The organism is Phocaeicola faecalis, assembly GCF_021730445.1.
Lineage (GTDB): Bacteria > Bacteroidota > Bacteroidia > Bacteroidales > Bacteroidaceae > Phocaeicola > Phocaeicola faecalis.
Map to the genome: position 1 here is coordinate 57,672 of NZ_JADNRM010000010.1, position 57,671 is coordinate 115,342.

General features: G+C 46.0%; 45 protein-coding genes, 1 pseudogene and 1 riboswitch (2 of these 47 cut by a window edge). Of the genes and pseudogenes, 17 read left to right on the top strand and 29 right to left on the bottom strand.

Translation table 11 applies throughout. The annotated features are described in order from the left end of the window. Both IR173_RS11055 and IR173_RS11060 read right to left on the bottom strand, forming a co-directional pair. Positions 1-1,002 carry the 5' portion of a MalY/PatB family protein gene (locus IR173_RS11055; RefSeq protein WP_237039715.1) on the bottom strand. Its footprint begins 174 nt before the window's first position, so 1,002 of the gene's 1,176 nt are visible here — the first part of the coding sequence; the start codon lies at positions 1,000-1,002; its stop codon lies off the left edge, out of view. A gap of 97 nt (positions 1,003-1,099) precedes the next feature. Beyond that, positions 1,100-1,627 carry a DJ-1/PfpI family protein gene (locus IR173_RS11060; protein ID WP_237039658.1) on the bottom strand — a complete coding sequence of 176 codons (528 nt, stop codon included), beginning with the start codon at positions 1,625-1,627 and terminating at the stop codon, positions 1,100-1,102. Between the two features lie 187 nt (positions 1,628-1,814). On the opposite strand from IR173_RS11060, the gene IR173_RS11065 reads away from it, so the two are divergent. Next, a complete protein-coding gene (locus IR173_RS11065) occupies positions 1,815-2,183 on the top strand; it encodes a winged helix-turn-helix transcriptional regulator (protein WP_237039659.1) in 369 nt (122 codons plus the stop codon). 115 nt (positions 2,184-2,298) lie between these two features. Here IR173_RS11065 and IR173_RS11070 read toward each other — a convergent pair whose 3' ends face one another. Further along, complete coding sequence (locus IR173_RS11070; protein WP_237039660.1) at positions 2,299-2,592, bottom strand: hypothetical protein; 294 nt, start codon at positions 2,590-2,592, stop codon at positions 2,299-2,301. A gap of 361 nt (positions 2,593-2,953) precedes the next feature. Between IR173_RS11070 and IR173_RS11075 the strand changes: the two genes are divergently transcribed. The 4 genes from IR173_RS11075 (at position 2,954) to IR173_RS11090 (ending at position 6,932) form a co-directional block, all read left to right on the top strand. Then, entirely contained in the window at positions 2,954-3,796 is an 843-nt protein-coding gene (locus IR173_RS11075; protein ID WP_237039661.1) for a prephenate dehydratase, read from the top strand. Next, positions 3,771-4,955, top strand: a complete 1,185-nt coding sequence (locus IR173_RS11080; protein WP_237039662.1) for a pyridoxal phosphate-dependent aminotransferase — start codon at positions 3,771-3,773, stop codon at positions 4,953-4,955. Before IR173_RS11075 ends, IR173_RS11080 begins: the two co-directional genes overlap by 26 nt. 131 nt (positions 4,956-5,086) lie before the next feature. Further along, positions 5,087-6,154 (top strand): bifunctional 3-deoxy-7-phosphoheptulonate synthase/chorismate mutase type II, encoded by a 1,068-nt coding sequence (locus IR173_RS11085; RefSeq protein ID WP_237039663.1) that lies wholly within the window; start codon positions 5,087-5,089, stop codon positions 6,152-6,154. 4 nt (positions 6,155-6,158) lie between these two features. Then, entirely contained in the window at positions 6,159-6,932 is a 774-nt protein-coding gene (locus IR173_RS11090; protein ID WP_237039664.1) for a prephenate dehydrogenase, read from the top strand. Positions 6,933-7,001: 69 nt separating this feature from the next. On the opposite strand, the gene IR173_RS11095 is transcribed toward IR173_RS11090, so the two are convergent. From IR173_RS11095 to IR173_RS11105, 3 genes are read right to left on the bottom strand one after another with little or no spacing between them, the layout of a single operon-like run. Further along, complete coding sequence (locus IR173_RS11095) at positions 7,002-7,589, bottom strand: hypothetical protein (protein ID WP_237039665.1); 588 nt, start codon at positions 7,587-7,589, stop codon at positions 7,002-7,004. Next, positions 7,574-7,870 (bottom strand): DUF2089 family protein, encoded by a 297-nt coding sequence (locus IR173_RS11100; protein ID WP_237039666.1) that lies wholly within the window; start codon positions 7,868-7,870, stop codon positions 7,574-7,576. Before IR173_RS11100 ends, IR173_RS11095 begins: the two co-directional genes overlap by 16 nt. A gap of 1 nt (position 7,871) precedes the next feature. Then, positions 7,872-8,843 (bottom strand): alpha/beta hydrolase, encoded by a 972-nt coding sequence (locus IR173_RS11105; RefSeq protein ID WP_237039667.1) that lies wholly within the window; start codon positions 8,841-8,843, stop codon positions 7,872-7,874. Between the two features lie 376 nt (positions 8,844-9,219). Between IR173_RS11105 and IR173_RS11110 the strand changes: the two genes are divergently transcribed. The 6 genes from IR173_RS11110 to IR173_RS11135 all read left to right on the top strand — a co-directional run bounded on the left by IR173_RS11110 (position 9,220) and on the right by IR173_RS11135 (position 17,023). Next, positions 9,220-10,239, top strand: a complete 1,020-nt coding sequence (locus tag IR173_RS11110) for an acyltransferase family protein (protein ID WP_237039668.1) — start codon at positions 9,220-9,222, stop codon at positions 10,237-10,239. Between the two features lie 70 nt (positions 10,240-10,309). Further along, positions 10,310-10,532: riboswitch (cobalamin riboswitch) on the top strand. A 64-nt stretch (positions 10,533-10,596) separates the two neighbouring features. Beyond that, complete coding sequence (locus IR173_RS11115; protein ID WP_237039669.1) at positions 10,597-12,618, top strand: TonB-dependent receptor; 2,022 nt, start codon at positions 10,597-10,599, stop codon at positions 12,616-12,618. Positions 12,619-12,651: 33 nt separating this feature from the next. After that, complete coding sequence (locus IR173_RS11120) at positions 12,652-13,740, top strand: YncE family protein (protein WP_237039670.1); 1,089 nt, start codon at positions 12,652-12,654, stop codon at positions 13,738-13,740. Positions 13,741-13,743: 3 nt separating this feature from the next. Beyond that, complete coding sequence (locus IR173_RS11125; protein ID WP_237039671.1) at positions 13,744-14,880, top strand: ABC transporter substrate-binding protein; 1,137 nt, start codon at positions 13,744-13,746, stop codon at positions 14,878-14,880. Between the two features lie 104 nt (positions 14,881-14,984). Then, on the top strand, positions 14,985-16,016 hold the full coding sequence (locus tag IR173_RS11130; RefSeq protein ID WP_237039672.1) for an iron ABC transporter permease: 1,032 nt from the start codon (positions 14,985-14,987) through the stop codon (positions 16,014-16,016). Further along, positions 16,016-17,023: an ABC transporter ATP-binding protein gene (locus IR173_RS11135; RefSeq protein WP_237039673.1), complete on the top strand. Its 1,008-nt coding sequence runs from the start codon at positions 16,016-16,018 to the stop codon at positions 17,021-17,023. Before IR173_RS11130 ends, IR173_RS11135 begins: the two co-directional genes overlap by 1 nt. Before the next feature lie 228 nt (positions 17,024-17,251). Here IR173_RS11135 and IR173_RS11140 read toward each other — a convergent pair whose 3' ends face one another. The 7 genes from IR173_RS11140 to IR173_RS11170 all read right to left on the bottom strand — a co-directional run bounded on the left by IR173_RS11140 (position 17,252) and on the right by IR173_RS11170 (position 27,453). Continuing rightward, the gene (locus tag IR173_RS11140) at positions 17,252-17,821 is read right to left on the bottom strand and encodes a hypothetical protein (RefSeq protein ID WP_237039674.1); all 570 of its coding nucleotides are present in this window, start codon (positions 17,819-17,821) and stop codon (positions 17,252-17,254) included. Positions 17,822-17,833: 12 nt separating this feature from the next. After that, on the bottom strand, positions 17,834-18,328 hold the full coding sequence (locus IR173_RS11145) for an RNA polymerase sigma factor (protein WP_237039675.1): 495 nt from the start codon (positions 18,326-18,328) through the stop codon (positions 17,834-17,836). Positions 18,329-18,741: 413 nt separating this feature from the next. Further along, on the bottom strand, positions 18,742-20,541 hold the full coding sequence (locus tag IR173_RS11150) for a sensor histidine kinase (protein WP_237039676.1): 1,800 nt from the start codon (positions 20,539-20,541) through the stop codon (positions 18,742-18,744). Between the two features lie 301 nt (positions 20,542-20,842). Next, the gene (thrC, locus tag IR173_RS11155; protein WP_237039677.1) at positions 20,843-22,144 is read right to left on the bottom strand and encodes a threonine synthase; all 1,302 of its coding nucleotides are present in this window, start codon (positions 22,142-22,144) and stop codon (positions 20,843-20,845) included. A 15-nt stretch (positions 22,145-22,159) separates the two neighbouring features. Continuing rightward, positions 22,160-23,389, bottom strand: coding sequence for a cofactor-independent phosphoglycerate mutase (locus IR173_RS11160; protein WP_237039678.1), 1,230 nt, complete (start codon positions 23,387-23,389; stop codon positions 22,160-22,162). Between the two features lie 4 nt (positions 23,390-23,393). Next, positions 23,394-25,826 carry a bifunctional aspartate kinase/homoserine dehydrogenase I gene (gene thrA / locus IR173_RS11165; RefSeq protein ID WP_237039679.1) on the bottom strand — a complete coding sequence of 811 codons (2,433 nt, stop codon included), beginning with the start codon at positions 25,824-25,826 and terminating at the stop codon, positions 23,394-23,396. A 481-nt stretch (positions 25,827-26,307) separates the two neighbouring features. Next, a complete protein-coding gene (locus IR173_RS11170) occupies positions 26,308-27,453 on the bottom strand; it encodes a 6-bladed beta-propeller (RefSeq protein ID WP_237039680.1) in 1,146 nt (381 codons plus the stop codon). A gap of 574 nt (positions 27,454-28,027) precedes the next feature. Between IR173_RS11170 and IR173_RS11175 the strand changes: the two genes are divergently transcribed. Genes IR173_RS11175 through IR173_RS11190 form a run of 4 tightly spaced genes read left to right on the top strand, consistent with a single transcriptional unit; the run spans position 28,028 to position 34,012 of the window. Next, positions 28,028-30,307 (top strand): alpha-N-acetylglucosaminidase, encoded by a 2,280-nt coding sequence (locus IR173_RS11175; RefSeq protein WP_394800666.1) that lies wholly within the window; start codon positions 28,028-28,030, stop codon positions 30,305-30,307. A gap of 25 nt (positions 30,308-30,332) precedes the next feature. Beyond that, positions 30,333-31,697 (top strand): DNA repair protein RadA, encoded by a 1,365-nt coding sequence (gene radA / locus IR173_RS11180; protein WP_237039681.1) that lies wholly within the window; start codon positions 30,333-30,335, stop codon positions 31,695-31,697. A gap of 39 nt (positions 31,698-31,736) precedes the next feature. Next, positions 31,737-32,384: a DUF1847 domain-containing protein gene (locus IR173_RS11185; protein ID WP_237039682.1), complete on the top strand. Its 648-nt coding sequence runs from the start codon at positions 31,737-31,739 to the stop codon at positions 32,382-32,384. 8 nt (positions 32,385-32,392) lie between these two features. Further along, positions 32,393-34,012 carry an NAD(P)/FAD-dependent oxidoreductase gene (locus tag IR173_RS11190; RefSeq protein ID WP_237039683.1) on the top strand — a complete coding sequence of 540 codons (1,620 nt, stop codon included), beginning with the start codon at positions 32,393-32,395 and terminating at the stop codon, positions 34,010-34,012. 274 nt (positions 34,013-34,286) lie between these two features. Here IR173_RS11190 and IR173_RS11195 read toward each other — a convergent pair whose 3' ends face one another. The 5 genes from IR173_RS11195 to lpdA all read right to left on the bottom strand — a co-directional run bounded on the left by IR173_RS11195 (position 34,287) and on the right by lpdA (position 40,408). Then, positions 34,287-34,811 carry a flavodoxin gene (locus IR173_RS11195; RefSeq protein WP_237039684.1) on the bottom strand — a complete coding sequence of 175 codons (525 nt, stop codon included), beginning with the start codon at positions 34,809-34,811 and terminating at the stop codon, positions 34,287-34,289. Positions 34,812-34,851: 40 nt separating this feature from the next. Further along, positions 34,852-36,885 carry an alpha-ketoacid dehydrogenase subunit alpha/beta gene (locus IR173_RS11200; RefSeq protein ID WP_237039685.1) on the bottom strand — a complete coding sequence of 678 codons (2,034 nt, stop codon included), beginning with the start codon at positions 36,883-36,885 and terminating at the stop codon, positions 34,852-34,854. Positions 36,886-36,903: 18 nt separating this feature from the next. Beyond that, positions 36,904-38,238, bottom strand: coding sequence for a dihydrolipoamide acetyltransferase family protein (locus IR173_RS11205; RefSeq protein ID WP_237039686.1), 1,335 nt, complete (start codon positions 38,236-38,238; stop codon positions 36,904-36,906). 62 nt (positions 38,239-38,300) lie between these two features. Next, on the bottom strand, positions 38,301-39,059 hold the full coding sequence (locus IR173_RS11210; protein ID WP_237039687.1) for a lipoate--protein ligase family protein: 759 nt from the start codon (positions 39,057-39,059) through the stop codon (positions 38,301-38,303). Continuing rightward, positions 39,059-40,408: a dihydrolipoyl dehydrogenase gene (lpdA, locus tag IR173_RS11215; RefSeq protein ID WP_237039688.1), complete on the bottom strand. Its 1,350-nt coding sequence runs from the start codon at positions 40,406-40,408 to the stop codon at positions 39,059-39,061. The genes IR173_RS11210 and lpdA overlap by 1 nt, the downstream gene beginning before the upstream one ends. 146 nt (positions 40,409-40,554) lie before the next feature. Here lpdA and IR173_RS11220 point away from each other — a divergent pair, with 146 nt between their 5' ends. Together IR173_RS11220 and IR173_RS11225 are read left to right on the top strand one after the other, a co-directional pair. Then, positions 40,555-41,148, top strand: coding sequence for a response regulator transcription factor (locus IR173_RS11220; protein WP_237039717.1), 594 nt, complete (start codon positions 40,555-40,557; stop codon positions 41,146-41,148). An 87-nt stretch (positions 41,149-41,235) separates the two neighbouring features. Continuing rightward, positions 41,236-43,548: a TonB-dependent receptor gene (locus tag IR173_RS11225; protein WP_237039689.1), complete on the top strand. Its 2,313-nt coding sequence runs from the start codon at positions 41,236-41,238 to the stop codon at positions 43,546-43,548. Between the two features lie 189 nt (positions 43,549-43,737). On the opposite strand, the gene IR173_RS11230 is transcribed toward IR173_RS11225, so the two are convergent. From IR173_RS11230 to IR173_RS11280, 11 genes and pseudogenes are all read right to left on the bottom strand, one after another. After that, positions 43,738-44,697: a bL32 family ribosomal protein gene (locus tag IR173_RS11230; protein ID WP_394800667.1), complete on the bottom strand. Its 960-nt coding sequence runs from the start codon at positions 44,695-44,697 to the stop codon at positions 43,738-43,740. A 79-nt stretch (positions 44,698-44,776) separates the two neighbouring features. Further along, positions 44,777-46,633 (bottom strand): peptidase U32 family protein, encoded by a 1,857-nt coding sequence (locus IR173_RS11235; protein WP_237039691.1) that lies wholly within the window; start codon positions 46,631-46,633, stop codon positions 44,777-44,779. Continuing rightward, positions 46,630-47,547, bottom strand: coding sequence for a homoserine O-acetyltransferase MetA (gene metA / locus IR173_RS11240; protein WP_237039692.1), 918 nt, complete (start codon positions 47,545-47,547; stop codon positions 46,630-46,632). Before metA ends, IR173_RS11235 begins: the two co-directional genes overlap by 4 nt. A gap of 244 nt (positions 47,548-47,791) precedes the next feature. Further along, positions 47,792-47,938 (bottom strand): annotated as a pseudogene (locus tag IR173_RS11245) (ATP-binding protein); the annotation flags it as partial. A gap of 16 nt (positions 47,939-47,954) precedes the next feature. After that, on the bottom strand, positions 47,955-48,683 hold the full coding sequence (locus IR173_RS11250; RefSeq protein WP_237039693.1) for a nitroreductase family protein: 729 nt from the start codon (positions 48,681-48,683) through the stop codon (positions 47,955-47,957). A 14-nt stretch (positions 48,684-48,697) separates the two neighbouring features. Further along, positions 48,698-49,399 (bottom strand): type 1 glutamine amidotransferase domain-containing protein, encoded by a 702-nt coding sequence (locus tag IR173_RS11255; RefSeq protein WP_237039694.1) that lies wholly within the window; start codon positions 49,397-49,399, stop codon positions 48,698-48,700. Between the two features lie 154 nt (positions 49,400-49,553). After that, positions 49,554-50,723: a TolC family protein gene (locus tag IR173_RS11260; protein WP_237039695.1), complete on the bottom strand. Its 1,170-nt coding sequence runs from the start codon at positions 50,721-50,723 to the stop codon at positions 49,554-49,556. A 150-nt stretch (positions 50,724-50,873) separates the two neighbouring features. Beyond that, positions 50,874-53,957: an efflux RND transporter permease subunit gene (locus IR173_RS11265; RefSeq protein ID WP_237039696.1), complete on the bottom strand. Its 3,084-nt coding sequence runs from the start codon at positions 53,955-53,957 to the stop codon at positions 50,874-50,876. A gap of 12 nt (positions 53,958-53,969) precedes the next feature. Continuing rightward, entirely contained in the window at positions 53,970-55,229 is a 1,260-nt protein-coding gene (locus IR173_RS11270) for an efflux RND transporter periplasmic adaptor subunit (RefSeq protein ID WP_237039697.1), read from the bottom strand. Positions 55,230-55,324: 95 nt separating this feature from the next. Next, entirely contained in the window at positions 55,325-55,744 is a 420-nt protein-coding gene (locus IR173_RS11275) for a DUF6769 family protein (protein WP_237039698.1), read from the bottom strand. A 163-nt stretch (positions 55,745-55,907) separates the two neighbouring features. Continuing rightward, positions 55,908-57,671, bottom strand: the 3' portion of a protein-coding gene (locus tag IR173_RS11280; protein WP_237039699.1) for a M13 family metallopeptidase. The gene runs 273 nt beyond the window's last position; 1,764 of the gene's 2,037 nt are visible here — the last part of the coding sequence; its start codon lies beyond the right edge, outside the window — the gene reads right to left on this strand; its stop codon occupies positions 55,908-55,910.

The following is a 57,671-nucleotide window of genomic DNA, read 5'->3' on the forward strand; positions in this document are numbered from 1 at the left end:
ACTCAATCCCAGTTCACGGCAATCAAGCCAAACCAAATAAGACGCTTGCGGACGGATGGCTTTAATCTTGGGGGCATGAGTTTTCAGGAAATTGTCGACATAATCAATGTTTCCCTGTATGTAAGACAAACATTGGTCAAGCCATTCCGTTCCGTGTGTATATGCCGCTTCTACAGACAGGAAAGCAAATACATGCCCCATATCCAGTTCACCGGCATCCATAAACTTACGGAACCGTGCACGCAAATCTTCATTAAAGATAATAGCATGCGAAGCAGCCAAGCCCGGCATATTAAATGCCTTGCTGGGCGACATGAATGTCACCGAGTTCATCTTTGCCTTTTCACTGATAGTAGCAAAAGGACGATGTTTGTAAGGAGGAAGAGTCAGGTCTGCATGAATTTCGTCAGAGAACACCAATACCTTTTCTTCGTAACAGATTTCCGCCACTGTGCGCAGTTCGTCTTCTGTCCACACCACACCACCGGGGTTATGAGGATTGCATAAAATGAACAGTTTACAGCCTTTTATCTGTTCACGGAAGGCATCCAAATCCATTCGATACATACCATCCTCCCATTTCAAGGGATTAGTAACCAATATACGTTCATTGCGAGTCGTCACCCAAGCGAAAGGATGATAGACAGGAGGCTGAATCATCACCTTATCTCCCGGTCGGGTGAAGCAGTTCATTGCCATACCGATGCCGGGAACAATGCCGGGAACAAAGTTTATCATCTCTTTTGTGACATCCAAATCATAGCGTTGTTTCACCCAATTAATGATGGCCCGATAGTAGCTGTCAGGCTTCCCCGTATAACCCAACACTTCACACTCACAGCGTTTGCGGATTGCGTCCACGATAAAAGGAGCTGTACCAAAGTCCATATCTGCCACCCACAAAGGAATCAAATCCGAACGTCCCCACACTTCCTTCGCCTCTTCCAGCTTCACGGCGGCAGTGCCGTTGCGGTCTATTACTTTATCAAAATCGTATTTCATCATTTGTATCTTTTAAAATCGAATTCAAATATATAGAAAAAGTCCGCAACAATCCATATAAGGACGGAAAATCTTCCGTCCTTATTCATCAATCCCTCTATTTAAGTGCCTTCAGCACTTCAGGCATCATAGTCCACACAAAGTTTTCATCCTGTGCTGTATAGAGATTACCATCCACCACAGATTTCTCATCTGTCGCCTGCCCCTTGGTGACAGCCGGTTTTGCTAACGGATGCACTGCCAGTTTCTTACCTTCCGTTACTCCTGCAAAATCGAACAACATACCTGCCGCACAATGGCCTATCAATATTTTACCTTTTTCGCCGAAAGCCTTCAATACAGACATCAAATCAATATTATAAGATTTATCCGCATTCTGTGCAAACACAGGAACCGCATCTCCGCATGAAAATACCACAGCATCAAATTCATCTTCATGTCCTACCAAATGCGCAATTACATCATCTGCCACCAATTTAACGCCCGAATTTGTTTTAATTTCCTTTGTTTCCGCCACTGCATATACCTTATAAGATATACCGTTCTCAAAAAAGGCTTCCAAATACTGGAACAAACCGAATCCGTTCACCGGATTCACTGCCAAAACCGCAACTTTCTTTGCCATAATCTTAATGTATTAAATAAAACAATAAATATATCTGTTAAAACAATAGTTATCTTTAGTAAGTTTATTACTTTTGTGCGACAAATGTAACGTGCTTCTGCTATAAAAACAAGAAGGCACCTCATCATAAGCTAGTTACACAAGAGTAACCATTGTTGAACAACAACGATATACAAAAGATTAAAAAATGCAAAACTTCCATCCCAACGGTAATTGTCCCATACGAGACGTGCTCAGCCGTATTGGTGACAAATGGTCTATGCTGGTTCTTATCACACTACATACAAATGGAATCATGCGGTTCAGTGACATTCACAAAACAATAGCCGATGTATCACAACGAATGCTCACCGTCACTCTACGCACATTGGAGTCCGACGGACTGGTAGAACGAAAAGTATATGCCGAAGTTCCGCCACGGGTAGAATATCGCCTGACGGAAAGAGGAGTGAGCCTGATACCCCACCTTGAAGGGTTAGTCAGTTGGGCTTTACAGCAAATGCCGGGGATTATGGAAAGCAGAGAAAAAAATGATTCAGTTCAAAAAAACATATAAAGGCTACCGAAAGGAGAGAATACACCTATCTCCATGCTTGATAACGTAAGAGAGGCGGAGCGATTTATGGCTACCGAAAGGAGAGAATATACCTACCTCCATGCCCAGACGCGGTTCATTTACAGAATAGAATAAGCACCGCTCCTATTAATAAAGCAATGCCCGCAAGCAAAATGATGAAAAGCAATTTACCTTTGAGAAAACTGTTACGTTCCTTTTCTTCCCATTCCCTGGTTTCATGAGCAATACGTTCCAATTGTTCATAAGACACATCAGACTCCGAACGTTTGCCCTTCACACCGAGTAGACGATTCCGTGTCTCATTCAACCGTTCGCGACTCGCCCGGCGAAGCTCCCTGTTTTCCTTGTCACGCCGCATCATGTCATTGATGCATCCTAGAGTTCCCATACGCCCTCCTTATTTAATGAATAATGATAGACTACAATGTAGACCTATCTATCTACAAAGATACTTTTTTAATCTCAGAATACAGACTATTGAGACGAGGAAAAAATATTTTTGAAAAAAAACTTCTTATTTATTTGTTTTTGCTAGAAAAGTATTACTTTTGCAGCGTATTCAATAACAAAGAGAACAAAATGAAAGCATTATACAATACATACTTCTTTTTCTTTTATTACTTTTACTTTAGCAACAAAGTGAAGCGGGAGTTTGTATGTATACGTTAAACAACGATTAAGACAATGTGATAATAACAACGAAATCCCGCTTCCGGCAGAAGCGGGATTTTTTTATAATATATATACGAATGAAAAAGATAGCAATACAAGGTGTACCGGGCTCATATCACGACATCGCCGCCCACAAGTTCTTCCCCGGGGAAGAAATCGAACTAATCTGCTGTTCCACGTTCGAAGAAATCTTTGCGAACATGAAGCAGGATAGTAATGTGATTGGTATGCTCGCCATCGAGAACACCATTGCAGGCAGCTTGCTGCACAACTACGAGTTACTGCGCGAAAGCGGAATGACCATTGTCGGCGAACATAAACTGCGCATCAAACACAGCTTCATGTGCTTGCCGGACGACAATTGGGAAACACTGATAGAAGTCAACTCACACCCCGTCGCCTTAGCGCAATGCCGCGAATTCCTGATGCAACATCCCAAGCTGAAAATTGTGGAAACGGAAGATACGGCAGGAAGTGCGGAAGCCATCAAACGGGAAAATCTGAAAGGACATGCCGCCATCTGCTCCAGATATGCCGCCGATTTGTACGGAATGAAGGTATTGGAAGAAGGCATCGAAACAAACAAACACAACTTCACCCGTTTCCTGGTAGTGGCCGACCCATGGAAAGCCGATGACCTGCGTGAACGTTCGAAAGTGAACAAAGCCAACATCGTTTTCTCCCTCCCTCATAACGAAGGAAGTCTGTCGCAAGTGCTCTCTATCTTTTCTTTCTATAAAATAAACCTGACCAAAATTCAATCATTACCGATTATAGGCCGCGAATGGGAATATCTGTTCTATGTAGACGTGCTCTTCAATGATTATTTGAGATACAAGCAGTCTATCGACGCCGTTTCACCATTAACAAAAGAACTTAAAATATTAGGAGAATATGCAGAAGGAACATCAACCATATAATATTCAGCCGGCAGACCGCCTGGCGAATGTTAGCGAATACTACTTCAGCCGCAAACTGAAAGAAGTGGCACAGATGAATGCCGAAGGTAAAAACGTAATCAGCCTGGGTATCGGAAGCCCGGATATGCCTCCTTCGGAAGAAACCGTCAATGTGTTGTGCGAACAGGCAAAGCGTCCTGATGTGCACGGATACCAACCCACTGTCGGCATTCCCGAACTACGCAAAGCCATGGCCGACTGGTACAAACGATGGTATAATGTAGAGCTTAATCCGGCAACCGAAATCCAACCCCTGATTGGTTCGAAAGAAGGCATCCTGCATGTTACGCTGGCATTAGTCAATCCGGGTGACCAAGTGTTGGTTCCCAATCCGGGCTATCCCACTTACACTTCTTTAAATAAGATACTGGGAAGTGAGATAGTGAACTATAACCTGCGCGAAGACAACCATTGGCAACCCGACTTTGAGGAACTGGAACAGATGGACTTGAGCCGTATCAAGATTATGTGGACCAACTATCCCAATATGCCGACCGGAGCGAACGCCACCATGGAACTATATGAAAAGCTGGTTGACTTTGCACGCCGCCACAACATCGTGATTGTAAACGACAACCCATACAGTTTTATCCTGAACAAGAAACCGTTGAGCATCCTCAATGTGCCCGGCGCCAAAGAATGTTGTATCGAGTTCAACTCTATGAGCAAGAGCCACAATATGCCCGGCTGGCGTGTAGGAATGCTCGCCACCAATGCACAGTTCGTACAATGGATATTGAAAATCAAGAGCAATATAGACTCTGGCACTTTCCGTCCCATGCAACTGGCAGCCGCACAAGCTTACAACAACAGCGTGGAATGGCACGAAGAAGCCAACATCAATGTATATAGCCGCCGTCGTCGGCTGGCAGAAGAGATAATGAAAGTGCTCGGCTGTACTTTTGACTCCAACCAAGTAGGCATGTTCCTCTGGGGACGCATCCCCGATTCCTACAATGATGTGGAAGAGCTGACCGAGAAGGTATTGCACGAAGCACGTGTGTTCATCACTCCGGGCTTTATCTTCGGAAGCAACGGCAAACGCTATATCCGCATCTCGCTTTGCGCCAAAGAAGAAAAGCTGGCCGAAGCGCTGGAAAGAATTAAAAAGATAATGTAATAATACCAATCAAATCCTGTCATTCCGGATGAAATGAACAACTTGAATACGGCCGCTATGTGTTTACAGATTCTTTTCTAATTATTCAGAATGACAAAGACATAGAAGAAACAACAAAACAAGATAACCTTATGGAACTAGAATTAAAACCTATCGAACTTCCGGGAATTGAAAAGAAACGCCCGATGATTATCGCCGGCCCATGCAGTGCCGAAACAGAACAACAAGTTATGGATACAGCCGTCATGCTGGCCAATAAAGGTATTAAGATTTTCCGTGCCGGCATCTGGAAGCCGCGTACCAAGCCAGGTGGCTTCGAGGGTATCGGCGTGGACGGTCTTGCATGGCTGAAACGCGTGAAACAAGAAACCGGTATGTATGTTGCCACCGAAGTGGCTACTGCCAAGCACGTTTATGAATGTTTGAAGGCCGGTATCGACGTGCTTTGGATTGGTGCACGCACCACTGCCAACCCATTCGCCGTGCAGGAAATAGCCGATGCACTGAAAGGTGTGGATATTCCTATCTTGATTAAAAACCCGGTCAACCCTGACCTTGAATTATGGATTGGTGCTTTAGAGCGTATCAACAATGCAGGTTTGAAGCAATTGGGTGCTATCCACCGCGGATTCTCTTCTTACGATAAAAAGATTTACCGTAACCTACCGCAGTGGCATATTCCTATCGAGTTGCGCCGCCGCATTCCCGAACTGCCTATTTTCTGTGACCCCAGCCATATCGGTGGCAAGCGCGAGCTGGTGGCTCCCCTCTGCCAACAGGCGATGGACTTGGGTTTTGACGGTTTAATAGTAGAGTCACACTGCAATCCCGACTGTGCATGGAGCGACGCTTCACAGCAGGTAACCCCCGATGTGCTGGACTATATCCTGAATCTGCTGGTTATCCGCAAAGAAACACAGACAACCGAAAATCTGGGTGAGCTGCGTAACCAAATCGATGATTGCGACAATGAGATTATCGAGGTATTGGCCAAACGTATGCGTGTCTGCCGCGAAATCGGTACATTCAAGAAAGAACATGATATGACCATCCTGCAGACAGGCCGTTACAATGAAATTCTGGACAAGCGCGGCGCACAAGGCTCACTGTGCGGCATGGACTCAGACTTCATTAAAAAAGTATTCGAAGCCATCCACGAAGAAAGTGTAAGGCAACAAATGGAAATCATAAATAAATAAACCGATGAGAATATTAATCTTAGGAGCCGGCAAAATGGGCTCCTTCTTTACCGATGTATTAAGCTTCCAGCACGAAACTGCCGTATTTGATGTTGACCCGAAACGTCTTCGTTTCGTTTACAACACCTACCGATATACCACACTCGAAGAGATTGAAGAATTCAAGCCCGAACTGGTTATCAATGCGGCTACCGTAAAATATACATTGGATGCTTTTCATCAAGTATTGCCCGCTCTCCCCAAGGATTGCATTATCAGCGATATTGCTTCGGTAAAAACCGGACTGAAGGAGTTCTATGACCAATGCGGTTTCCGCTACGTGTCTACCCACCCCATGTTCGGCCCTACATTTGCCAACCTTGACAAACTAAGTACCGAAAATGCCATCATCATCAGCGAAGGCGACCATCTGGGTAAAATCTTCTTCAAAGACTTGTACCAGAACCTCGGCCTGAACATCTTCGAATATACCTTCGACGAGCACGATGAGACTGTGGCCTATTCGCTGTCCATCCCATTTGTTTCCACTTTCGTTTTTGCGGCAGTGATGAAGCATCAGGATGCTCCGGGAACGACTTTCAAGCGTCACATGAAGATAGCCAAAGGAGTATTGAGCGAAGACGACTATTTGTTGCAGGAAATTTTATTCAATCCCCGCACCCCTGCACAAGTAGAAGGTATCCGTACAGAGCTGAACGAGCTGTTGGATATCATCAACAACAAAGATGCTGCGGGGATGCGTGCCTATCTTAGCAAGATTCGGGAGAAGATTAAATAACGCATCTGTATAGATGGAAGGGGGTGCCACAGTTCCAACCAAACTTCCGGCACCCCCTTTCTTATTTCATCAATATAAATAACTTATCAATATACGGCACGACACATCACCGCCCAAGATGCCGACAAGAGCCACTGCCCACAAATGCCACCGCTTCAAGTTGCACGACACTTTCAGAGCGTTAAACAGCCACACAAGGGTAAGCAGCAGAAACGGAACACCCAACAATGACAGAATCATAGCCGGCAGGATAAAAGGCTGCGCCAACAGTTCCTGAGGAGACATGCTCATGTCCATGTCTGCCATCATCTGCATGGGAGGTGCCAAATAAATTAAAGTCATCCCGAGCAAAGGCAGCTCTGCAAACAATACGGTCCCCAACACATCGATGAGCCGGATGCGGGAATGCGAGAACCTTTTGCCGCCCAGATAAAACAACAAAGCAGGTATCAGCCACACTATCAGATGCTCTGCCAGATAACACCACCAGGCAGGATTAGGTGCCGGACCGAAATGAAGCAACCCATGATAATGATAGCCGGCATAATAACATATTACAGTAGACACCACCAGCCCCAACGCTCCCCATGCCAATGCCCGCGCACCGGCAATCTGTATAAACGGATTCACCGCTTTGTCTATCATTTTATTTCCCATGATTCATTCATTTTAGAAAGTTTGTCAATTAAATCGTCCAAGATATTTCTCACCGTGGGATAACTGACGCCCATGCTTTTCGCCATGTCCTTCAGGCTTCCGCTCGATTTGACAAAGTCAAGAATAAACTGTTGCTCTTTATCCGAAAGCCGCGCCAGTACAGGCAGTTCAAAGTCGCCGCACACCTCCGTACGGCACTCCTCGCAAAAAAGCCTTCCCACCCTCAACGGCGCATCGCACGCAGGGCATTGCAGCGGCAGACGTTTCTTCATTTCCCCCATATCATTTCAGCCCTTTCACAAATGTGCTGACAGAAGTTATCAAAGTACTGTTCACCGGCAGAGAAGGATTTCCGTAAGTCGGCATCTGCTGCTGCATGGCCTTCGACTCACAGTCTTTCAACACATGGTTCATCTTGTCAATCAAGACCACCTCGGCCGTCGGGCAACCCTTCTTCAGAAGTTCGGCATCTTCCACCGCTACCTGAATATCATTTTTACCCTGAACGATGAGAACCGGCACTTTGACAGAAGCAATCACCGTCTGGGGATTATACTTGAACCAGGAAATCATGTAGGGCTGGACAGAAGCCCGATATAATGATTGCAGATAAGCCGGCACGTCACTCACTTCCTTGCCGTTTTTCAAGGCCTCGTTGATGGATGCCACCTCTTTCCGCACCGCTTCCGGAGTCTGTTGAGCGGCCACTTGCGCCTCTATTATCTCGTAGGCAGGACGGCCCGCACCGGCAATCGAGATATAGCCTTTCACCTTCGGCTGGTTCTGACAGGCCAGCATTCCAATCAACGCCCCTTCACTGTGCCCCGCCACCGTGATTGTAGTAAAACGTTTCTCTTTCGACAGGTAATCAATCCAGCCCGTCACATCATTCACGTAATCTTCAAAACGAAGTTTCGCTTCCTCCTTACCTGCCGACGCACTGGTTCCTATCCCGCGCTTGTCAAAGCGCAAAGAAGCGATGCCGTTTGCCGCCAAACCTTCTGCAAGGAACTTCAAGGAATTATTTCTCAAGTTGCCAATGGCTGAGTTACCGTCCATATCCGTAGGTCCGGAACCGGCTATGACAAGCACCACCGGACAGGTTTTCACCCCACCGGGAAAAAGCAGTTTCCCTTTGATTTGTCCTTCCTTGGTGTTCAGCACCACATTTTCTTCCAAAGGAAGCACCTGCGCCCGACCATAAAGGACGCACAAGAGAAACAGACCGGCTAAAATTAAATTCAACTGTTTCATATATTTCACATTTAAAGATGATTCATTGGACAAATATACCTATTATATTGAATAAAACAAATTAATAATTGAATATTATTAACCACCGGTTTAATTATATTCAATACAGTCCGAATTTATCTTCAGTATGAACTGACAATTATATCTGCGCGACTAAGCTGTCAAGACGAAGACATCTTATCGTTTCAGCCGGGTGACACTGTCGTTCCACCCGGCTGAAATCATCATGCCACCAAGGTGAAACGGAAGTTCTACCCGGCTGAAACGGCGAAGACATCCTAATAAACCGAGAAAGGCTTATTATTAGACTGCCAAAAACTTGTATATATCCCATTTTATTACGAATATTGCAACCGCAAAAGAACTTGATAAGACTATGATTACACCTCGAAAGACCCGTATCCCCTATTTGGATTTCTTAAAATTCTTCGCCATTGCCAGTGTATTGTTGGGACACTCCGTGGAACAAACCACCGGAAATGATTTTTGGGACAACCCCATCTGGAGTTTCATTTACACCTATCACATGCCCTTGTTCATGTTGCTGTGCGGGTATTTCTTCGGTTCCTCGCTCAACTTATCTTTCGGTGAGTTGGTGAAGAAAAAGTTTGTCCAACTGGTCATCCCTTCCCTTTCCGCTTTCGTCATCATGTATGTGTTTGTCACACTCAGCGGATACAATCCCTGCCCCGAACTGATGGACTTCAGTTGGCTCGGCTTCTTCAACACGGTATGGTTCCTCAAGTGCGTCTTTTTCTGCTACCTTATCGGCTACATTGCCCTCAAATCCTTACGCCGCTTATGGGCGGCAGTCCTGGTTTCCGTTGTCCTTTTCACCATCCTGCCCTTGGGCAATGTAGATAACATCAACTTCATGCTGCCCATGTTTTGGCTCGGTTACTTCTGCCAGAAAGAACAAGAAGTGATTAACCGGCATCGCAGCCGGTTGCTGATTGCAAGCCTCATCTCCTTTGCCGCCCTGCTTCCTTTCTGGTCGGGCAGACTCACTGTATATATGGTTCCCATCCAAGTGGTGGACTGGGCTAACGGCACTGTGGACTGGACGAACTTAAATATCACCGTCTACCGCATGGTTATCGGCATGGCAGGCAGTATGGTCTTCTTTTTATCGGCACCGTGGGTGTACAGCAAGATAGAACACGGGCGCCTCACCCCTACATTGAACAACGTGGGAAAATGCACTTTGGGAATCTACTGGGTACAAACCTTCCTGCTGGAGTGCACGCTGCACGGACTGGGCTTCTACATCGGCACCGCCGGAAGCTTTATTGTAGGTCCCGCGGTAGCGACACTAGAACTGATTCTTTGTTATCAAGTAGTTTTGCTGCTGAAAAAGAACCGTTACACCCGCCTGCTCTTGCTGGGGGAGAAATAAACTTGCAACGGATTAATTCATAAGAGAAAGCAAATTTTCATCATTTTCCTTTTCTTATTCATCCAAACAAACTATCTTTGCCACGTTTTGTTCCGCATACCTCCGACCGATGCGAGGAAGCGGATGAAAAGGGAATCAGGTGCAAGTCCTGAACAGTCCCGCTGCTGTAAGCTCCATCTACCCTGAAAAGATAGGTTTACTTATCACTCACGCCACTGCCTGTATATATAATAAGGTGGGAAGGCAAGTAAACAGGAGTAAGTCAGAAGACCTGCAAAACGTAAAGTCATCGACCGCCGCTTTCGAGGAAAGAGCAGCGGTAAGAATGCGGTATTTATTCATTAATACTTTTTTAAAATGAGAGAAAACAACCAGGCTTATACGCTATGGCTTTGTCTATTTTGCAGCTTTCTCCTATTGTCGTTTGATATGCAGGCACAGGAGAAAAGAGATTCCATTACCGGAAAGGTGCATAAAATAGATGAAGTCACGATAACTGCCAAACGTCCGCCTGCCAAAATAACAACCGGCAGCCCTGTACAACTTATCAACAAGGAAGATATAAAGAACCTGGGATTACAGAACATGGCAGATGCCGTAAGGCGTTTTGCCGGAACCAACGTCCGCGATTACGGAGGCATAGGCGGTCTGAAGACCGTTTCCGTCCGCAATTTAGGGGCTGCACACACAGCTGTCAGCTACGACGGAGTAGTTGTCAGCAACAGTCAGGCAGGACAAATCGATATAGGGCGTTTCTCCCTCGACAATGTATCCTCTCTGTCATTAGCAATCGGACAAGATGAGAATCTGCTGCAACCGGCCCGTCTGTATGCTTCGGCAGGAGTACTCAGCATTGAAACAGAGAAACCCGTCTTCGAGAACGGGAAATCCTCTCTGTCACAAATACAAATCCGGGGAGGAGCCTTCGGCCACATAGCCCCATCCATACGCAGATGGCAAAAGCTGGGAGAACACACCAGCCTGTCGGCCGATGCATCCTTTATGCGTGCCGACGGTAATTATCCCTTCACACTAGAAAACGGAAAATACATCACTCAAGAGAAAAGAAACAATTCGGATATTAATACATGGCAGGGAGAGGCCAATCTGTTTCATACTTTCCATGACGAAAGTACGCTGGATGTGAAAGCCTATTATTTTTATTCCAAACGAGGACTGCCCGGTGCCGTCATTCTATACAACCCAAAGGCAGAAGAACGCTTGTGGGACGAGAATTTCTTTACCCAAGCCCGCTATAAGAAAAGCTTCTCGCCCAAATGGACTTTGCAGGCGCAAGCCAAGTTCAACCATTCATGGAACAAATACGAAGATACAGATGTGAAGTATGAAAACGGGAAGCAGACCGACATCAACCGTCAGGATGAATATTATCTGTCCGCCGCCGTACTTTATCGTCCCGTCAAAGGTCTGGAATTATCGCTCGCGCAAGACGGATTCATCAATACCCTTCACACCAATATCAACGACAGCCCCAATCCGGTGAGATACTCCTCACTCACAGCCCTCAATGCACGTTACCAATGGGGACGTATCAAGCTATTGGGAACATTGGTGGGAACTTTCATTACGGAAGAAGTAAAAGCAGGGAATACTCCCGACGACCGGAAACGCCTGTCGCCCACCCTGTCTGTTTCCATTCAGCCATGGAAAGAAGAACAATTATACGTCCGCGCAATGTATAAGAATACGTTCCGCGTACCTACCTTCAATGACCTTTATTATCTACGCATAGGAAACACCTCCTTACGCCCGGAAAAGGCACGCGAATATAATATAGGTGTCACTTGGAACGGCAAGCCGTTTTCGTTCACCGATTTCCTTTCTGTCACTCTCGACGGATATTATAATGAAGTAACCGATAAAATAGTGGCCTTTCCCAGCACTTACGTATGGAAAATGCAGAATTACGGCACGGTACATATCACCGGACTCGATGCGACAATTGCCACCTCCATACCGGTCTGCCCTCACATAAACGTAGGATTAAGCGGCAATTACTCTTGGCAAAAGGCAATAGATATGACAAATCCTGATGCCAAGAATTATAAAGACCAACTGCCCTATACGCCTCAGCATAGCGGCAATGCTTCGGCTACTATCGAAACTCCCTGGATTAATGTGGGATACAGTCTGACAGGAGTGAGCGAACGCTATTACATGGCACAGAATATTCCGGTGAATAAAATCGACGGTTATGTAGAGCACACAGCCACTTTATGGCGGGAGTTCCCGATGAAAGGCTGTCACCTCCGCCTTCAGGCAGAAGTTATCAACCTCACTGACAAGCAATATGATGTTATCAAATATTATCCCATGCCCGGACGTTCCTGGCGCATCACGGGAGTATTAAGATTTTAAACAATATAAATGTCTAACTTTTAAAAATTAATTATGAAACTAAGAAGCCTATTTTTTGGTACACTGTGTATGTTAATGCTGGGTGTTTCATTCACCTCATGTAGTGATGATGACGATGACAGCAAAAAAAACGATGAAGGTTCGAAGGTGGAATTGCCTGAAAACCGTGTCTATATTTTGAATATGGGATCTTATCAAAAAAACAATGCCGGCATCACATTCTATGCTCCGAACAAATCCCTAGATGTCATTGAAGACATTTTCTTCAAGCAAAACAATGCCAAATTGGGCGATACGGGACAAGATATGATAAGCTACAATAACCATATCTACGTGGCTGTGTATGGTTCAAAATACATCACCAAACTGAATGAGGCTTGTGTAGAACTGAAACGCTATGAATTTACAGATGAACAAGGACAGCCACGTTGCATGGTTGCCGAGAATGGAAAAATCTATGTAACCCTGACTAGCGGAAATGTAGCGCGTTTGGATGCCAATACATTAGCCTTCGAAAAGATGGTTGCTGTCGGTAAAAATCCGGAAGGCATTATTGAAGAAGATGGAAAACTGTATCTGGTAAATTCAGGATTCGGCTATGACAACCGTTTGTCTATTATTGATATCAACACATTTGATAAAGCAGAAAACATTGAAATATTCCAAAATCCGGAAAAGATTCTGGAAGCAGGGGACAAACTGTTTATTCAAGGTTACGGTGGCAATGACTATAACAATTATCCTTATCCTGTGGTTCTCTTCGACCCGATAACCAAGACGTATGAAGAAATAGGTAAAGGCGTCTATATGGCAGAACATGACGATATAGTATATGTCATCTATTCAGAAACGAACTATGCAGACAACACTTCCACACACACATTATACTCTTACAATGCCAAGACCAACGAGAAAGTAGAAAAAGCATTCGTGCAGATGCCTGATAAGCTAAAAACAAGCATCATCACCATGTTGAGCATTAATCCTGAAAATGGAGATTTCTACATTGGCGCAGGAGACTATACCACCAACGGAGACATCTACCGTTTCAAAAAAGATGGTACTTTCATTGAAAAGTTCGAATGTGGCATAGATCCTAAAGCAGCCGTATTTATTGACTAACCAATGAAACAATATTCTCTCTTTATTCACCTGATGCTTTCGGTCTTGCTTCTTTCCGCCTGCGGCGGAAGGAGCAAGACTTCTTCTGCTTCTATTACAGAAGAAGCAATTCCTTTGCGTTATGCAGAGAACCTCAGCCTGTCTGCAACCGAAGACTATACCATCGCCCGGCTGCGTAATCCATGGGATACGACCCGCATACTGCATACCTACGTCTTGGTTGACAAAGAAAAGCCCCTGCCTGCCGACTTGCCGGAAGGGACGCTTGTCCGCACTCCATTGAGCAAGGCCGTTGTTTACTCATCCGTACATTGCGGATTGCTCAATCAGATTGGCGCTTTGAAAAGTATCGGAGGAGTCTGTGATTTGAAGTATATCAAACTGCAAGAAGTGCAGGATGGCTGCCGCACAGGAAGCATCGCCGATGTAGGGGACGGCATGAACCCGGATATAGAAAAGATGATTGACCTGCACCCCGATGCCATTATGCTCTCCCCCTTTGAGAACAGCGGCGGATACGGACGGGTGGAGAAACTCAACATTCCCATTATCGAATGTGCAGACTATATGGAAACTTCGGCATTGGGACGTGCCGAATGGACACGCTTTTACGGACTTCTGTTCGGGCGGACGCAACAAGCAGACAGCTTGTTTGCGGAAGTGGAAAAGAACTATCAGGAGCTGAAAGCATTGGTTGCCCCCCTTTCATCCGCACCGAGTGTAATCAGCGAACTGAAAAACGGTTCGGCATGGTATGTTCCGGGAGGGAAAAGCACTTCGGCGCAACTATATGCAGATGCAGGAGCCAATTATGTGTTTGCTGCAGACGAACATAGCGGTTCCGTTCCTCTTGCTTTCGAAACGGTATTCGATAAAGGCCAGAATGCTGACTTTTGGCTCATCAAATATAATCAGGCCATTGACAAGACTTATAAGGAATTGAAGCAGGATTATGCTCCATACGCCGGTTTCCGTGCTTACAAGGAACGCAACATTTATGGATGCAACACAGGGAAGGTAGACTTTTACGAAGATTCTCCTTTCCATCCCGACCGATTACTGAAAGATTTGATAAAAATCTTCCATCCTACGCTTTTAGAAGGGTATGAATTAAAATATTTCACTAAATTAGCGGAGTAAACTTCTGTGGAGCAGGTTTTGCCTGTCCGAATGCATTCCCGAATGTATCTTTCTGTATGCATTCGGGCGGATACATGGGTCCGCCCCTACGGTAACAAAACAAAATGAGAAATAAAGGAACGAAATACGGCATCATACTGCTGCTCCTTATCCTTGCATTGATAGGAGCCAATCTGCTGTTCGGCTCGGTGAACATCCCTGCCGAAGCGGTGGGACACATCCTTTTGGGTAATGAAGTAGAAAAGGCAAGTTGGAGTTTCATTGTGTGGGAATCCCGCCTGCCACAAGCCATCACTGCCCTGCTTTGTGGAATGGCACTCGCTACATCGGGACTGATGCTGCAAACCACCTTCAATAATCCATTGGCCGACCCTTCCATTTTGGGTATCAGTTCGGGAGCCAGCCTGGGAGTGGCGTTGGTCATGCTGGCGGGAGCCGGTACAATCACTGCCGGCGCGTTTACCCTCTCCGGTTTCATTTCTGTCATTATCGGCGCATTCATCGGTTCCATGATAGTGATGGGGATTATTCTTTTCTTCTCCACCTTGATAAAGAACAGCATCATGCTGCTTATTATAGGAATCATGATTGGCTATATCACCTCGTCTGCCATTTCCCTGCTCAATTTCTTCGCCACGGCAGAAGGAGTACACTCTTATATGATTTGGGGGATGGGCAACTTCGGAGGAGTATCCTTACAGCAGCTTCCCTTCTTTTCCGTAGTCACCGCAGCGGGACTGCTGATTACCATCCTCTTGATTAAACCCCTGAATGCCCTGTTGCTGGGCACCCGATATGCCGAAAACCTGGGAATCAACATCCGTCGCACCCGCAACCTGCTGCTTATCGCCACCGGACTGCTGACAGCCATCACCACCGCTTTCTGTGGGCCTATCTCTTTTATCGGACTAGCTGTGCCGCACATTGCCCGCCTGATGCTGGGAACATCCAACCACAACTCGCTGCTGCCTGTCACCATGCTGACAGGAGGAGCCATTGCACTGCTCTGCAACTTCATCTGTATTCTGCCGGGCGAAGCCGGTATCATTCCGCTGAATGCCGTGACTCCTGTCATCGGTGCGCCCATTATCATTTATGTCATCGTAAACCAACGTAAAATTCAATATTTCAATTAATGAAGAAGCACGCAGTCATCACCGCAACGGATTTATGTATCGGTTATCGCACCCATAAAGAAGAAAAGAAAGTGCACGAACATCTTTCTTTCCGACTCTATCCGGGCGAACTGACCAGCCTGCTTGGAGCGAACGGAGCCGGCAAATCAACTTTACTCCGTACATTGTCTGCCTCGCAACCCTCATTGGCAGGAGATTTGCAATTACTGGACAAATCTTTACACCACTATTCAGAAAAAGAACGTTCACGCACCATTGGCATGGTTTTGACAGACAAGACACAGGCCGGAGGATTGACCGTATATGAACTGGTAGCCTTGGGACGCCAACCGCATACAGGCTTCTTCGGACGCCTCCATCCCAAAGACCATCTCATTATCAAAGAAGCATTGGAAGCCGTAGGCATTGCCCACAAAGCCGAAAGCTATACTGCGGAGCTTTCGGACGGGGAACGGCAAAAGGTAATGATAGCCAAGGCATTGGTACAAGAGTGTCCGCTGATTATATTGGATGAGCCGACTGCTTTTCTGGATGTGGTAAGCCGTATTGAAATTATGACCTTGCTGCACAAACTGGCTGTAGAGCAGAACAAAGCGATTCTGCTGTCTACCCATGACATTGAACAAGCCTTGGTGCTGTCCGACAAACTTTGGCTGCTGTCCAAGGAACAAGGATTGCAATGTGGAACGACGGAAGATGTGATTCTCAGCCATCGAATGGAGACTTTATTCTCACATGAGAATATTCTGTTTGATTACAATCACGGCATCTACTATCCAAGAGTGGATGGGAAGAAAGAAATCAGGGTGGAAGCCAGGAATGATACTCTGCTGCATTGGACAATCAATGCACTGAACCGCCACGGTTATACCTGTCTGCTATCCGAAGAAAAGAACCCGAACACGCCTCACCTCCTTGCATTATCGCCTGACAAGCTGGTACTTACATGGGAAGGGGAAACACAAACGTATTCCTCCTTCGAAAGTTTATTGACACAGTTCTATTAAAAGATTCAAATTCTTCAGACTGCCTGAGGTATTCCAACAGGCAGACCAAGCCTTTTCTGACTTAAGATTAAGGGATTACTTGCAGTCACCTACTATGTGTCCCACTACAGCATAACATACGTCCTGCTACAGTGGGATGTACGTCCTGATGCAATGGAACGTAGTAATCTTCCGTATAAGAATCCTTAGCCCACCTATAAGAATCCCTTAACCTGACCGGCACAGGAACTAATCCAACTCATCATCCAACGCTTCCCGCATTGCTTTTATTTCTCCCTTGATTCGTCTGCGGACTCTAAATCCTATATACAGACCGATTAGCAAGCCACAAAAAGCACCATAAAGGGCATAGACTTCATGTAACAAATACAACTCTACTATAAAGCAGACCAGCACCGGAACAGCCAGGGATATTCCAAAAAGCATGCCCGTCTTTTGATATTTCTCTAATTTATAGGTGGCAATCAAAGCCTCTTTCACCGTCATCCGTTTGTAATCCAAGCGGGCGAGTTTCCACCATATAAAGCCTTTGTGGGCAGCCATGACCATAAAGAACACAAAGAACATATATACTGTCCAGTCCGGAAATCCTTCCACATTTCGTTGTATCATCACTATCCAGAATGGAGTCATCAGGCATATACTTGTCATCATCTGAAATTCCCTTATCAACCGCTGCTGTGAAGAGACTGCACGATTCTGTGTAATCCGACTCACCGGCGCCTCGTTCTCCGATTCCAGTTTATCCATCTGTTCATCCATCATTTTCCAACCTTTTTTCAATTCTTCCAGTTCCATAGTTACTCCTTTCTATTGATTTGCCAATCCATTTAATTTTTCCTTAATCCGCTTCAATTTCGAAGCAATATTATTGCGCGAGATACCGGTGATTTCGGCAATCTCTTCATACGACCGTTCGTCCAGCCACAACAGAATGATGGCTTTCTCCAAACGGTTGAGCTGACTGATGAGCCGGTACATCTCGCGCAGATGTACCGCTTTCTCATCGCTCTCATCAATCATCAAGTCGAACAGGCTTTCCAACGACATAGTATCCGTAATCTTACTGTGTTTGCGATAGAATGATATACAAGTATTCAGACTCACCCGATAAATCCAGGAGGAAATCTTCGCTTCTCCTTTAAAACTTCGGAATCCTTGCCACAGATGTATCAAAACCTCCTGATGCAAATCTTTCAAATGCTCCTCGTCTGTGGCATAGAGATAGCAGACCTTGTAAATCAGTCTTCCATACTCTTTTATCAGAGTCAGAAACGCTTGCTCATTCTCCTTTTTTCCTTTCATATTCTCCTTTTTTACATAAGACGCAACCTTTCCCGAATAGTTGCAAAGGGGGATGTATCAAAACTTCCCTTTTATAGAAATCGAGGGTGTGTCAAAACAAAAATGACCCTTCCGAAAAGTGACAGATTGTAACTGCCAAACTTAAAAGAGCCATATCGAACTCTATTTCGAGTAATGATACGACTCCTTCTCTTGCTTTTTAGGATGCCCAAGTTTCAGATTAAAAGTCCTTCTTTGGTTTAACTTAGTTTTGATACACCCTCCCTGTTTAGTTTATAAACAACTTCGCATAGAGTATAAACAGACAGATGACAAGTGTCTGGGAAAAGCCCAAACGGTTAGTTGACCGTATTCCGGAACAAATAAAAATCCTTCCGCCCCTCTTACCGAACAGCGGTATAAAATGAAGTATCTTAAACTTTATCGGCAGGGAGAGTGAACACCATCCGGCAGCCTTCCTTATAATCAGAGTCAATCATAATCTGTCCTCCCAATAATTGTGCAGCCAGCCGACTGATAGCCAGTCCGAGCCCTGTACCCTGAGTAAATTCATCTACCTTGGTAAAACGCTCGAACACCCACTCCTGCTTGTCTTCGGGTATGCCGATGCCGGTGTCTGTCACCACTATCTCTATATGCTGTGCATCCATCGACAAATGGCAATCCAACGTTATTTTCCCTCGAGTAGTAAACTTGATTGCATTCAGCAATAAATTATCAAGTACTGTCGCTATCAGTTTTGAGTCAGAACAAACAGGATATTCATTTTTCCAAGAGTCGAACAACAATTCCACCTCCGGCTTTAAATCGTCTTTCACACGTTTCAACGCCAAAGAACATAAATCGTTTATGCTGACCGGGACCTTCTTAATCTCTTTATCCATTGTATCAAGAGTAGAAAGCTCCAGAACATCCCCTACTAGTTTCAACAGGTTATTACTGTTTTCCGTTATTACGCTTGCATACGTTTTCATGTCCTCCTGACCTCTCAGTTCCTCGACAAGCACTTGTGAAAAACCCACAATAGAGTTAAGAGGCGTTCTTATCTCATGACTCATGTTTTGAATAAAAGCACTCTTCATGCGACTGGCATTCTCGGCACGCTCCTTCTCTTTGACAATAATCTTATCAGCTTCAGTCAATGCCATATTCTTCCGGCGCAAATCAAACTCAGAATGACGCAAACGCCTGTTCAGTCTCCACAGCTTAAAAGTAAACACACACATCACTAGAATAAAGATTCCCAATCCTATCAAAGATACATAGGTCGTATGCAACTTATGTCTGCTCATGGCAAGCTCCAACTCACTGTTTTCTTTATTAAGACGTGAAACATCCATGATTGTCGCAAACTCTTCCAAAGACACCTGGGCATCCCGTCTTTCCAGCGAATCACGCAACTGAACGTATAAATTGTATTGCTCATTCGCTTCCTTTTCACGACCGGGAACCATTTGAAGAGCTTCCGCTTTTACCTTTAAAAAGCGCAACTGATCCACTCTGCTTTTATCATAAGACGACTCATATAATTCCACTATTTTACTATACTCTCCGGTCAACCAATAATAATATGTTTTAATATCACACAAATCATTGTCCATATCAGGAAGGTTTAAAGCTTCCGCCTTCCGGATAAGCTGTTCTACTTGCCGCGCATTTCCTTTCCTCCACCAATAAAAAGCATCATTCTTCATGACTAACAATTCTTGGGAAGGACGTTTCACCGCCGCGTATGCTTTTTCCAATATGGGCTTGGCTTCTTCTGTCTTATTCAGATTTATCATATCATGAGCCAAAGTAGCGTATATCAGACTAAGGTTAAAGTCTTCAATGTCGTATTGTTCTATCAGTTCTACCACCTTCTTTTGATATTCATAAGCCAATTGAACATTATTTTTCAGGCTATAGACATTCCTCATTGACTTATAACAAGAAATCAGTCCGGGCATATAATTCTCTTTTGTGGCTTCTTCCTGCATAGCTTTCAATTCCAGCAAAGCCAAATTGAATTGTTTCTTTATAATATAGCCCTCTATGTATCTTCCCCATATCCAATAATAATACTTAGGCTGGCCGGTCTGTCTGGCAAAACGCTTCACCTCTTCCGAATAGTAGCGAAGGCTGTCCATATCCATTCCACAGAAATAAAAATAACTGGCCTTATGACACAGGGCGGCCGCCTGCGTACGTTTATCTCCCAATTTTTCAGCCATTCTAAAAAGAGTATCAGCCGCTTGAAGAATCCCGGGTGTTCTGCTGATTCTCTCACACCTTTGATAATAAACAAAGAGCGTACTGTCCATGTTAAACTGATTATTTTGTGCAGTCATAGAAAATACACAAAGCAGGAATATTAAAAAGGGGAATAACCTTTTCATAAAACAATGATTTTAGTAAATTCACAAATGTAGTTAATATTAAGAGATTACCATCCTCTTTTGCATAAAAAAAGACTCCACCACTTTATTTACATTCAGCTGTGAAGTCTTTTCCTAATATATATTTACAGAGAAATTATTCTTTCATCAAATAAGCCTTGAAGCTATCAAAGTCTTTATCCATCGGAATACTCTGCTTGGTTCCTTTCATGAACTCCTGCAGCTTGGCGGGAATCTCCACTTTGCCGCCAATGATAGCTTCCACTGTTTCAAGGAACTTTGCCGGATGCGCCGTTTCAAGAAAGACACCGGTCTCGCCCAGTTGCAAGCTTTCCGAGAGGGCGCGATAACCGCAAGCTCCGTGCGGATCGAGCAAATAGCCTGTTTCCCGATAGGCTTCCTTCACTGTTTCGCGAATCTGTTCATCTGTATAGGTCGCACCCGAGATTTCCGCTGTAATGGCAGCGTGATTGTTATCGTACAATGCCAGTACGCGAGCAAAGTTACTGGGGTCGCCCACATCCATTGCATTGGCAATGGTAGCGACGGAAGGACGCGGATTGTATGTTCCGGTCTGCAAGTATTGATAGAAGATATCGTTCCGATTGTTGGCTGCTATAAAGCGTTTCACAGGCAAACCCATGCGCTTTCCGAACAGACCGGCCGTAATATTGCCAAAGTTACCGCTAGGCACACATACCACCATCTGATTCGCCTTTCCTTCTTTCTTCAACTGCGCGTATGCATAGAAATAATAGAATGCCTGAGGCAGGAAGCGGGCCACGTTAATAGAATTTGCCGAAGTCAGTTTCATGTGCGCATTCAAGTCAGCATCCATAAACGCATTCTTTACCAATGCCTGACAATCGTCAAACGTACCGTCCACTTCCAAAGCCGTAATATTCTGTCCCAGCGTAGTGAACTGCTTTTCCTGAATTTCGCTGACCTTTCCTTTCGGATAAAGTACATACACATGGATACCTTCCACTCCGAGGAAGCCATTGGCTACTGCACTGCCGGTATCTCCCGAAGTAGCGACCAGGACATTCACCTGCTTCTGCCCTTCTTTTTTAATGAAGTAACCCAGCAAACGAGCCATGAACCGTCCGCCCACATCTTTAAAAGCCAAGGTAGGGCCATGAAACAATTCCAATGAGTAAATATTATCCTTCACCTTTACGGCAGGAACATCAAAACCCAACGTATCATAAACAATCTGTTTCAATGTATCGGCCGGCACATCCTCGCCAAAGAAAGCATCAGCCACCCGATAGGCTATTTCCTGAAAAGACAGGTGTTCTATGTTATCATAAAATTCTTTCGGCAACATTTTAATAGCTTCGGGCATAAATAAACCTTTGTCGGAAGCCAGCCCCTTCACAACAGCTTCTTCCAATGAAGCAGCCGGGGCCTGATGATTGGTACTATAATATTTCATAATATAGATTGTTTTTTAATCGTTATGCAGCGCAGGAGCTGCCATAAACTCGTTCATAAACTCATCTTCTTTCATCACTCCGTAACTGCCTTCCACACAAGCCACCTCGTCAAATGTCTGTACATTGTCCGGCTCTATGCCCGGATAATAAATGAGGAAAGGCACCGGCTCAGCAGTATGTGTACGCAGTTCGCAAGGTGTAGGATGATCGGGAAGCACAGCTATGGCAACCGGTTCCGTCCAATCTTTTACCGCCTCATAGATAGGACCGACAGCCCGCTTGTCCAGATTTTCAATCGTGAGCTGCTTCAACTTAAAATCCCCCTCATGCCCCGCCTCGTCACTGGCTTCGATATGCAGATATACAAAGTCGTCTGTCCGAAGCGCTTCCAATGCGGCGGCAACCTTGTTTTCATAATTTGTATCATAGAGTCCTGTTGCCCCTTGCACGGTGATGCGGCGCAATCCGGCATAATATCCGATTCCGTTAATCAAATCGACAGCCGAAATGACCGCACCTTTCCTGATATCCGGATACTTCTCTGCCAATGGTTCCATCTGCGGACGATAGCCCGGACTCCACGGCCAAATGCTGTTGGCGGGGTCTTTACCTTCGGCTATACGCTTCTTGTTAACGGGATGTTCAGCCAGCAATTCTTGAGATTTCAGGATAAGGGCATTTATCAGTTCTGCCGTTTCCTGTGCTTCCGGCACCTCGGCCTTCACCATCAGCGGACGGAAAGATTTCAACGGAACGTCATGGGGAGGTGTGCAATCCAAATGCTTATTGCCTCCTTTTATCACCAATAAATGACGGTATTGCACCCCTGTATAGAAATGAATGCGGTCTGTGCCCAACTTCTCTTCCAAATAGTTAATCAACACATCAGCTTCTTCGGTGGTGATATGACCGGCAGAATGATTCTTTATATTATCTCCTTCGATGCAGATAATATTGCAACGCATCGCCATGTCACCCGGTTGCAGGTCTACTCCGATGCTCGCCGCTTCCAACGGACCGCGCCCTTCATACACTTTCGGCAGATTATAGCCCATAACCGACATATTCGCCACTTCGCTGCCCGGATGGAAACCCGGTGCAACGGTCATCAGCCTTCCGGTACGTCCCATACGGGCAAGCTTGTCCATATAGGGTGTAGCAGCATACTGAAGCAATGTTTTATTTCCCAATGATTCAGCCGGCCAGTCGGCCATACCGTCACCCAGAATAATAATGTGTTTCATAAGCCTAAATGTTTGCGATACTCATGATGTCGGCAAATACTCCGGCAGCAGTAACACTGGCACCGGCACCGTATCCTTGTATCATCATTGGATATTCTTTATATCGTTCGGTGGTAAGCAGGATAATATTATTACTGCCTTCCAATCCATAGAACGGATGTTTGCTGTCTACTTCCTGCAGAGACACGCTGCCTTTACCGTTTTCCAGTTTCGCAACGAAGCGCCAACGCTTATTCTCGTTTTCCAACTTCTGACGACGAGCCTCAAAATCAGCATCCAGCGACGGGACTTTCTTCCAGAACTCTTCCAAAGCCCCTTCAAAGAAATCATTCGGTACAAAAAGATGTTTTTCCACATCTGTCTGTTCCAACTTGTATCCGGCCTCGCGCGCCAAGATAACCAACTTGCGGATTACGTCTTTTCCACTCAGGTCGATGCGCGGGTCAGGCTCCGAATAACGTTCTTCCTGTGCCATCTTGATGGTTTGGCTGAAAGGCACGTCTGCACTAATCTTATTAAAGATATAGTTTAAAGTTCCACTGAGCACCGCTTCTATCTTCAAAATCTTATCACCACTATTTATCAGGTCATTGATGGTATTGATAATCGGCAGCCCCGCACCCACATTTGTCTCAAACAAGAACTTCACTCCCCGTTTGCGAGCTATTTGCTTCAACTCGCTATAAATGGAATAATCCGATGAAGCGGCAATCTTATTGGCTGCCACTACAGAGATATTATGCATCAGGAACTCTTTATAAAGAGAAGCTACTTCGGCACTTGCCGTACAATCCACAAAAACAGAATTGAAAATATTCATGCCGATAATCTCGTCATGCAGCACACCGGCAGAAGACGGAATTCCTTTTTCTTCCATCTCTTCCCTATAAGAAGCAAGGTCAATGCCCGCACGTGTGAAGAGTGCACGATGCCCGTCGGCAATGCCCACTACCTTCAGCTTCAAGCCACGTTCCTGCATCAACTTCTGTTGCTGGCAACGGATTTGTTCTATCAGGCTGCCGCCTACCGTACCGGTACCACAGATAAACAAGTTCAATACCTGATACTCCGACAGGAAGAACGAGTCATGGATGACGTTCAAAGATTTGCGAAGAGACTTAGCCTCCACCACAAAAGAGATATTGGTTTCGGAAGCACCTTGCGCACAAGCTATCACGCTGATACCGTTACGTCCCAATGTTCCAAAGAGCTTTCCGGCAATACCCGGCGTATGCTTCATGTTCTCGCCTACAATTGCAATAGTAGCCAAATTCATCTCAGCCACCACCGGACTGATTTCACCCATTTCTATCTCTTTTGCAAATTCCTCATTCAGCACCTCACAAGCCAATGCAGCATCCTGATTACGGACACCGATGGAAGTGCTGTTCTCTGAAGAAGCCTGAGACACCATGAACACACTGATGCCATTCTGCGCCAATGCCTTAAAGATGCGGAAGTTGACGCCGATTACTCCCACCATGCCCAAGCCTGTCACCGTAATCAGGCTGGTATCATTGATAGACGAAATACCTTTAATGGCCTTTGAGCCTGAATCGACTTCCTGCTTGATAATGGTTCCGGGGGCCTCGGGGTTAAAGGTGTTTTTTATCAGAATAGGAATATTCTTGTGACACACCGGATAGATAGTCGGCGGATAAACCACTTTCGCACCAAAGTTGCAAAGCTCCATAGCCTCTACATAACTCAGCTCATTTATGGTATAAGCAGTGCTGATGACACGCGGGTCGGCAGTCATAAAGCCGTCCACATCCGTCCATATCTCCAGACTGCCGGCATTCAGAGATGCGGCAATGATGGAAGCTGTATAATCCGAACCGCCACGTCCCAAATTAGTCACTTCTCCGCTATTCTTGTCAGTAGATATAAAACCGGGCACCAGTGCCACCTGCGGAATTTCATCAAATGTTTCTTTCACCAACGAAGTGGTCAGTTCCGAATCCAGAATATGCTTGGCATGTTTCTTCTCAGTCTTGATAAAGTTGCGCGAATCATACCACACAGCTCCCTTTATCAGCGTTGCCGCAATAATAGACGACAAACGTTCACCGTAGCTCACGATAGTTGCAGAAGTCTTGGAAGACAAATCCTTAATCAGATAAATACCTTGAAAGATATCTTTCAACTCGCTCAGCAGTTCATTGACCTTATCCAGCAATACGGTGCGTCCTTCGCCCGCCGGAATAACGGTGTACACCATCTCAATGTGACGGTTCACTATCTCACGATACTCTTTTTCATACTCCGCATCGCCATTAGCTGCCATTTGCGAAGTATTGATTAACTTGTCAGTGATGCCACCCAAAGCAGATACCACTACGATTACAGGCTCTTCGGCAGCCTCTACTATCTGTTTGACTTTTAAAATACTGTCCACGGAACCTACGGACGTTCCGCCGAATTTCATTACTTTCATGCAATTACCTATTTTGTTCCGGCTCTTTTCCCCTGCATTATCATCTCCTTTTCAGTTCAGGACACTATATAACACGTCTTCAGTAACGGAATAAGCCGTATCTGTTTACAATAAAATAAAATTAAATGCTGTTTTTGCTTACGTCCGTAAGCGTGTATCACGTAGAAACACTATATACTATCCTTAACCCCGAGGGGTCATTGTTGTGGATGTAGACATGGAGGTCATCATGCGCCCCATCCCAAAAGTAGTTGTATGCAGATAGTACATTGTCATTTTATAACCGTTCTTTCCTTTTTGTTTGAACGATGCAAATATAAAAACTATTTCTTACAATCTATCACGAATCTCGTTTTTTTTGAGAAAAACAGTAAGAATTACTCTTTTAATAACAGAAATAAGACAAAAAGAAGTACAAAAACCGTCTTTCACAAGCGTTTTTATTGTGAAAGACGGCAATGACAACCAAGCAATGAGCAAATCACTTCTTCAGTTTACCGATAAACATGACATTGTTATCGTTTTCGTCCAATGATTCAAGCAAGCCTTTCAGCAACTCTTTGTCTTTGTCGGTACAATCGGGTGCGGCCATACGTTTTTCTATGTTTTCCATCAGCACTGCCGGCTCATACATGGCAAAGAACCAACCGTTAGTGAAATTCATCGGTGCAGGAAGACCGCCAAAATAGTCATTCACCAACTTCACATAGTGTGAATTATTGTTCTTGTTGTCTACCACAATAGTTCCTTTACCCCAGACCGTAGCAAGATATTTCCCGGGAAGTTCATCGTAAATCAGGAATACATCTTCTCCCACAGGAGGATTGGACAAGGCAAACTGTGCTTCTATCTTGTTGGCAGCAGCATTATAATTATATAATGTATCGACAGGCATCATCATGTATTTGAAGCCTTCCACATTATTATAACTCCATATTTCGTTATTAAAGCCAACGAAGCTACCGTTTTTATCACGTGGATTTATAGCCTGCCCAGCCGTCGGTATATACTTGGTGATAGTGCTATCCGGCGTAATAACAGCCCCCATCATTTCACTCATACCCTGAAAACAGAGATGAACAAGAGATATACTTCCATCGGGGTTGAGTGACAGTTTAGGTTTGTTGAGCCTTTCCCCTAAATCATAATCTGTCACAAAGGTGCCGTCCAGGTTATACTTCAATATCTTAGTGCTTCCGGCAAACGGGGCAAGGTATATCGCCTTATTCTTCTCATCAATCAATTCACTATACAACGAGCCTGCATATTCGCCGGGCCCCTGTCCCATCGCTCCTATGTCATGCAGAAATTTCCCTTTATGATTAAACAACTTAAATACGCCTCCGCTTTGGCGGATTCCGATATAGTTGTCGGTGATAGCCGGCCACCACATTTTAAACAGTGCCGTATCGACATTTTCAAACCTCACCAACTGGCAATCTTCCACCCACTCGCTCAGCGGCACATTCAGGGTATCCTTTACTTTCGCAAAATCACATAGTGTGAGTGTATTGCCATTCTGTTCTAATCTTGTAATGGTGCCATCGTCTTTCGATGACGGGCCACAAGCTGCAAGAAGGGCGGTCGCCAGTATTGCAGTACTCATCAACAACTTTGTTCTTTTCATAATAGTACGATTTTTTAGTAGATTGTCCAAATGTAAGAAACATATTCCGAAGAAACAAACAATTATCGCTTTTTCTTCATACATTAATTATAAAAGCCAAATTCCTGTTTCTATTTTCAAATCTCTGACTGTCTGTTTCTTACTTATCCCTTAATTATTCCGGCAAAGCATATCATCGTCCCGCCAAGCACGTTTCTGCAGAATCATTGAAACAGAAATAGTTCGGTTGTCTGCCTATGCTCTCCTATCGTTTCTCGTCCTATACCGTTTGCCAGACGAACCGTTCAGTATTGCTTCGCCACGGAGGTGAAGAGATTTAACCACGGAGGTGGTTAACGTTAATCACAGAGGTGGTTAGACTTAACCACCTCCGTGGTGAAGCAATATCGAACTGAGATGACAGACTTAAGCATCGTACAAAGATAAAAAGACGGATATATACGTTCGAAGACAGGCCGTTTGTCTGGTATTATAGTAACAAAAAGTTTTTTGATTGAATGAATTATCGTAATTTTGTGTGCATATAACAGATTTCTCTCTGAAACCTATAATCATTAAACACATAATATAAAAGATGAAGCACTATTATTTTATTTCCTTATGGTTTATCATGTCACTGCTATGCACCGCCTGCCATTCCAATCATCCGCAGATACAAGCTGCGTATGACTTGATAGAGCGTGTCACACCCGGATATGGTAACCAGTTCCAACTGGAACTGATTGATTCTGAAAATGGAAAAGATGTCTACGAGATAGGCAGCCAAAACGGAAAAGTACTATTGCGGGGTAACAATCCGATAGCACTTGCCACAGCCTACAACCAATATTTGAAATATACTTGCAATGCACATGTGTCTTGGTTTGGCGACCAACTCAAACTGCCGGCAACATTGCCTCTCCCGATTGAAACAACCCATAACACCATCAATGGCAAGTATCGCGTTTACATGAATTATTGCACCGTGAGTTACTCGGCTGCATGGTGGGACTGGGAACGATGGCAACGCGAACTGGACTATATGGCAATGAATTCAATCAATATGCCTTTGTCTGTCATCGGTCTGGAAGCCGTATGGTACAACACACTGCTGAAACATCATTTCACGGATGAGGAGGCACGGCATTTCCTTGCAGGACCGGGTCATGCTGCATGGCAATGGATGCAAAACCTGCAAGACTATGGCGGACCGCTTCCCAAATCATGGATAGATTCCCACATCCGGCTGGGCAAACAAATCATACAGCGTGAACTGGAACTGGGTATGCAACCCATCCAACAAGGTTTCTCCGGTTACGTGCCACGCGAACTGAAAGATAAATATCCCCATGCCAAAATACAGCAACAGCCTTCGTGGTGCGCTTTTACCGGCGTTGCACAGCTCGACCCCACCGACTCGCTGTTTCAAGTAATCGGACATGATTTTCTGGAAGAGCAAAAGAAGCTTTACGGTGCCCACGGAGTGTATGCTGCCGACCCATTCCATGAAAGTGCCCCACCGATAGATACTCCCGAATACCTGTCGGCTGTGGGAAAATCCATTCACAAGTTATTCAAAGATTTCGATTCATCGGCTGTATGGGCGATGCAGGCATGGAGTCTGCGTGAACCAATCGTGAAGGCCGTTCCCAAAGAAGACCTGTTAATTCTTGACCTCAATGGTGCAAAGTGCCGAAAGGACAGCGCCTTTTGGGGATATCCCGCCATTGCCGGAAATCTGCATAACTTTGGCGGACGCATCAATCTGCACGGCGATTTGCCGCTACTGGCATCCAACCAATACGCCACTGCCGCAAAACGCTCACCGAATATCATCGGTTCAGGTCTCTTTATGGAGTCCATCGAACAAAATCCTGTCTATTATGACCTTGCATTCGAGATGCCCCTGCACCGTGACAGTATCAATGTGGAAAAGTGGCTGGCAGAGTATGCGCAACGCCGTTATGGAGCTGTCTCTCAAAATGCCGAGACTGCATGGAGTGTCTACTTACTTCATTCGGCTTATGCACGAGGTACAAACGGAACAGAGTTCAGCTCCATCATTGCCGCACGCCCCGCACTTGACGTGAAAAAGTCGGGACCGAATGCCGGCTTTGCCATTCCTTATCATCCGGCCGACTTGATACGTGCAGAAGCCCTTCTCCTGCAAGATGCAGACAGGTTGGGAGACTCCCGCCCCTATCGTTTCGATATTGTCGACATACAACGCCAAATCATGTCAAACCTGGGACAAGCTATTCACAAGCAGGCGGCAAAGGCATTTAAAGAAAAAGACAAGACAGCCTTCCGCCTCCACAGCCAACGCTTCTTGGAACTATTGAAGGATGTGGATACCTTATTACGCACCCGCCCCGAATTTAACTTCGACAGATGGCTCACTCAGGCGCGCCGTTGGGGAACGACTCCCGAAGAACAAGACTTATATGAAAAGGATGCCACAGCCCTGTTTACGATATGGGGGGCAGACAAAGACCCTTTCATCTTTGATTACGGTTGGAAGGAATGGGCAGGACTGATAGACGGCTATTACCTGAAACGGTGGGAGAAGTTCTATGCCATGCTTGAAGAACATCTGGATAAAGGTACGGAATATTCGGAGAAAGGTTTGCCACTCACGCATAACCGCGAGGCTTTCCGCGCCAATGAGTTCTATAGTTCACTGGGCGATTGGGAACTTCAGTATGTATCGACTCCCGGAAAGGCGCGTATTCCTGTCACCGAAGGTGATGAAATAGAGACCGCGCAGAGGATGTACCGCAAGTATACTGCCTTGGCCGACGAATATTATCGGGAAGGTGTGCAAAGCGATGAAGTGAAAGAAGAAAACAGATTTGAGAATTTGGGAAAGAAATAAAGAAATATTTCCATACCTTTGCTGTATGAAAGAAAAGACTGTATATATATGTAGCAACTGCGGACAAGACTCTCCCAAATGGATTGGCAAATGCCCTTCTTGTGGTGAGTGGAACACGTATGTAGAAGAAGTGGTGCGCAAGCCGGCAGCCGGCACCCGTCCGGTGTCGGGACTGGAACCTGTCAAGAGCAAGCCTGTCATCCTCAGCGAAATAACGGGTGGCGACGAACCGCGCATCGATATGCACGATGAGGAATTGAACCGTGTGTTGGGCGGCGGTCTGGTTCCCGGATCGCTGGTCTTGCTGGGCGGAGAACCGGGAATCGGAAAGTCCACCCTTGTGCTGCAAACCGTTCTGAGGCTGCCCGAAAAGAAGATACTGTATGTTTCCGGCGAAGAAAGCGCACGGCAGCTGAAGCTGCGTGCCGACCGCATCCGCCATAACTCCTCGGACTGTCTGATAGCATGCGAAACATCTTTGGAACAGATTTATGTGAACATCAAAAATACGCGGCCCGACTTGGTTATCATCGACTCCATACAAACGATATCGACCGAGACGATTGATTCTTCTCCCGGAAGCCTGGTACAAGTGCGCGAATGTTCTGCCTCCATTCTCAAATTTGCCAAGCAGACAAACACGCCAGTCATTTTGATTGGACATATTAATAAGGAAGGAAGCATAGCCGGTCCGAAGGTTTTGGAACACATCGTCGATACTGTCTTGCAGTTCGAGGGCGACCAGCATTATATGTATCGCATCCTGCGCAGCATCAAGAACCGTTTCGGCAGTACTGCCGAATTAGGCATCTACGAGATGCGGCAGGATGGATTGAGGCAAGTAAGCAATCCCTCCGAATTGCTGCTGAGTCAAGACCATGAAGGAATGAGCGGCGTAGCCATTGCTTCTGCCATCGAGGGGGTTCGCCCATTCCTCATTGAAACACAGGCGCTGGTCAGTTCTGCCGTCTACGGTAATCCTCAACGTTCTGCCACAGGCTTCGACCTGAGAAGAATGAACATGCTCCTTGCCGTACTGGAGAAACGGGTCGGATTCAAGCTGGCACAGAAAGATGTCTTTCTCAATATAGCCGGCGGACTGAAGGTCAATGACCCTGCCATCGACTTGTCTGTCATCAGCGCTATCCTGTCAAGCAACATGGATGCGGAAGTGGAACGAGATACCTGCATGGCGGGTGAAGTGGGGCTGAGTGGCGAGATACGTCCGGTGAACCGTATCGAACAACGAATCGGGGAAGCCGAAAAACTCGGATTCAAGCGTATCCTTATCCCCAAGCACAACCTTCAGGGAATGGATACCAAGAAACTGAAGATAGAAATCATTCCGGTCAGAAAGGTGGAAGAAGCGTTCCGGGCCCTATTCGGATGAGATACATAAAACTGTTTTTAAACTAAAGAACCTACATCAATGACTAACGATAATTCATATACCCCAAGTTGTGTGGACTGCGGAACACAGAACTGCAAGTTCAAAGACCGTACATATCCCGAATTCTGCCTGACGACCGGTCTGGAGAAAGACGATTTGGAGTGGGCATTGGAACGCTATGACGAAGGACAAAACCACGATGTCATGGTGGCCAGCGCCGAAGTGGAGTTTGAAGGCTATTGCCGGCTCACCCGTGTGGAAGAAATCATGACCTTTGCACGCAAGATGGGATATCAGAAAATAGGTATTGCCAATTGTATCGGATTAATGAATGAAGCACGAATCTTTGCCCGAATTCTGAGGGCCAACGGATTCGAAGTTTATTCCGTGATATGCAAAGTGGCGGGAGTGTCCAAATCATCCGTCGGTATCCCTCAGGAATGTGAAGCCATCGGAGCTGCCATGTGTAACCCTATCCTTCAGGCACGCCTGCTCAACCGCGCGCATACAGACCTGAATGTAGTTATCGGACTTTGCGTGGGACACGACAGCCTGTTCTATAAATATGCAGACGCCTATTCCACTACCTTGGTAACAAAAGACCGCGTCACCGGACACAATCCGGCAGCAGCCCTCTATACGGCCAATTCATATTATCGCAAGAAACTCATGCCCGACAACAAATAAAAAAAGATATGATACAGGAATTCCAACTGCGGGCATTGCCCGAACAGGCAGTCAATGAACAAGCGCTCAAACAATTTATCGGACGTGAAAAAGGGCTGGACATACGCACCATCCATTCCGTTCGTGTCTTGAAAAGAAGTATTGATGCCCGCCAACGTACCATTTATGTCAACCTGAAAGTGCGTCTCTATATCAATGAGATTCCTCATGACGAGGAATTCGTCCGCACGGAATACCGCAAGGTAGAAGACAGGCCCCAGGTAATAGTGGTAGGGGCAGGTCCCGGAGGATTGTTTGCCGCCCTACGGCTGATAGAATTAGGACTGCGTCCCATCGTGGTGGAAAGAGGAAAGAATGTGCGCGACCGCAAGACTGACATCGCACGCATCAGTCGCGAACACAAAGTAGACCCGGAGAGCAATTACAGCTTTGGCGAAGGAGGGGCGGGTGCTTATTCGGACGGCAAGCTCTACACCCGAAGCAAGAAACGCGGCAATGTAGATAAAATATTAAACGTATTTTGTCAGCATGGCGCCAGCTCTTCGATTCTGGTAGACGCCCATCCCCACATCGGAACGGACAAGCTGCCGAGGGTCATCGAGAATATGCGTAATACCATTATCGAGTGCGGAGGAGAAGTGCACTTCGAGACACGCATGGATTCATTGATTATAGAAAAGGATTGCATTGTCGGTATCGAAACAAATACCGGAAAAATATTCAAAGGTCCTGTCATACTGGCTACAGGACACTCGGCACGCGATGTCTATCGCTGGCTGCACAGTCATGGAGTGCAGATAGAAGCCAAAGGCATTGCAGTCGGCGTGCGCCTTGAGCATCCTTCCATGCTGATAGACCAAATTCAATATCACAACAAAAACGGACGCGGCAAATACCTCCCGACGGCCGAGTATAGTTTTGTGACTCAAGTGGACGGACGTGGTGTGTATAGTTTCTGTATGTGTCCCGGAGGATTTGTCGTACCTGCCGCCAGCGGGCCTCATCAGATTGTGGTCAACGGGATGAGCCCAAGTAATCGCGGTTCCAAATGGAGCAACTCGGGCATGGTGGTAGAGATACGTCCCGAAGATTTGCAAAACGATGAATTGAGAATGAAAAACGAAGAGCTGGGCTTTGCCGATGATACGGATTCTGTATTGTCGATGATGCATTTTCAGGAAGCACTGGAAGCTGCCTGTTGGCAACAGGGGAATATGCGGCAAACAGCTCCGGCACAACGAATGGTTGACTTTACCCGAAAAAAGCTGAGTTACGATTTGCCCGACAGTTCGTATAGCCCGGGCTTGGTTTCGTCTCCTCTTCACTTCTGGATGCCACCTTTCATAGCCAACCGTCTAAGCAAAGGATTCCAACAGTTCGGCAGGACCAGCCACGGTTTCCTTACCAACGACGCAGTGATGATTGGAGTAGAGACGCGCACCTCTGCGCCTGTAAGAATTGTCAGAGACAATGAAACTTTGCAGCACATTACGATACGGGGGTTGTTCCCTTGTGGCGAAGGGGCAGGATATGCAGGCGGTATTGTGTCGGCAGGCATTGACGGCGAGCGATGTGCCGAAGCGGTGGCAGCTTACTTCGGACTATCCGTCCCTCAAAATCGGTTTTAACTTCATCTTCGAAACGAAGAGGGAGATGCACATACTAGAAATCGTTAAGGAGATGTGTCGAAACTCCCCCTTTAATCGAAAGGGAGTGTGTCAAAACTAAACCGGCCTATCCAATCGTCAGCTGTAGGGGCAGGGTTTGCCTGCCCGAAGACACAAGGTAAACTGTTTTCGGGCGAGCGAACCTCGCCCCTACGAGCCCAATAACAGCATTGCCAATGTTTTGCCCCCCTTACAAGACAGATACGCCCACATCATGGGCTAAAACAGGAAAACACTATTTGCCTTTATCCGAAGCAAACTCTTCTTTTATTTGCTTGCACCAATCGGCAACACGTTTGGCTGTAAGTTGCGGTTGATTTTCCTGGTCGATAACCAATCCGCAGAATTTTCCGTCGCGCACAGCACGAGACTGACTGAAAACATATCCGTCTGTTGACGTATAGCCCACCAATTCCGCACCAGCCTTCTGAAAAGCATCGGCAAGAATCCCCATACCATCCACAAAATTATCGGGATAGTTCTTCTGGTCGCCAAGCCCGAAAACAGCAACTTTCTTTCCTTTCAAATCAAGTGTCTCCAACTCGGGTATCAACTCATCCCAGTATGTAGGGAGTTCTCCGTCGAACCAAGTGGAAGCACCGACTATCATATTGTCGTACGCCTGAAAGTCATTCTGCCAGGCACGTTCTATTAATACCACTTCCGTCACCTTCACACCGCCAAGGTCTTCACGTATTTTCTCGGCAATATGGGAAGTCTTGGCTGCGTTCATCGCATAAAATAATCCTATTGTTTTCATTCTTAATCTATTTAAAATTCAGACATCTTCTTTTTAGCTATCAATATGCCAATAGTGTTTTGGCTGCCTCATAAATCTTGTCTTCTGAAGGAAGGATAGCTTTCTCTAAGACAGGATGGAAACCTACCGGCGTAAATGTAGACCCTATACGCTGCACAGGCGCATCCAGATAGCGGAACATCTCCGTACCGATGCCGGCGGCAATCTCTGCACCAAAGCCGGAGAACACTTTGTCTTCGTGCACCACCATCGCTTTGCTTGTCTTTTTCACCGACTCATAAATGGTCTCCTTGTCCAATGGGATAAGGGAACGGACGTCAATCACTTCCACACTCCAGCCCTCTTGTGCCAAACGTTCTGCCACCGAAAGACAGAAATGGGTCGTGTTACCATAAGTTATCATACTCAAGTCTGTTCCTTCGCGGCGGATACGCGCTTTACCAAACGGCACTTCAAAGTCCTCGGGAACGATGGCAGACGCCTCAACGGAATTATACAATGCTTTCGGTTCAAGATATAAAGTGAAGCCACGCGAACGCATAGCGGTGCGTAACAGTCCCGCCGCATCATCGGCAAAAGACGGACAGACGATACGCGCACCGGGCAGTGTGGTCAGTGCCCCCTCTATATTTTGCGAATGGTACAGACCGCCGCCGATATAACCGCCCGACGCCAGTCGCAGCACGATATTGGGAACAAACTTGCCGTTGCTGCGCCAGTATTCGTGAGTACACTCCACATATTGCTCGATGGCAGGCCAAAAATAGTCGGCAAACTCAGCACCTTCCACCACAACGTGAATCTTAGGGTCGAAACGGCACATGCCGTTGGCTGTGCCCACAATATAGTCTTCGGCAATGGGGGCACTGAACACACGGGCATCGCCAAACTCCTGTTGCATTCCCTTAGTTACATTGAATACCCCGCCTTTGTCTTTATTGGCCACATCCTGCCCCCAAATAAAAGTATCGGGATTATGGCGGAACTCTTCTTTCAGCGTAGTATTGATGGCAGTCACCATGAAAGCCTTCTCGCCTTCGGTATGGTCATGGATACCGTCTTTATATTTCTGCGGCTGGTAAGGTTCGGGCAAGACATAATCAAAGATGCTTTTCGGATCGGGATCAGGAGCAGCAAGAGCCTTGCGATTGGCTGCGGACAGTTCTTTCTTGGCAGCAGCTTCTATCTGTTGGAGTTCCTCTTCTGTCAGTCGTTTGTAACGAAGCAACATCCGGCGGAATTTCATCAGCGGATCGGCCTCCTTGACATAAGCCAACTCGTTTTCATCACGATACAGAGAATGGTTGTCCGAATTGGAATGCGAACCGATACGCACACAGTTGGCATGCACGATGACAGGCATACGGTTGGCTATGGCAAACTCGCGGGCTTCCGTCATGGCATTCATTGAGTCGAAGACATCTTTACCGTTGCAATGAATAATCCGGAGGTTCTTGAAACCGGAAAAGTTGTCGGCTACTTTTCGGGCGGCTGTCTGATCTTTCTTCGGAACAGAGATGCCATAACCATTGTCTTGCCACACAAAAATGACGGGCAAGCGTTCCAGACAGGCACCGTTCACGGCTTCGTATACATAGCCTTCGGAAGAGGCCGACTCTCCGTGTGAAGTGATTGCCACTCCTTTATGTCCGTAGTAAACCATCGAACGCGCTACGCCCGCCGCATGCAAATCATGCGTTCCGGTAGCGGAAGAAACATTTTCGATATGCCATTCGGGTTTGGCAAAATGATTGGACATGTGGCGTCCGCCGCTACTTGGGTCTGTGGCTTTTGAAATGCCGTTCAAAATAAGTTCTTCTACACTCATCCCCGCAGAAAGCACGGTAAGCATATCCCGATAGTAAGGGAACAGGAAGTCTTCTCCCCGACGGAAGACCTGCCCGATGGCCAGTTGGATGCCATCATGTCCGGCATAAGGGGCATGATACGACCACCCCAGTGATTGCAACAGATAGGAAGGTGCTTTCTCGTCGAGTGCACGCCCCAATACCATCAGATGATACCACCTCTTCAGGGTATCGGTATCCGTGGTCTTTATATTATATTTTTCCATACTCATTACTTATTGATATTAGTCTTTCCAATTTTCCAGATACTCCTTGACGGCATAGAGGAATTGCCCTCCCAACATACCGTCCACCACACGGTGGTCATAAGACAAGGAAAGATACATCTTATGACGGACTGCAATCACATCGCCTTCGGGTGTCTCGATTACCGCAGGCTTCTTTTCGATATACCCCACACCCAGAATGGCCACTTGCGGCTGATTAATAATCGGTGTGCCAAACAGAGACTTGAAGGTTCCGAAGTTGGTTATTGTAAAGGTTCCGCCCGAAATGTCATCAGGCATCAGCTTATTGTCACGCGCTTTGCCGGCCAATGTATCGATAGCCACGGCAAGACCGTTCAGATTCAAGCGGTCGGCGTCATGCACGACGGGGACAATCAGATTTCCGTCATTCAACGAAACGGCAATGCCGATATTGATATGCTTCTTGAACAAGATATTATAACCTTCTACAGAAACATTTACCTGCGGATAAGCAGCAAGCGCCTTGGCTACGGCTTCCGTTATGACAGGCATATAAGTGAGTTTCACGCCTTCCCGACGGAAGAACGCATCCTTGTTGGCGGCACGCCACTTCACCAGTCTGGTAACGTCTACCTCCACCACATTGGTCACGTGCGGAGAAGTGTGTTTGGACATAACCATGTGGTCGGCAATCATCTTACGCACGCGGTCCATTTCCTTCACTTCCACATCGCCTGCGGCCGGAGAGACAGGAACGGAGCTTGTTTTTGCCGCACCCACCGCCGGAGCAGGAGTAACCGGAACCGTTTTAACAGGTTCTGCCGGAGCTGTCTGAGCCGGACGCGATACACCTCCCTGCTCCTTCTGCATGATATAATTCTTCATATCCTTCTTGCTCAACCGACCTTCATATCCTGTGCCCGGTATCTTGTCCAGTTCTTCTTGCGACAGATGTGCCGCCTGTGCCAACCGGAGTACAATCGGCGAATACCAACGTTCGTCTTCCTTCCGGACAGCCATCGCCTTCGGCACTTCCTGTCGGACAACAGAAGCCGCCGCTTCAGGGGTTTCCGGTTCGGACGACTGAGGAGCTTCATCCGCACCGGAAGTCTCCGGCTGCTCTTCCTCACCATCCATATCTACAATAGCGACTACCGTACCGACAGGTACCGTGTCCCCTTCCTTAGACAATATCTCCACTACTTTTCCGGCTACCGGAGAAGGAATCTCCGCGCTCACCTTGGCAGTGTTCACCTCAAACAACACATCGTCCTCCTGAACAGTGTCACCCACCTTTACCGACCAGGATATAATTGTTCCTTCGGTAATACTCTCGCCCAGTTTAGGCATTTTTATTTCGAATCTTGACATATAGAGTGAATTTTAGTTTTTGTTTCCCATGACAGACTAACAAGCCACTGAAACATAAAGTTTTAAGTTAAATCTTTTTTTAAGGCTGACCGATGGAATATCCATCCCTCATCCGCATATTTATCTGTCCGAATCGCTTCTATGGCATGACGGTCTTCTGCGGTAAAACGGTAAATGCCGTTTGACTCTTCTTCAGCAAGGAAATAGCGGAACAGAAGACAGATGAAGCGTTTCAGGCTTACCGTGCTATCTACAAAATGACTGAGATTGACCACTTCGCTATGCACAGAAGAAATCGCACGCGCCTCCCGCAATCCGGGAATCCGCCCGTCTCCCTTCGGTCTGCTCCTTAATACGGCATTCAATGCAACCAAATCTGTGGAAAACAATAAAGTGCAATGATACATTACCCTGTCCTTATGAATGCACTGGGCACTGCCCGAAACCTTTTTGTTGTCGACATAAATCCCCATCCGTTCATCAGCATCAGCCCTTATCCCGAGATAATCCAGGAAATCGATTACCCGTTGCAGATAGTATTTAAAGTCAGGTCGGGAATCTGTTTCTATAAAAGTGAGGTTTACATTTCCCAAGTCATGGTAAACAGCCCCGCCTCCCGAAAAGCGGCGTGCCGGACGGATACCGTTCATCTGCCTGAAGTCCTCGTCCACTTCCATCTGCAGAGCCTGATTTTTACCTATCACCACCGATGGCTCGGACTGCCATATCATAAAATAGTCCTCCTCCTTCCGCTTCAAGAGATATTCTTCAGCCGCCAGGTTAAAATAAACATCCGTGCAGCGGTTATCAATGCAAAACATCAGGCAAAGAGTGTTTCGTGGTAAATCTCTCCCACCGTGGGATGCGGAAAAACTGTTTTCTGAAACTCTTCTGCCGTAAAACCATGCTGAATGGCAATGCCTGCCACAATAATTATTTCGGAGGCAGGATTCCCCAACAGATGACAGCCAATTACCCGGTCATTCTCATCCAGAATCAGTTTGCACAGTCCGTTCCCTGTTTCATTTTCAGCAACGAAACGTCCCGAATAAGCCATGGGCAATTTCTGTATATGAAAACGTATACCGGCAGCTTTCAACTCCTCTTCGGTCTTTCCCACTCCGGCAAGTTCGGGATTCGTATAAACCACTCCCGGCACACAATCATAGTTCATCCGGTCTGCCGCCCCCAAAATATGATTAATGGCGACTTCGCTTTCACGAATAGCAGTGTGTGCCAACATGGAATGCCCGGTAATATCACCACAAGCATACACCCGCGGATGAGAAGTCTGCATGTGTTCGTCCACCTTTACCCCATTGCGCAAAAGTTCAATATTCAGTTTATCCAAACCCACCTTATTTATATTGGACTTCCTGCCGACACTCACCAATATCTTATCCGCCGCTACAACAGACGACTTGCCCTCTTTCTCAATGGTAACACCGGCACCGCCGACTTCCGTTACCTTAGAACCCAGATAAAACTTGATTCCTCTTTTCTGATATTCAGTCCGCAGCATGGCACTGGTTTCTTTATCCATCGCCCCCAATATCTCGGGCATCATTTCAATGACACTGACCTTCACCCCCATACTATTATAAAAAGAAGCGAATTCCATCCCTATCACTCCGCCACCAATAATGGTAAGCGACTGAGGCAGAGAAGTGCTCTCCAGAGCCTCTTTGGAAGTCCAATAGTCAAGTTCTGACAAGCCTTTTATGGGTGGAATGACCGTCTCCGAGCCGGTACACACCAGTAAATAAGTCACTTCATACACTTCACCACCGGCAACAATACGGATATTCCCATTACTTTCACCCTCGATAATCGCTTCCTTCTCCACCAATTCGGCGCCATAAGATTGTACGGTCATTTTCACTCCACCGGTCAACTTCTTCACCACCTTGTCTTTACGGTCAATCATCTTCTCCATATCAAACCCTACCCCTTCGGGCACGGAAATGCCGTATTTTCCGGCTCCTTTGGCATAATCAAGTAGCTTGGCCGAATACAGAAGTGTTTTGGTGGGAATACATCCTTCATTCAGACACACACCGCCAATTGCCTTTTTCTCGAATACAACAGTTCTCAACCCTCCGGCTGCCGCACGTTCCGCAGCAGTATATCCGGCAGGCCCTCCGCCTATTATTGCTATATCATATTTCATAATGTTAAGGTTTTAAGTTATATTATTGATATAATAACAAATAAGAGAGAGAGTAAGTTGCACAAATTCACCTGCCCGAGTAACATTTCTCCCATTCACAGATTATTTTAACTAAAAGATATGTATCTTTGCAACAAACAATGAATATGCCCCATCCCGAGATAGCCATAATAGACCCTAATACCCTCACTTGTCTGGGGTTACAGAACATTCTGCAAGGAATGATTCCGACGGCTGTTATCCGTATCTTCCATTCTTTTGGCGAACTGGTGGACGATACGCCGGACATGTATGCGCACTATTTCATCTCCGCTCAAATTTATTTTGAACATACCTCCTTCTTTCTTCCCCGCAAGCCTAAAACCATTGTATTGGCAGGCGGTGACAGTCAGCCCCAACTAGCCGGTGTACCTAAGTTGAACATCTATCAGGATGAAGAATCGCTGATAAAAGATATCCTCCAACTGCGCAAGTATGGTCATCAGGCAAGAACCCATGCCGCGCATCCGGAAACACAAATGCCTAAAACGGAGCATGAATTATCCGCCCGTGAAATTGAGGTGCTGATACTCATCACCAAAGGACTCATCAATAAAGAGATAGCCGACAAACTAAACATCAGCCTGACCACCGTCATTTCCCATCGCAAGAATATAACAGAGAAACTGGGCATCAAGTCTGTATCCGGACTCACCGTCTATGCCGTAATGAACGGCTATATAGAAGCCGACAAAATTTAAAATCCTAATAAATGAGGATTGTACAAACCATTCGTTTGCCCTTACTTTGCAAATGAATTACAATACTACTCAAACCAAACAATAAATATGAAAAGAAACCTATTACTGGCAACGACTTGTCTACTGTCTGCGACAGCGCTCGCAGGAGACATCAACACACTTCCCAAAGATACAACTAAAGTGATTGATATAGAAGAAGTGGTCGTCATTGCTTCACCCAAAGAAACCGGCAAGCTAAGAGAGCTTCCCAATGCAGTCTCTTTGATTTCACAGAAAGACATGCAAGCCAATCAGATTACGACACTGAAAAATGTAAGTGCTTTGGTTCCGAATTTCTTTATGCCCGATTATGGCTCAAAAATCACTTCCGCAGTCTATATCCGTGGAATCGGTTCACGCATCAACACTCCGGCTGTAGGATTGTATGTAGACAACATTCCTTATATAGACAAGTCTGCGTTCGACTTTAATTTCTATGACATAGAACGTATCGACATCCTTCGCGGACCTCAAGGTACATTATATGGACGCAACACGATGGGGGGGCTGATTAAAGTACATACCCGTTCGCCATTCTCTTATCAGGGGACTGATGTGAAACTGAGTTACGGCAGCAAAAGCAATCACCGTAGCGCCTCACTGACACATTATCACCGTTGGAATGAACACTTTGCTTTCTCGGCAGGGGGCTATTATGAAGGTTCGGACGGCTTCTTCCGCAATGCATATAACGGAAAGAAAATTGATAACATGGAAGCCGGAGGCGGACGAATCCGTGCCATCTGGCTGCCTTCAGACAATTTAAAACTGGACTTTACGATTGGTTACGACTATAGCGATGAAGGCGGCTATCCTTATTACTATACGGGAGCCCTGAATAAAAGTAAAGAAGAATACAAAGAACATATCGGAAAAATCAGCTATAACCGTGACTGCGGTTACCGTCGCGGACTGTTCAACACTGGGCTGAACATAGAATATCAGGGCAACAGTTTCATCATGAATGCCGTGACAGGATATCAAAACCTGACCGACCGTATGTATCTGGATCAGGACTTCCTGCCTGTCGACATCTACAACATAGAACAAAAACAACGTATCAATACCCTGAGCGAAGAGATTACCTTCAAGAGCAAAAAGAACCAACGCTGGATTTGGGTAACCGGTGCAAGCGGCTTTTATCAATGGCTGCATACCGATGCTCCTGTCACCTTCCAATCCGAAGGAATCCAATGGCTGGAAAATAATATCAATAAGGGAATGGCCTCATCGGGGATGCCCATCAACTTGAAGATATTGAGCGAGACAATGCCCGTACCCGGCATCTTCGACACTCCGGTATTGGGGGCAGCTATTTTCCATCAGTCCACTTTCAACCATTTATTATTCGAGAATCTGTCTGCTACCGTTGGGCTGCGTCTGGACTACGAAAAGAACAAGATAGACTATAATTCTTCGGCAGCCATGAACATTCAGATGTATATGGCGGGAAAGCCGATGGGAAAACCGATGGAACAGGCAGCTGAGTTTATAGGCAAGCTGGATGATGACCATGTACAGTTGTTACCTAAATTCGCTTTGAAATATGACTTTAACAAGCAGAATAATATCTATGCGACTGTCAGCCGTGGCTTCCGCAGCGGCGGTTACAATATACAGATGTTCTCCGAGTTATTGCAAAGCGCATTAAAACAACGTCCGGGTGCAGGAAGTGCTGTCAGCGACGATGAAATAAAAAACCTCGTAACCTACAAGCCCGAATATAGTTGGAACTACGAAATCGGTTCACATCTCAGTCTGTTCGGCGGTAAGTTGAAAACTGACCTGGCCGCCTTCTATATGGATACCCGCGACCAGCAGATTGCCAAGTTTGTAGAAAGCGGACTGGGACGTATGATGGTCAATGCAGGAAGCAGTGAAAGCTATGGTGCGGAAGTCAGCCTGACCGCATCCGTCAATAGAAATCTCAGTTTGAACGGAAGCTACGGATATACTCACTCTACCTTCAAGAAGTACGATGCCGGAAAGAGCTCGTCAGACGAGAACATCGATTATAGCGGCCATTACGTTCCATTCGTCCCACGCCATACCATGAATGTGGGCGCCAATTACAGTTTCTTCCTTGGTGGAAACAAGTGGGCACAGAGCCTGACTGTCGGCCTCAATTATACCGGTGCCGGAAAGATTTACTGGACAGAAAAGAACGATGTATCACAAAGTTTTTACGGTACCTTGAACGGACGTATCTCTTTACAGGCAAAAGCTTTACAGATAGACTTTTGGGGACGCAACCTCACCAATAAAGATTATACCACGTTCTATTTTGAAAGTATGGAAAGAGGTTTTGAACAAAGGAGCAAACCATTGCAACTCGGCGTAGACGTGCGTTATCACTTCTAGGAAGTTCAACATCAAAAAGATAAAAATTCCAGGGGTTGTGTCAAAACGTGGATAATGCTGTCGTTTAGTTCGTAGGGGCGAGGTTCGCTCGCCCGAAAACAGTTTACTTTGTGTCTTCGGGCAGGCAAACCCTGCCCCTACAGCTGACGATTGGATAGGCCGGTTTAGTTTCGACACACCCTCGTTATCTTATTCATTGATAGCACCGCAATGGGGACAAATACCTTTCGATTTCATCTTTGCACCACAATTTCCGCAACTGAACTTATAATGAGAAGCACGTTTGATACTTCTGAATATCCATACGGCGTAAACCACCAGACAAGGATATCCAATGTAGTAATAAGTGGTAAATGTAAAGAACAAGTACAGAAAGATACAACAAGACATCAATCCCAATAAATAAAAGAAAGCCGCCTCTACGCGAACTTGATGAAACAACTCGTCCAATGTTGCCAGCCCGACCAGAACAATGCCCCACACATTAAACATAAACAACGAAAGAATAAACGGTAAATCCAAAGGATTAAGGGAAGGAGCATAATAAAACTGCTCCCATGTGCCCGGCACAAAATGCTGAATACTGCTATAAAGAGTAGCGGCTGTAGCCATGAGCAGTGTCAGTATATTGGGAAAAACACTATCGATATCATTAAACCAGATGAGCTGCAAACGCTTTTTACGTATCGCCCGGTACAAATATCCCATACCAAACAAAGCCAGAACAATAAAGAAAGCTACCGTATGGGAACTGCTGAACAGATGAATGAACTGTGAAATAGGATCAACCGGAACCACTTTCTTGAGTAATTCTCCCTCGCGAATCCACCCCATTGTCTCTTGGTCGCGAGCCACCTTAACCCACACCGAATCCACCGTATCAGCAGCCTGAACCATAAACTCCGCCACCACCAGCTTCTCTCCTTTATAAACCGGCAGCACATCTATCAACGGCAATTGCTGCAATAACAGAGAATCCGAAGTCACTTCGAAATTACTATTCAACGTATAATAATGCTCCATCAAATAGTCCACAGAATCTTTTGTCTTCTGCGAGGCTCCTTTTAAAGAAAAGTCAGGCACCTGATATTGGCAGGAAAAGAAAAAAGAAAAGAGTACTGATAACGGAAGCAGCCATACCCATTTCATCCCCACTATATTCCCTGTCGGAAACTGGAAGCCCGATTTCTTCAGATTCGGTTTATAGCGGAGAATGTTCATGGTTATATTAATGAGAAGAAGAAACTTTCGGCTCCCCCGAAGCAGAAAGCACCTTCATTTGACAATGCTTACAGTCAAACTCCAGACGGAAACGTTTTCCATCCGCACTGACCAGACAGTAAGGTTCCTTATAAGGAGAACGCACCTTATGATAAGTGGGACACCATCCCATGCTATATCGTAAACAGTGTTTACAGAACATCAATACGGCATCCTCAACCGGAACTTTCTCAAAAGCGGGAGCAATGCGTTGCACCCCATGATTCTGATAGAAAGAATAAGCTCCGTCATTCATCACATTACCCAAATAGGTAAGTTCTGAAACCGGAAAAGAATGATGTGTCTCCGGCAATTTATATAATTCCCGGCGATAATTGATGCGGCGGGCTTCCAAGAGTTTCTCTACTCCCGAACGGCGCAATTCGGCAAGGACAGAAGCAGGGATAAACCAATTCTCACTAAAGTCGATATCAATGCTTGTCGGTTCGAAAGGCGTATTTCCCAATTTGCCCAACTGGGTACGAAGATTATCGGTCTGCGGAGTGCGCGCCAATTCTTTCTCGCGCTCCAATACCACACTGACACTGTTATCGTCTTCATCCGTCAATGTCAGCGTAAAACCGAAATTATTCTCCGCCAATACCAGAGCAACCGACAACTTGCGTTCGGCGGATTTGCGTTGCATCTGCTTGTCAAACTCCTGATCAAAGTTACGGTAAAGCAGCGTGCGAGGCTTGATACGAGGCATCTCCTGCGGGAACAGTTTATTGTTCTCCACCCTATTAATGCGGAAACCCTGCAATTTTCCGGCTTCATCCAGATAACACACCCCATCACCGTTATTGAACGATTTCACCCCGGCCACAGTCAAATAGTTTCCACGGATTTCCTTTACCGTCCCCATCTCCTCGCCCAGCGACTTCGGAGTATCAAAAGAAAAGATATCCTTGTTGCGTTCAAACAGGAAATAATTAGTAAACCCGCGACTGAAACTCTTGTCCAACTGTGGCTTAAAGTCCGTTTTCACCGTTCCCGACGAAGCACGGATATATTCTGTGCGACGTTTAAAGACAGCATCCAATTTCTTGCGATAATAAGCCGTCACATTCTTCACATACGAAACATCCTTCAAACGCCCTTCTATCTTCAAAGAAGAAGCACCGGCATCCAGCAACTGTTCGAGTTCTTCACTCTGATTAAGGTCTTTCAACGAAAGCAAATGCTTATTACGCACAATGACTTTCCCATCCGCATCCACCAGGTCGAACGCCAAGCGACAGAACTGTGCACATTCTCCCCGATTGGCACTGCGCCCGAAACAGGACTGGCTGACATAACACTGTCCGCTATAACTGACGCACAGTGCTCCGTGCACAAACACTTCAAGCGGTACTTCGGGAACCACCTCATGTATCTTGCCAATCTCGGGCAACGAAAGTTCACGCGCCAACACAACCTGACGAAACCCCGCCTCTGCCAGAAACTTCACCTTTTCGGGAGTACGGTTATCCATCTGCGTGCTGGCATGAAGAGGAATGGGCGGCAGGTTCAACTCCAACAGTCCCATATCCTGCACAATCAGTGCATCCACACCGGCACGATACAACTCCCATATCATTTCTTCCGTATCCTTCAACTCTTCATCGCGAAGGATAGTATTGACAGTCACATAGATTCGCACATTATACAAATGAGCGTACTGCACCAATGCCGCTATGTCTTCCAAAGAATTTCCGGCCGCCGCACGTGCGCCAAAACGGGGAGCGCCGATGTAGACAGCATCGGCACCATGGTCGACAGCCGCCATACCGCACTCCAGGTTCTTGGCAGGAGCCAGCAATTCTATCTTTCGTTGTCTAATCATCGTATCTGAGTTATATCAAATGGAGTTTCCTGATATACGTAATAATTCAGCCAGTTGGAGAACAATAAGTTGGCATGTCCGCGCCAGCGCACCAAAGGCGCATTATCCGGGTTGTCTCCACGGTAATAGTTTCTCGGCATTTCAATAGGAAGCCCTTTGCCCAAATCGCGTTTGTATTCCGTATCGAGCGTATAAGGCGAATATTCGGAATGTCCGGTGATAAAGAACTCACGGCCGTTGCGGGCCATTGCCATATAAACTCCCGAATCATCCGACTCGGCTATCAAGGTGAGGTCTTTCACCTTCATAATATCTTCACGGCGCACTTCAGTGTGACGGCTGTGAGGCACAAAAAACACATCATCGAACCCACGGAAGATAGGCAATCCCTGCACATTGACATGATGTTCAAAGATGCCGAACATCTTTTTATCCAACGGATATTTAGGTACTCCATAAAAATGATAAAGCCCTGCCTGTGCCGCCCAACAAATATAAAGCGTAGATGTGACATGAGTACGCGCCCAATCAAAAATAGTCGTGATTTCGTTCCAATAAGTCACCTCTTCATACGGCATCTGCTCAACGGGAGCACCGGTCACAATCATGCCGTCATACGTTTCGTTACGCATCAAGTCAAAATCACGATAGAAGGCTTTCATGTGCTCCACCGGTGTATTCTTTGAAGTATGACTTTTGAGTTTCATAAACGAAATTTCCAACTGAAGCGGTGTATTGGAAAGCAAACGCACCAAATCCGTCTCTGTGGTTATCTTCAACGGCATCAAATTCAATATCACAATCTTCAACGGACGGATATCCTGTGCATTGGCACGCGAATTATCAATAACGAAGATATTCTCTTCTTTCAGTAATTCGATGGCAGGTAGTTTATCGGGTAAATTTAATGGCATTTTCTTATCTGTTAATTAGTTGCAGGTGCAAAATTAAAAAAATCCCGCCACATATCCTTGTTAAACCGACATTTGAAACAAACAAAATAACCATAATTGATATTTCGTGACCTCTGTGCAGCCCAACAGACGGAGCCCATGATATCAAATCCAACAGTCCGTGCAATAAAGAAATATTGCAGAAATTCTTTAGAATATTACTCCAATCATTCTTTTTTCATAAATTTACAGCGGATATCTCTATAATACCACTGCCTGCACCGGTATAGGGAAGAAGATAGATGGCATTGCTGAAGAGGAAGTTATTACGAGGCATCGAAGTGCCATTGGTTATATCTTCCACTTGCAAGCCGTTGGGCAAAGTGCCCGGACGGTGAATCTCCACTCTGAGAGATACCTTCTCCACCCTATATTCTATGATAAACCTCATCGAAGGGAACTCTGCCGCGTTCGCCCCAAATTCCTTTGTTGCCATCCCGGATGCCGCAAGGTATGACCATATTAATGCCTGCACCATGAGGCAGTTTCAATAGTTTCTTCATCCGCCTGCTGTCAAAACCTTCCAATGGACAAGTATCGTATCCTTCGTTTGCCATAGCGATCATAAAAGTTTGGGCGGCAAGCGCACAGGATTTATTTACCGTCACACGCATGTCACACTCGGATACTTCCAGCATCATAGGTCGGAACAGGCTGATGGTCCTTGCCAAGATTACCCTGAAAAGCCCCAATAGGCCAAAGAACCGGGCATAGATGAAGGGCATGAGTTTACCATAATATAACTTCCGATCCCTGATGCGTTTCTCTTGGCGTTCCTTCGGGCTGTTCCGCCGGATGTTCCCTTCTTCAAAGTCAAGGACGAAGCGTGCACGCTTCCTATATAAATCCTGACGGGTGACAAAGACGACTATTTCGGAAGCTGTAGAGGCAGCCGACTGGTCAAGACAGGCATGAGCTATTTTCGCCATCAGTTGCGAGTCCGTTATTTGATAGAACTCCCACAACTGCATATTGGAGCTGTTGGGAGCCAGCGCAGCCAGTTCCAGGCAATGCCTTACCTTTTCCGGATCTACCGGTTTGCTTCTGTCAAACTTCCGCACAGACCGGCGAAAGTTCAATACTTCTTCTAAATTCATTTCCTAATCAACTTTTATATGTTTGCCTCATTTAACCGGTTCATAACCACTTCTGCCATTTTCTTGGAACTGAACGGATTCTCTCCGGTTATCAGATTGCCATCAATGACTACTTTTGAAGTCATCGGAATCAAAGACTTTTCATAGTGGGCGCCTCTTTTTTTCAACTCAGCTTCCAAATCGAAAGGCACTACCTTTTCACGTCCCGCCAAAACTTCTTCGGGCCAACTGAATCCCGTAAGGTTTTTATCCTTTATCAGATACTCACCATCGGATTGCCGCACATTCAACAATCCACAAACGCCATGACAAATGGCAGCTACCATCTTTCTGTTTTCATACTGTTCCCTTATAATAGCCTGCAAAACCACATTATCCGGGAAATCATACATTGAACCATGACCTCCTGCCAAATAGACACAGTCGAACTGTTTTCCGGCAACTTCATCCAAACTTTCAGCATGCTGTAACGCATCCTTAAACTCGGGATCATTCCAACATGTTTTAGTTATTTCATCCATAAGTAAAGATTTCAAACTCTCAGGATCAATAGGAGTATCACCGCCCTTGGGACTGGCAATGGTAATTTCTGCTCCCTGTTCTTTAGCGCGATGATAGATGTGGGTAAGTTCACTCAACCATAATCCGGTTTTCAGATTTTTATCCGCAAATTCACTATCTCCGGTTACTACTGCCAATATTTTCAAGTTTGCCATATCTATAAATTTTATGGGTTATGTCAATCATAACATAACCCCTACACTATTGTATCTCAGCCGGATAAATCATTAATATTATTTTAATTACTTTCTCCGTTTTTTCATTGTCCTTATAACAATCCAATAGAAAAAGTAACCGGATATTAACGCCTTACAGGTTGTTCTTATAGATATTCGCCATCACCTTCTGGTATTGGTTCTCTATCTGCATATACGCCTGAAGATTCTTATAAATACTTTCGGTTTCCACAAAATATTCAATCAGTGAAATTTGTCCTTCGGTCAATGCCTGCTTCAACAAATCCAAAGAACGGTACATCAAGGGGACATCATACGCTTTTATGGCATCCTTCAACTGCTGCATTTCATTGAAAAGAGACATCAGAGAAGCCTCAACCTGATCTTTAGCGTTCTCTTGCATCAACTGTGCACTGATAGCCTGCGCCTTGGCTATCTTTACCTTTTTACGGTTCTGAAACAAAGGCAAGGAGCCCCCTACCACAAAACCATTCATCGAAGCCACATCATCCGTGTTACGACGGAAACCGACTTCCAGTTTAGGCAACCAGCCTTGGCGGTCTACCGAAACCTGCTTCTCGGCGGCACGAGTAGTGGCAGCAGCGGTCTGCAAGTCAAGGTCTGATGCCACCACTTCATCCCGCATGGTATTGTAATCATTGATTTCCTGTATGGAAGGATAAGTGGTTTCCGCAAATTCCAAAGGCATGTTGCCGTTCATGGCAAGCAGAGATTGCAAAGCAGTACGGTGGGCCGCACTGTTTTGGGCAACTTCCGTCTGTACATTCATACGCTCCATCTTGATTTTGTTTACTTCCAGTATGTTCGCATCACCGGTGGTCAGACGCTTTTCATAAAGTGCCTGCAATTCATCGGCATTCTTCATGCGGATATCCATCAATGTCTTTTCCTGATTCAACAGAATAAGGTCCAGGCAGAGGTTTTTCGCATTCAGCAGGATATCCCTGCGGACAGCCTGTTGCTGCTTGTCCACCGCTTCGTTCTGCAAAGTAGCCTGACGGTTGCGGGTGATGTACTGGGTAGGAAAATCAAAGCCTTGCGAAGCGACAAATTCCGTACCGTGGCCGCCTTCGGCGGCATTGCTGTAGAAAGAACTGTAGCTCACCGTAGGGTCAGGCAGATTGTTGTTTGTACGGTTTTCCATCTTGGTAGCATCGGCGGCGTGCTTCTGTGCCTTGAGTTCTTTATTGTTCTGCTCAATGCTTTTCAAGATATGGTCAATACTCTGGGCCTGCACCAACAAGGGGGAGCAGAGGGCTATTATAAGTAAAATTCGTTTCATATTATTTTCTTATTAAATTGGGACTCTATTTGAAGGTCAAGCTAAGGAAAACATCCATCGTATGGGCAGACCCATGTGTCTGCCCATAGTACGAAAATACCATTTCCCGACTTGACAGCTATGGCATCCAACTCGCCCCACGATGATATATTATTTCTTCTTTCGGTTCATCAGTTCATAAACAATCGGAATGATGAAAGCGTTCAGGAAAGTCGAAGTCAAAAGACCTCCCAAGATTACTTTCGCCATCGGACTTTGTATCTCATTTCCCGGCAAGTCGCCACGGAACGCCAGCGGAATCAAAGCCAAAGCTGAGGATAAGGCGGTCATCAGAATCGGATTCAGACGGTCTAGAGAACCATGCAGAATACTTTCCTTCAGCTCCATGCCACCGGCACGCAGGTCATTATAATGACTGATGAGCAACATACCGTTACGGGTAGCGATACCAAACAGGGAGATGAATCCGATAATGGCCGGAATACTGATTTCACCGGTCGTTATTACCAAAGCAAACACACCGCCAATCAATGCCAAAGGCAGATTCAACAGAATAACTCCACTCTGCGCGGCGCTGCGGAACTGTGTATAAAGCAACAGGAAGATGACCACGACACTCATAAATGAGGTAAGCAGCAATGTGCGGCTGGCCGCCTGCTCACTCTCAAACTGGCCGCCATATTCCACATGATATCCTTCGGGCAATTTGATTTGTTGGTCAATACGTTCCTGAATATCATTCACCACGCTGCGCAAGTCACGGCCGCTGGTATTGGCGGAAATCACAATCTTACGCTTTACGTTCTCACGGCTGATGGTATTGGGGCCCATGGCAGAAACCACATCGGCTACATAGTTCACAGGAATCTTCTGACCGTCACCGGTGTCAATCATCAAGTTACGCACCTTCTCCATTTCATCGCGCACCTCGTCTTTGGTACGGACAATGAGATTGAACGCCTTGCCTTCCTCATATACCTGTGAAACGACTTCACCCGCCATGTTTACAGATACAAACTCGGCAAAGTCCGGCAAGGAAATGCCGAATTTGGCAAGCATCTCCCGTTTGGGAACAATCTTGAGCTGCGGACGCTCTATTTGTTGTTCCACATTCAAGTCGGCAATGCCTTCCACGCTGCTGATGGCATCCTTTATCTGATTACCGATGGCAAACATCTTGTTCAAATCATTACCAAACAATTTGATGGCAATATTGGCCTTCGTACCCGAAAGCATGGCATCGATACGGTGGCTGATGGGCTGGCCTATCTCAATATTCGCACCGGTGATGGTAGAGAGTTTGGCACGTACATCGGCTACCAATTCCTGACGGGAACGGTCTTTCAACTCAAACGGAGCCTCGATTTCACTCACGTTGACCCCAAGCGCATGTTCATCCAGTTCGGCACGTCCTGTCTTGCGGGCTACGGTCTGTATTTCGGGAATAGACATCAGCAACTCTTCCGCACGATGGCCCATCTTGTCGGATTCTGCCAAGGAGATGCCCGGTAACGAACTGATATTGATGGTAAACGAACCTTCATTGAAAGATGGCAGAAAGCTGCGCCCCAATGTAAAGAATACAACCAACGCCACAGCGAACAGTGTACCCGTAAAACCTAATACAACGGATTTATGATTCAACGACCATAACAAGGCATTGCGGTAATGCTTTTTCATCCATACGGCTATAAACGCTTCTTTCGGCAACTCCTTACCTTTATTATTACCCAACAGATAACTGCACAGCACCGGAGTCAGCGTCAAAGCCACAACCGTAGAAGCAAACAACGCTACGATAAAGGCTATGCCCAGCGGAACCAGCATACGGCCTTCCATTCCGGTGAGGAAGAACAAGGGAACAAAGCTGACTACAATAATCAAGGTAGAGTTCAAAATAGGCATACGCACTTCTTTCGAAGCATTGAACACGACTTCAATCACACTTTTACGTTCCCCTTCGGGCAACAAGCGGTTTTCACGCAGGTGCTTCCATACATTCTCCACATCCACAATGGCATCGTCCACCAACGAACCGATGGCAATGGCCATACCCCCCAGACTCATGGTGTTGATAGTGAGTCCCATATAGTGAAGGGTCAATATGGATACAATCAATGACAACGGAAGAGTAACCAATGAAATAACCGTGGTACGCACATTGGCAAGGAACAGAAAGAGGACAATCACCACAAAGATGGCGCCTTCATACAAGGAATCCTTCACATTGCCGATAGAACTTTCGATAAAACGGCTCTGACGGAAAATATCCGTAGAAACGTGTACATCCGCCGGAAGATTCTTCTGCAAATCCTTTAATGCGGCCTCCAACTGTTCGGTCAGTTCAATGGTTCCTGTTTTAGGTTGCTTGGTCACGGTCATCAGCACAGCAGGTTTCCCCCTCTCTGAAGCAGTACCCAGTTTCGGTTCCTGCGAGCCAATCTTCACATCGGCAATATCTTCCAAGGTAACAGGCACGCCTTCCACCGTCTTGATGACGGAACGTGACAATTGTGCCACATCATGGCTGGAAAGCACTCCGCGGACGATATATTCATTTCCATATTCATAAATTACCCCACCGTTGGCATTCTGATTCATGTTACGGGTGACATTCATCACTTCGGCCAACGTGACATTATAATGTTTCATGCGGGCAGGGTCGAGCAACACCTGATATTCTTTAATATCACCTCCCAGTACGGCAACCTGTGCCACACCTCCTGTAGAAAGCAGTCGCGGACGGATAGTCCAGTCTGCCAGCGTACGAAGGTCGAGCATGGAAGTGGTATCCGAAGTCAATCCGATAATCAGCAACTCACCCAAAATAGAAGATTGAGGCCCCATTGTAGGCTTACCCACATTTCCGGGCAGTTCCTCGCTGACCAAAGAAAGTTTCTCACTGACAATCTGACGAGCCAGATAAATATCGGTATCCCATTCAAATTCCACCCAAACGACAGAGAAGCCATTGGTGGAAGACGAACGCACCCTACGCACATGGGTCGCACCGTTTACGGCAGTCTCTATGGGGAAGGTAACCAATTGTTCCACTTCCTCGGCGGCCATACCGTTCGCTTCGGTCATAATCACTACAGTCGGCGCATTCAAATCGGGGAACACATCGACTTCCGTATGAAAAGCCGTGTAAGTACCGCCGATAAGCAGCAGAACCGACGCTACCAGAACCAAGATACGGTTATGGAGCGAAAAATGTATAATCTTATTTAGCATAGGTACGGCTGATTAATGTTCATGACTATGGGCCGGAATCGCATTGCTGGCCGATGCCAACTTCACTTGATAGGCTCCCTTTGTTACCACACGGTCGCCGGCTTTCAAACCGGTCAGAATCTGCACTTCCTTTCCGTTGCTCGCTCCCAAAGTTACCTCCTGTTTCTTATATCCCTCCTCATCCACTTGCAGATAAATGAAGTACAGGCCTTGTTCCTCGGTCAATGCCGTAACAGGTAAAGTCAATACATCAGGCATTTCCGACGAGAGCAGATACACCTCCACATACGAGCCGGGAATCACATCTCCCCGATTATCAAATTCGAAAGTTACAGGTACATAGAAAGAAGTACCCCCGGATGCCTTACCGTATGAGAGCAGACGTCCTTTCAACTCACCCAACTCATATACCTTATTATCGTATGGAGTCTTGAAGTTGGCCGACTGGATGCTATGCAGATAACCATAATATTTCTCGGAAACATCGGCCCGCAGGAACAGACGACGGTTCTGGGTGATACTTACCAAAGGCTGGCCTACCGATACATAGTCGCCTTCCTGTACCAGACAATTCTTGATGTAACCACCCAAAGGGGCCGTTACCGACACACCGTTCTTGGTCTGGTTCTTCGAAATAGCCTCGTATGCCAATTGCGCATTTTCATAACTCTCCTTGATGGTGTTGAAATCCTTCTGCGATATAATCTGGCTTTCTACCAACTTGGCAGCACGTTCATATTCTTTCTTTGCAGTCTCGTATGCAATGCGGGCACGTTTTACGGGGTCTCCGTCCGGCATGTTCTCTGCAGAGATATTCAGGATAGGAGCACCTTTGCTTACACTCATACCGTCCGTTACCGGATGGCGAAAAGACACCACACCGGCTACATTGGCAACGACTACGCTCTCATCGCCTTGTGCAGCCTGCACCTGTCCGCTGGTGGTTATCACCTGACGGAATGCTTTAGGTTGGATAATTTCCGACTCTACCCCGGCCGCTTTCGCTTTTTCGGGAGTCAAGATGATTTCGTCAGAGTGACCGGCTACAGCAGCTTCCGCTTCATGGTTATGACCTTCGTGACCTTCATTCTCATGGTCGTGGTTTTCTTTTTCGTGGTCATGTCCTTCGTGATTATGGTCATGTCCTTCGTGGTCGTGATTATGTGCTTCCTCCGTTCCATGATTGTGTCCTTCGTGGTCATGGCCCGATTTACTGTTGCAAGAGCCTAAAAGGAACAAGCCCAAGACTCCCATAAAGATAAGTTTCTTCATGATGATATTATTTGTTCTTACTTTTTTAATCTGATGACAAAATTAGGATAATAAAGATGCAACAAAGTTGCGGATAAAAAGGTCGTTTCTATCTGTTAAGCAAGAACATAAGGAGGAGCACGCAACCCCTTGACATGAGGGAGGCATGTGGAATGAAGTTTTTCTAAATAATAAATATCTGGAGTCGTGTTGTGTTCGGCAAGCCGCAATGAAAGCAACAGAATGTCCGGCACCGTGTAAAGCAATGAACAGAAGGAATAGTCCGGTGAAACGCTATTCTGCACCTTATCGGGAGTAATACTCTTGAATTTGGTCACACAACCGGCATTACAAGTGTGCTCGTCATGCGATATATCGTGGTTGTGATGTTCCCCCGAACACTGACAGCCACAGACTGCAATATCATGTTGTAAACAAAGTATCTCACGGTGATGATGATGCGGCAAGACAGATGCCGTTAACATAATGATGCTAACAAGTATCAAAAAATATGCTATGTACCTTCTCCGTTTCATCGCCCGCAAAAATAACGGTTTATTGATTAAAATCCAAATAGAAAGAGAGTTATATCAAAAGAAAAAATATCCGCCGTAGAGGGAAGATTCCCAATTTCACTGTTTTCCGATTAAACTTGTGAAATTCCCAACCTACCCTCTACCGGCGAATATAAAGAATATCTTACCAAATAGAAACCCGTTTCTCCGGTGCCAAATACATCGAATCGTTTTCGGTTATATTGAACGCCTCATACCATGCTCCGATTTGAGGAAGTGCCCCATTCACACGCCATCTGCCCAAAGAATGAGGATCTGATTTTGTCTGTAGACGAATCTGCTCATCGCGTACATTACCCGCCCATACTCCGGCGTATGACAAGAAGAAGCGTTGTTCGGGTGTAAATCCGTCCACCACTCCCAAAGGAGCATCTTTTGTTGCATTCTTAAATGCCTGGAAAGAAACCTGCAAACCTCCATGGTCGGCAATATTCTCACCTAAAGTCAAAGAACCGTTCGCATGTAATCCCGGCAATACCTGAATGCTGTCGAAGAAGTTCACCATTACCTGGGCACGTGTATTGAAACGTTCCGCATCTTCCGGTGTCCACCAGTCTTTCAAGTTACCGTCCTTATCGAATTGACGTCCCTGGTCATCAAACCCATGAGTCATTTCATGTCCGATAACCACACCGATAGCTCCGTAATTGAAAGCATCATCGGCATTCATATCAAAGAACGGATACTGAAGGATACCGGCTGGGAAACAAATTTCATTGGTAGTGGGATTGTAATAAGCATTCACCGTTTGCGGAGTCATTCCCCACTCGTCGCGGTCTACCGGCTTGCCGGCTTTTGCCAATTCATAATCGAGTTCAAACTTAGTGGCACGTTTCACATTTGCCCAATAAGAGTCTTTTTCAACATCCAAAGCCGTATAATCTCTCCACTTATCGGGATAGCCCACTTTCACATAGAAAGAATTCAACTTCTCGATGGCTTTTGTCTTGGTGCTGTCGCCCATCCATTCCAAGTTCCGGATACGTTCGCCCAAAGCAGTCTGCAGGTTCTTAACCAACTGCACCATACGTTCTTTGGCCGCAGCAGGGAAATATTTTTCCACATACATCTGTCCTACCGCTTCACCCAGCATACCGTTCACAGTGCCTACCGCACGTTTCCAGCGCGGCTGGTTTTCTTTTCTTCCCGATAAAGTTTTGCCATAGAAGTCAAAATTCTGTGCCACAAAGTCGTCGCTCAAATAACCGGCAGCCCGATTGATTAACTTCCATTGCATATAAGCAACCTGCTTTTCTACAGGTATGGTATTGATTATCTTTTCCACTTCCTTGATGGGTTCCACTTGAGACACGCTCAGTTCCGTAACACCTTTTACTCCCACCCCACTGAGAAATGCATCCCAATCGATGCCCGGAACAGATTTCTTCAATTCATCCAGCGTCATCTTATGATAATTGGCAGCAGGATTACGCTGTTCCACAGCACTGAAAGAAGCTTTGGCTATGCGTGTTTCGATTTCAAGGACTGCCTCCATATTCTTCCGGGCGGCAGATTCATCAAAGCCCGCCAACTGGAACATCTTTACAATATGTTCCTTATATTTATTACGAATATCTGTTGTAGCCTCATCGGTATCCAAATAATATTCTTTCTCACCCAAACTGATACCTCCCTGATATAACTGAAACAAATTGCTCTTACTGTCCATAATATCGGCATCAACAAAGAAAGTAAAATAAGGGCGTATGCCGATATGAGACAATTCAGCCATCATCGGAACAATCTCCGCCTTGTCTTTTACCGAAGCGATTCTCTCTAAATCAGCTTTGATAGGCTCTATCCCTTCTGCATTCAGTTTGGCACTGTCCATCGCCAAATTATAAATATCGGCAATCTTTTGAGCTACCGTGCCTTTCTCATTTTCCTG

What these genes read in the sequence shown, in the direction of transcription:
- IR173_RS11060 (WP_237039658.1), bottom strand. Translation starts at nt 1,627, where the DNA reads ATGGCAAAGAAAGTTGCGGTTTTGGCAGTGAATCCGGTGAACGGATTC.
- IR173_RS11065 (WP_237039659.1), top strand. Translation starts at nt 1,815, where the DNA reads ATGCAAAACTTCCATCCCAACGGTAATTGTCCCATACGAGACGTGCTC.
- IR173_RS11070 (WP_237039660.1), bottom strand. Translation starts at nt 2,592, where the DNA reads ATGGGAACTCTAGGATGCATCAATGACATGATGCGGCGTGACAAGGAA.
- IR173_RS11075 (WP_237039661.1), top strand. Translation starts at nt 2,954, where the DNA reads ATGAAAAAGATAGCAATACAAGGTGTACCGGGCTCATATCACGACATC.
- IR173_RS11080 (WP_237039662.1), top strand. Translation starts at nt 3,771, where the DNA reads ATGCAGAAGGAACATCAACCATATAATATTCAGCCGGCAGACCGCCTG.
- IR173_RS11085 (WP_237039663.1), top strand. Translation starts at nt 5,087, where the DNA reads ATGGAACTAGAATTAAAACCTATCGAACTTCCGGGAATTGAAAAGAAA.
- IR173_RS11090 (WP_237039664.1), top strand. Translation starts at nt 6,159, where the DNA reads ATGAGAATATTAATCTTAGGAGCCGGCAAAATGGGCTCCTTCTTTACC.
- IR173_RS11095 (WP_237039665.1), bottom strand. Translation starts at nt 7,589, where the DNA reads ATGGGAAATAAAATGATAGACAAAGCGGTGAATCCGTTTATACAGATT.
- IR173_RS11100 (WP_237039666.1), bottom strand. Translation starts at nt 7,870, where the DNA reads ATGGGGGAAATGAAGAAACGTCTGCCGCTGCAATGCCCTGCGTGCGAT.
- IR173_RS11105 (WP_237039667.1), bottom strand. Translation starts at nt 8,843, where the DNA reads ATGAAACAGTTGAATTTAATTTTAGCCGGTCTGTTTCTCTTGTGCGTC.
- IR173_RS11110 (WP_237039668.1), top strand. Translation starts at nt 9,220, where the DNA reads ATGATTACACCTCGAAAGACCCGTATCCCCTATTTGGATTTCTTAAAA.
- IR173_RS11115 (WP_237039669.1), top strand. Translation starts at nt 10,597, where the DNA reads ATGAGAGAAAACAACCAGGCTTATACGCTATGGCTTTGTCTATTTTGC.
- IR173_RS11120 (WP_237039670.1), top strand. Translation starts at nt 12,652, where the DNA reads ATGAAACTAAGAAGCCTATTTTTTGGTACACTGTGTATGTTAATGCTG.
- IR173_RS11125 (WP_237039671.1), top strand. Translation starts at nt 13,744, where the DNA reads ATGAAACAATATTCTCTCTTTATTCACCTGATGCTTTCGGTCTTGCTT.
- IR173_RS11130 (WP_237039672.1), top strand. Translation starts at nt 14,985, where the DNA reads ATGAGAAATAAAGGAACGAAATACGGCATCATACTGCTGCTCCTTATC.
- IR173_RS11135 (WP_237039673.1), top strand. Translation starts at nt 16,016, where the DNA reads ATGAAGAAGCACGCAGTCATCACCGCAACGGATTTATGTATCGGTTAT.
- IR173_RS11140 (WP_237039674.1), bottom strand. Translation starts at nt 17,821, where the DNA reads ATGGAACTGGAAGAATTGAAAAAAGGTTGGAAAATGATGGATGAACAG.
- IR173_RS11145 (WP_237039675.1), bottom strand. Translation starts at nt 18,328, where the DNA reads ATGAAAGGAAAAAAGGAGAATGAGCAAGCGTTTCTGACTCTGATAAAA.
- IR173_RS11150 (WP_237039676.1), bottom strand. Translation starts at nt 20,541, where the DNA reads ATGGCTGAAAAATTGGGAGATAAACGTACGCAGGCGGCCGCCCTGTGT.
- thrC (WP_237039677.1), bottom strand. Translation starts at nt 22,144, where the DNA reads ATGAAATATTATAGTACCAATCATCAGGCCCCGGCTGCTTCATTGGAA.
- IR173_RS11160 (WP_237039678.1), bottom strand. Translation starts at nt 23,389, where the DNA reads ATGAAACACATTATTATTCTGGGTGACGGTATGGCCGACTGGCCGGCT.
- thrA (WP_237039679.1), bottom strand. Translation starts at nt 25,826, where the DNA reads ATGAAAGTAATGAAATTCGGCGGAACGTCCGTAGGTTCCGTGGACAGT.
- IR173_RS11170 (WP_237039680.1), bottom strand. Translation starts at nt 27,453, where the DNA reads ATGAAAAGAACAAAGTTGTTGATGAGTACTGCAATACTGGCGACCGCC.
- IR173_RS11175 (WP_394800666.1), top strand. Translation starts at nt 28,028, where the DNA reads ATGAAGCACTATTATTTTATTTCCTTATGGTTTATCATGTCACTGCTA.
- radA (WP_237039681.1), top strand. Translation starts at nt 30,333, where the DNA reads ATGAAAGAAAAGACTGTATATATATGTAGCAACTGCGGACAAGACTCT.
- IR173_RS11185 (WP_237039682.1), top strand. Translation starts at nt 31,737, where the DNA reads ATGACTAACGATAATTCATATACCCCAAGTTGTGTGGACTGCGGAACA.
- IR173_RS11190 (WP_237039683.1), top strand. Translation starts at nt 32,393, where the DNA reads ATGATACAGGAATTCCAACTGCGGGCATTGCCCGAACAGGCAGTCAAT.
- IR173_RS11195 (WP_237039684.1), bottom strand. Translation starts at nt 34,811, where the DNA reads ATGAAAACAATAGGATTATTTTATGCGATGAACGCAGCCAAGACTTCC.
- IR173_RS11200 (WP_237039685.1), bottom strand. Translation starts at nt 36,885, where the DNA reads ATGGAAAAATATAATATAAAGACCACGGATACCGATACCCTGAAGAGG.
- IR173_RS11205 (WP_237039686.1), bottom strand. Translation starts at nt 38,238, where the DNA reads ATGTCAAGATTCGAAATAAAAATGCCTAAACTGGGCGAGAGTATTACC.
- IR173_RS11210 (WP_237039687.1), bottom strand. Translation starts at nt 39,059, where the DNA reads ATGTTTTGCATTGATAACCGCTGCACGGATGTTTATTTTAACCTGGCG.
- lpdA (WP_237039688.1), bottom strand. Translation starts at nt 40,408, where the DNA reads ATGAAATATGATATAGCAATAATAGGCGGAGGGCCTGCCGGATATACT.
- IR173_RS11220 (WP_237039717.1), top strand. Translation starts at nt 40,555, where the DNA reads ATGCCCCATCCCGAGATAGCCATAATAGACCCTAATACCCTCACTTGT.
- IR173_RS11225 (WP_237039689.1), top strand. Translation starts at nt 41,236, where the DNA reads ATGAAAAGAAACCTATTACTGGCAACGACTTGTCTACTGTCTGCGACA.
- IR173_RS11230 (WP_394800667.1), bottom strand. Translation starts at nt 44,697, where the DNA reads ATGAAATGGGTATGGCTGCTTCCGTTATCAGTACTCTTTTCTTTTTTC.
- IR173_RS11235 (WP_237039691.1), bottom strand. Translation starts at nt 46,633, where the DNA reads ATGATTAGACAACGAAAGATAGAATTGCTGGCTCCTGCCAAGAACCTG.
- metA (WP_237039692.1), bottom strand. Translation starts at nt 47,547, where the DNA reads ATGCCATTAAATTTACCCGATAAACTACCTGCCATCGAATTACTGAAA.
- IR173_RS11250 (WP_237039693.1), bottom strand. Translation starts at nt 48,683, where the DNA reads ATGAATTTAGAAGAAGTATTGAACTTTCGCCGGTCTGTGCGGAAGTTT.
- IR173_RS11255 (WP_237039694.1), bottom strand. Translation starts at nt 49,399, where the DNA reads ATGGCAAACTTGAAAATATTGGCAGTAGTAACCGGAGATAGTGAATTT.
- IR173_RS11260 (WP_237039695.1), bottom strand. Translation starts at nt 50,723, where the DNA reads ATGAAACGAATTTTACTTATAATAGCCCTCTGCTCCCCCTTGTTGGTG.
- IR173_RS11265 (WP_237039696.1), bottom strand. Translation starts at nt 53,957, where the DNA reads ATGCTAAATAAGATTATACATTTTTCGCTCCATAACCGTATCTTGGTT.
- IR173_RS11270 (WP_237039697.1), bottom strand. Translation starts at nt 55,229, where the DNA reads ATGAAGAAACTTATCTTTATGGGAGTCTTGGGCTTGTTCCTTTTAGGC.
- IR173_RS11275 (WP_237039698.1), bottom strand. Translation starts at nt 55,744, where the DNA reads ATGAAACGGAGAAGGTACATAGCATATTTTTTGATACTTGTTAGCATC.